Raw genomic sequence first — 55,320 nt, forward strand, 5'->3', positions numbered from 1 at the left:
CAGGAATACGCGCATGTCATCCCAGTTCGGATCCATCCCCACCCCTGCATTTTTGCAAAACTCTTTTGGGATATTGCCTCTGTTCATGAGATTTATGCAAGCCTATGCTGCGCGCAAATTCAGCGGAGGAGTTTGCGATGCAAGACCTGACCCATTTCATCAACGGTGAATACACGCCCGGCACATCCGGTCGATTTGACAACGTCTTCAACCCCGCCACGGGCGAGGTTCAGTACAAATGCCCGATGGCCAGCGCCGCCGAGACGACAGCTGCAATCGAACACGCCGCTGCAGCCCAGCCCGCATGGGGCGCGACCAACCCGCAAAAGCGCGCCCGCGTAATGATGCAGATGGTCCACCTGATGCATCGCGACATGGACAAGCTGGCCGAAGCGCTGAGCCGCGAGCACGGCAAGACTCTGCCCGATGCCAAGGGTGATCTGCAGCGCGGGCTCGAGGTGATCGAATACTGCATCGGCGCTCCGCAGATGCTGAAGGGTGAGTTCACCGACAGCGCGGGCCCCGGCATTGACATGTATTCCATGCGCCAGCCGCTGGGCGTTGTCGCCGCCATCATGCCGTTCAACTTCCCGGCCATGATGCCCCTGTGGCATGTCGGCCCTGCACTGGCCTGCGGCAACGCGGTAGTGCTGAAGCCCTCGGAGCGTGACCCTTCGGTACCGCTGATGCTGGCCGAACTGTTCGTCGAGGCCGGTCTGCCCAAAGGTGTGTTCCAAGTCGTCAACGGCGACAAGGAAGCCGTGGATACACTGCTGGACAGCGAGATCATTCAGGGTGTGTCCTTCGTCGGCTCGACCCCCATCGCGCAGTACATCTATTCGCGCGCCACGGCGAACGGCAAACGCGCCCAGTGTTTTGGCGGGGCCAAGAACCACATGATCGTGATGCCCGACGCCGACCTGGATCAGGCCGCCGACGCCCTGGTGGGCGCCGGTTTCGGCGCTGCCGGCGAACGCTGCATGGCCGTTTCGGTGGCGGTTCCGGTGGGCGAGGAAACCGCTGACGCGCTGATCGAGAAGTTGGTGCCGCGCATCGAAAAGCTGAAAGTCGGCCCCTATACCGCGGGCGACGACGTCGATATGGGGCCGGTCGTGACCGCCGCCGCCAAAGAACGCATCCTGGGCCTGATCAATTCGGGCGTGGAACAGGGCGCGAAACTGGTCGTCGACAACCGCGACTTCAAGCTGCAGGGCTATGAAGACGGTTTCTTTGTCGGCCCCCACCTGTTCGACCATGTCACCCCTGACATGGACATCTACAAGCAGGAGATCTTCGGCCCCGTTCTGTCCACCGTCCGCGCCGGATCCTACGAAGAGGCGCTGAAGCTGGCGATGGACCATGAATACGGCAACGGCACCGCGATCTTCACCCGCGACGGCGACACCGCCCGTGATTTCGCCAGCCGGGTCAATATCGGCATGGTTGGCATCAACGTCCCGATCCCGGTGCCGCTGGCCTACCACACCTTCGGCGGCTGGAAGAAATCCATGTTCGGAGACCTGAACCAGCACGGCCCAGACAGCTTCAAGTTCTACACCCGCACCAAGACCGTGACGTCGCGCTGGCCGTCGGGCATCAAAGAAGGTGGCGAGTTCAACTTCAAAGCGATGGATTAACAGACTGAATTTAAGAACAAAGGTCGCCCTAAATTGGGGCGGCCTTTTTGTCCGCAGGCAAACCCAATCCGCCAACCGCCGCCTTGTACCGCTTCTGCTTGGCAAAAAACTGCGCAAGTCTGGACGCGTTCACGAGAATTTCAGCACCGACCTCTGGCTTCACCTCTCTGCTCGGCATAAATTGGCCGGAAATTCGAGCAGTCAGTCGCCAGGAGGCCATCGTGACAACCAGAATTTCCCGCCGCTCGGCCCTTTTGGGTGTAGCATACGTATTGGCGTCGCCGACCTTTTTGCGGGCGCAGAGCCAGGACGCCTTCCCTCAGAGCGAAGAGGCGATCAGTACTCAGCTTCCCGTTCGCCGCAACGTATCGTCCTTTTCCAAGCAGGACTGGCAGGATCACTTCGATGAACTGGGCGTGGGCTGCTTGCTGGCAGATGTAACCAGCCGGGCGGTGCATTATTGGGGTCCTGACGGTACCTACAAACTGTACCCCAGCTCGGTTCCCATGAGCGAAGAGCTGACCAAACGTGGCTACACCGAAGTCGTGCGCAAAGCGGAAAATCCCAGCTGGACGCCGACCGCATCGATGCGCGAGCGCGATCCCAGCCTGCCGGTCCGCATGGAAGGTGGAGATCCGGGCAACCCACTTGGCACCCGCGCCATGTACCTGTCCTGGCCGGCTTACCTGGTGCATGGCACACATGACACCCGCAAGATCGGACGCCAAAGTTCATCCGGGTGCATCGGGTTGTACAACCAGCATGTCGAGGAACTGTATCCTCTGGTCCAGATCGGAACAAAAGTCAGACTGCTTTGAAACGACAAAGCCCCGGCCGATCGACCGGGGCTTTGATTTTGTGGCGAGTGGCTTGATTACTCGGGGATCAGAACCGTGTCGACGACGTGGATGACACCGTTGCTTGCCTCGATGTCGGCCTGAACAACATTCGCTCCGTCGACCTTGACACCATTCTTGGCATTGACGCTCAGACGTTCGCCCTGAACTGTCAGGACCTTCGCGCGCTTACCAGCAATGTCACCCGACATCACTTTTGCCGGCACAACGTGATAGGTCAGGATGGCGACCAATTGATCTTTGTTTTCAGGCATCAGCAGCGTCTCGACAGTGCCCTCGGGCAGAGCGGCGAACGCTTCATCGGTGGGCGCGAACACCGTGTAGGGGCCTTTGCCCTTCAGCGTGTCCACCAGACCGGCGGCCTGAACAGCGGCAACCAGCGTGTTGAACGACCCGGCCGAAACTGCGGTGTCCACGATGTCTGCGGCTTGGGCTTTCATCGGCAGTGCGAGTGCGACGGCGGCTGCGGCACCCATGAATGTACGACGGAACATGTTTAGTCTCCTCTCCAGCGTGATATGGAAAGGGGTACGCGCGCTTTCAAAAAGCGGATCACGAAAAAATTCAGCTTTACCGCTTCTGAACCCAGATACTCTGCGCTCGGCCTTCTGTCAGAAAGGGCAAGGCTTCGACGGCATCGGGACGCGCCTGCTGAAGGTAGTAACCAGGCCAAAGCATTGAAAAAGAACCAGATTGCAGCAACGCGTGCAGCATGTACTGCTCGCCCCAACCCGGGCAGTCATAGAAAAACCGTTTGGGGTATTCATAGGGCAAAAAAACATCGTGGACATGGATCACGACGCCTGGTTTCAGGTTCGGAATGATGCGGCAGAAAAGATGCGCTACGTCATTGCTCATGCGCACGACATGGCTCGAGTCGATGAAAAGAACGTCACCGGCCTCGAGCTGATCGAACACGGATGCGTCGACCTCTTCCAGTCGTTTCTGTTCGAATTGATCAACCACATGCGCGATGTCTGCGCGCGGATACGGGTCAACCGCCGTGATCCGGGTTTCCAAGCCACCATCAAGAACGGCCTGCCGGGTTACTCGGGTGGAGTTTCCACATCCGACCTCGACGACGCGTTTCGGCTTGAACCGTCGGATCATCAAGTACAGAGCATCGGCGTCCGGACTGTCGTAGTACCCGTTTCCGATCCGGTAGCCGGTCTGGTTCCGCTCAGGATCCTTCAAAACAGCCAGTGCTTCGGCATGGACCGTATATTCGGCGACCAGTTCGGCAATATCGAACCCTTCCATCCCGGGTGACAGGGCATAGGCCGGTCGGGTCAGGCCGCCGGCCCGCTCGAATGCTTCAAGCCGTGCCCGCTCATCCCGCTCGGGGGCCTTGTCGATCAACCGTGTGCCGAACCTGTCCAAGAATGCATTTAGCTTCGGGAATTTCCTGGGTTTCACGACACTCGGCTCCGATTATCTGTCTGGCTTCTGCGGTGCTTACCGTCGGCACCCGGGTCAGCGCAAGGTCGATGGCGCCAAAGCCTTGGCAAAAGAGCGGATTCCGTATTCACTGAATCTGAAGAGGGAACGGGAGGCCCGCACATGCAGCAGGATTTCACGATCGGCATCGAAGAGGAATACCTGCTTGTCGATCGCGACAGCTTGCAGCTGGCTCAGGCGCCCGAGGCATTGATGAAGTCCTGCCAGGCGGACTTTGAGGGCCAGGTCAGCCCGGAATTCCTGCAATGCCAGATCGAGGTTGGAACCCGCCCGCATACCACGGTCAAATCCGCACGAGAGGACCTCAGGCGGCTGCGGTCCGGTGTCGCCAAGCGCGCCGCCGAGCACAACATGGCACCGATCGCCGTGTCCTGCCACCCGTTTGCAGATTGGAAAGACCAGCATCATACGCGCAAGGAACGCTATGACAACCTGCAACATGCCCTCGGCGGCGTGGCCCGCCGGATGCTGATCTGCGGCATGCACGTGCATGTGGGCGTCGAGGATGAGGCGCTGCGAGCCGACCTGATGCCACAGCTCAGCTATTTCCTGCCGCATCTGCTGGCGCTTTCAACCTCCTCACCATTCTGGAACGGACAGGATACCGGGCTGTCGTCCTATCGCCTCACGGTGTTCGACAACCTGCCCCGCACCGGCCTGCCCCCCATTTTTGGCAGTTGGTCCGAATACGAGCGCACCACCGGTGTCCTGGTCGAATTGGGTGTAATAGAGGATACCTCGAAAATCTGGTGGGACCTCCGACCGTCGCACAGCTATCCGACTCTCGAGACGCGGATCATGGATGTGCAGCCTCGCATGGAACACGCGCTGTCGCTGGCGGCCATGGTACAGGCATTGACCCGAATGCTCTGCCGTCTGAAAGACCGCAACCTGCGCTGGCGGCAATATGATCGGTTCCTGATCGGCGAAAACCGTTGGCGAGCGCAGCGCTACGGTGTGGGTGAAGGGCTTATCGACTTCGGAGACCGCTCGATCAAGCCGATGCCCGACCTGATGGGCGAGTTGATGGGCATGTTGGCCGAAGATGCCGAAGCATTGGGCACCATGGCCGAGTTGGCCCGTTTGCGTCAGATCGCCGAGAGCGGCACCTCAGCCACGCGACAGCGTCGCGTTCACGCCGAAGCGCTGGCCAATGGCGACGATCCGGGCCAGGCGGTGGTCCGGCACCTGATTGACGAATTCCACGCTGATCTCTGACTCTCACACCGCATTGAGGATCTGTCTGATCCGGTCGGCCACGGGCTCGTACAGGCTGCGGGCTTTCCAATACCCATTGTGCGAAAACGGATTCCATCCGGTGAAGATATTCCCGACCCGGATTGCCTGGTCGGTGATCTCCCCCGTTCCGACAAGCTGCCCATAGCTGGGCGCGATCGGTCCAAGGGGGAAGCCAAGAACGTCGTGCTTGTCATAATAGTTCTGCCACCAGTTATGGAATTGCAGGGTCAATGGCAATTCCTGGTTGGGGCGTTGGATCGGCGTGATGTCCTGTTCGGGATAGGCGAACAGAAAGATCGGGATGTTGCAGCCAAACGTGACCAGCCCGGCCACTGTCTGCATGTCTTCCACCGGAACACCGTGCTGCGGCAATCCACCGTGGCGCAGATGGCGCTGAAGGTCATAGATGTAGTTCGACATGATATGCCCACCCAGGGAATGGGCGACGATCAGGATGGGGGCACGCTCGCCGATCTGAAACCGGACGATGCGTATCACCTGCGCAACTCGTTCATGGATTGCGGCATAGGTTTTGTCGCTGCCGTCGGGGGTCGGGCGATAGGATGCCGCGTCAGACAGGTTGCATACAACGAAACGGCGCGTGCGGTCATAGCCAGTATAGGGGCTTATGCTGTTCAGATAGTCCATCTGCCGCCCCTGCAGGATTTGCGCCCAGATCACCTCGTGCCAGGCAACTTTGCTCATGTCCTGCCCCAACTGCCGCCCCACCCGGTCGTGCAAGTCGCTCGAAAACGTCGGCACCGAGGACGGCTGGTTCGGCCCGACCGACTGGCTGCCCATTCCGTGTATCGCAACCACGGCCATCTTGTAATTCGACATCCACAACTCCGATCAATCAATAAAACGAATGGCTCAGCATAACCGCCTTTTGGCAATCACCCAAATCCGGCGCACGTGCATCACGGGGTTTGCTCAGCGTGAAAAATTTCTGTAAGGATTGCGCAATAAATAAACAGTCGTTCAATTCACGTCGCCACAAGGGGGAGACCGGCCATGGATTTCGCGCTGACCGAGGAACAGACGGCCATTTTCGATATGGCCTACGCGTTCGGGCAAGAACAGATCGCACCTTTCGCCCGCCAGTGGGAGGCCGAGGGCACCATACCCAAGGATCTGTGGCCCAAAGTCGGCGAACTGGGCTTTGGCGGGCTCTATGTGTCCGAGGAAAGCGGCGGTTCGGGCCTGACCCGTCTGGACGCCACGCTGGTGTTCGAGGCGCTGTCGATGGCCTGCCCCTCGGTCGCGGCCTTTCTGTCGATCCACAACATGTGCGCCAAGATGCTGGACAGCTTTGCAAGCGATGAATTGAAATCGCGCATCATGCCCGACGTTCTCAGCCTGAACACGGTGCTCAGCTATTGTCTGACCGAACCGGGCTCGGGCTCGGACGCGGCCGCGCTCAAGACGCGGGCCGAGCGCACCAACGAGGGCTATACGCTGAACGGCACCAAGGCCTTCATCTCGGGCGGCGGCTATTCCGATGCCTATGTCTGCATGGTGCGCACAGGCGGCGACGGGCCCAAGGGGATCTCGACCGTCTATGTCGAGGATGGCACACCGGGCCTCAGCTTCGGCGCACTGGAACAGAAGATGGGCTGGAAAAGCCAGCCCACCGCGCAGGTCCAGTTCGACGACTGCAAGATTCCGGCCGAAAACCTTGTCGGGACCGAGGGCGACGGGTTCAAATACGCGATGATGGGCTTGGACGGTGGGCGCCTGAACATCGCCTCATGCTCGCTGGGCGCGGCGCAGGCGGGGCTGGATATGACGCTGCAATACATGTCCGAACGCAAGGCCTTCGGCCAGACAATCGATCAGTTCCAGGCCCTGCAATTCCGGCTGGCCGACATGGAGATCGAACTGCAGGCCGCCCGCACTTTCCTGCGTCAGGCCGCATGGAAGCTGGATCAGGGCGCGCCCGACGCCACCAAATTCTGCGCGATGGCCAAGAAATTCGTGACCGAGACCGGATCGAAAGTGGTCGATCAGTGCCTGCAGTTGCATGGCGGCTACGGCTATCTGGCCGACTACGGCATCGAAAAGCTTGTGCGCGATCTGCGGGTGCATCAAATTCTGGAAGGCACGAACGAGATCATGCGCGTGATCGTCGCCCGCCAACTGCTCGCCCATCGCTGAGGTTTCCATGTCCGATATCGACATCCGCACCACGGGCCGCGCCGGCCGGATCACCCTGACCCGGCCCAAGGCCCTGAATGCGCTGAGCTATGAGATGTGCATGGCCATCGACACCGCCCTGCGCAATTGGCGCGAGGATGACGAGGTCGATCTGGTCATCCTTGATGCCGAGGGCGAAAAGGCCTTTTGCGCGGGCGGAGACATCGCCGAGTTGTACACAACGGGCACCAAGGGCGACTATGCCTATGGGCAGAAGTTCTGGCGGGATGAATACCGCCTGAACGCGATGATCTTCGAGTATCCCAAGCCGGTGGTCAGCTTCCTGCAGGGCTTTACGATGGGCGGCGGCGTAGGCATCGGCTGCCATGGGACACACCGGATCGTCGGCGAAAGCTCGAAGATCGCGATGCCCGAATGCTCGATCGGGCTGGTGCCGGATGTGGGTGGGTCGCTGCTGCTGGCGCTGGCGCCGGGGCGGCTGGGCGAATATCTGGGCGTCACCGGCGCGCGCATGGGTCCGGGCGACGCGATCTATGCCGGGTTCGCAGACCACTTCATCCCGCAGAAGCAATGGCCCGACATGATCGAGATGCTCGAGGCCTCGGGCCAGGCCGACCTGCTGGCCGAACACGCCGCCCCTGCCCCGGACCGCACCTTGCCGCAGGACGACATCGACCGTTTCTTCGGTGGTGAAACCCTGGGCGACGTACTGACCGACCTGCGCAATGGCGACACCGAATTCACGCGCGGCGCGCTCGAGGCGATGGGCCGCAATTCGCCGCTGTCCATGGCCTGCGCGATTGAGATGCTGCACCGCCTGCGCGGCCCCGCCCTGACCATGCGCAAGGCGCTGGAGCTGGAATACCGCTTTACCTTCCGGTCGATGGAGCATGGCGACTTTCTCGAAGGCATCCGGGCGCAGATCATCGACAAGGACCGCAACCCGAAATGGCAGTTTGCGGACATGAACGTACCGGCCGCGGCGGTATCACGGATGCTGATGCCGCTGGGCGCGGACACGCTGACATTCGAGGAGGAGTGAAACATGAAGATCGGATTCATTGGCCTGGGCAACATGGGCGCGCCGATGGCGGCCAATCTGGCCAAGGCCGGTCACGACGTGACCGGATTCGACACCGCGGGCGTGTCGGTCGAGGGCGTGACCAAGGCTGAAACGGCCATTGATGCTGTCCGCGGGGCCGAGGCGGTCATCACCATGCTGCCCAATGGCGACATCCTGCGCGCGGTGGCCGATCAGATCATTCCGCACATGGAGAAAGGCGCGGTGTTCATCGACTGCTCGACCGTCGATGTGGACAGCGCCCGCGCCGTGGCGAACCAGGCCGAACAGGCCGGGCTTCTGGCCGTGGACGCGCCCGTTTCGGGCGGAATCGGTGGCGCGGCCGCAGGCACGCTGACCTTCATGGCCGGTGGCTCGGACGCGGCCTTTGCCAAGGCGGCCCCGCTGTTCGACATCATGGGCCAGAAGGCGGTGCATTGCGGCGCGGCGGGCGCCGGTCAGGCCGCCAAGATCTGCAACAACATGATCTTGGGCGTCACCATGATCGCCACTTGCGAGGCCTTTGCCTTGGCCGACAAGCTCGGTCTGGATCGGCAGAAGATGTTCGACGTGGTCAGCACCTCGTCGGGCTACAGCTGGACAATGAACGCCTATTGCCCCGCTCCCGGTGTCGGGCCGCAAAGCCCCGCCGACAACGGCTACAAGCCCGGTTTCGCTGCCGAACTGATGCTCAAGGACCTGCGGCTCAGCCAGCAGGCCGCCGAAAGCGCCGATGCGGACACGCCGATGGGCCAGATCGCCACAGCCCTGTACGAACAGTTCGTCGAATCCGAAGACGGCAAGGGCATGGATTTCTCGGCCATGCTGCCTCGGTTCGAAAAGCGCGGCCGCAGCTGAGCTTGGGCGGCATTTCGCCGCCCGAGGCTTGCACTTCGGGCGGGCATTCCAAAATACTGGGAAACGCGGCATGACGGCGCGACGAACCGAGAGGAAACGCCCATGAAGACACTTTTGCATATTGCACTGCTTGCCGGCCTGTCACTGACCCCGGTCGCGACGCTGGCTGACAACGGCAAAGGCAAGGGAAAGAACAAGGACACGCTCTCGGTCGAGCGCGTGGCCCCGCAGAAAGGCGCAAAATCCGTTGCCAACTGCCCGCCCGGGTTGGCCAAGAAGGCCGTGCCCTGCGTCCCGCCCGGCCAGGTCAAGAACTGGTACAAGGTCGGCGACCGGATTGATCGCGACTATGTCTGGATCGACGATCCGTACCGCTATGGTCTGAAACGCGGCGGCAACTACGTTCGCGCGGGCGACTACGTTTACAGCATTGACCCCGATACGCGCAAAGTGCTGAACCTGATCGGCGCGGTGGCCGATATTCTGTACTGACGCGCAGGCAGCCTACTCGGCCGCCACGCGTTCGGGGTTCAGCATCGGCTTGAGGTATCGCCCGGTGTGGCTGCGCTCACATTCGGCGACCTCTTCCGGGGTGCCCACGGCCACGATCTCGCCGCCGCCATCGCCACCCTCGGGGCCGATGTCGATGATCCAGTCGGCGGTTTTCACCACGTCCAGATTGTGCTCGATCACGACGACAGTATTGCCCTGATCGACCAGTTCATGCAGCACTTCCAACAGCTTGCGCACGTCTTCAAAATGCAGGCCGGTTGTGGGTTCGTCCAGAATGTACAAGGTCCGGCCCGTCGAACGTTTTGCCAGCTCTTTCGACAGCTTGACCCGCTGCGCCTCGCCGCCCGACAGAGTCGTAGCCTGCTGGCCGACCTTGATGTAGCCTAGCCCGACCCGAGCCAGCGCATCCATCTTGTCGCGGATCGAAGGTACGGCCTTGAAGAACTCCTGCGCGTCCTCAACCGTCATGTCCAGAACGTCGGCGATGGACTTTCCCTTGAACTTGATCTCGAGCGTCTCGCGGTTGTAGCGCGCACCCTTGCAGGTCTCGCAAGTAACATAGACGTCGGGCAAGAAATGCATCTCAATCTTGATGACCCCGTCGCCCTGGCAGGCCTCGCAGCGCCCGCCCTTGACGTTGAAGCTGAACCGCCCGGGCTTGTAGCCCCGCGCCTTCGCTTCGGGCAGCCCTGCGAACCAGTCGCGGATCGGGGTGAAGGCGCCGGTATAGGTGGCCGGGTTCGACCGTGGCGTGCGCCCGATGGGCCGCTGGTCGATGTCGATCACCTTGTCCAGATGTTCGAGCCCTTTGATCGTTTCGCAGGGCGCAGGCGTCTGACGCGCGCCGTTCAGACGCATCGAGGCGGTCTTGAACAGCGTCTCGATCGTCAAGGTCGACTTGCCGCCGCCGGACACTCCGGTCACGCAGACGAACTTGCCCAGCGGAAACTCGGCCGTCACGTCTTTGAGGTTGTTGCCCGAAGCCTTTGCAACCGTTACCTTTTTCTTGTTCCCCTTGCGCCGCTCTGCGGGCACCGGAATTTCCCGCGCCCCCGACAGATACTGCCCCGTGATCGAGGCCGCATCGGCCGCGATCTGCTCGGGTGTGCCGTGACTGACCACCTGCCCGCCATGCACGCCGGCACCGGGGCCGATGTCGAACACATAGTCGGCCTCGCGGATGGCTTCCTCGTCGTGTTCGACGACGATCACGGTATTGCCCTGATCGCGCAGGTTCTTCAACGTACCCAAAAGGCGGTCATTGTCGCGCTGATGCAGCCCGATCGAGGGTTCGTCCAGCACGTAAAGCACCCCGGTCAGGCCCGAGCCGATCTGGCTGGCCAGCCGGATGCGCTGGCTTTCGCCACCTGACAGGGTGCCACTTGAACGAGATAGCGTAAGGTACTCCAAACCTACGTTATTCAGAAATCCCAGCCGCTCGCGGATCTCTTTGAGAATCGCGCGGGCGATCTCGTTCTTCTGGGCGCTCAGGTGGTTCGGCGCGTCCTCTACCCAGGCCAGAGCCTCTTTGATCGACATCTCGACCACCTGGCCAACATGCAGCCCTGCGATCTTGACGGCCAACGCCTCGGGTCGCAGTCGATAACCCTCGCAGGTGTGGCAGGGACGGTTGTTCTGATACCGCTCGAATTCCTCGCGGATCCACGCGCTGTCGGTTTCGCGATAGCGGCGCTCCATGTTCGGGATCACGCCTTCAAAGCTGCGGGTCACCTGATAGACCCGTCCGCCTTCGTCATAGCGGAACTGGATTTCATCATCGCCCGAGCCATGCAGAAACACCTGCTGCACATGCGCCGGAAGGTCCTTCCACGGCGTGTTCTTGTCGAACTCATAGTGGCGCGCGATCGCCTCGATCGTCTGCAGGAAATAGGGCGACTTACCCTTGCGCCACGGGGCCAGCGCACCGTCATACAGTTTCAGCGTTTGATCGGGCACCACAAGCCGTTCGTCGAAAAACAGCTCGACCCCCAGCCCGTCGCAATCCGGGCAAGCCCCAAAAGGCGCGTTGAACGAAAACAGGCGCGGTTCGATCTCGGGGATGGTGAACCCACTGACCGGACAGGCAAAGTTCTCGGAGAACGTGATGCGCTCGGGCTCGCCCTCGCGCGGGGCGGTCTCCAGTATCGCGATGCCATCGGCCAGGTCCAGCGCGGTGCGCAGGCTGTCGGCCAGGCGGGTCTCCATCCCCTCGCGCACGACGATCCTGTCAACGACCACGTCGATGTCATGGCGGAACTTCTTGTCCAGCGTCGGCGGCTCGTCCAGTTCGTAGAACTGGCCATCGACCTTGACGCGCTGGAACCCCTGCTTGCGCAGTTCCAGAAACTCTTTCTTGTATTCACCCTTGCGGTCACGAACGATGGGCGCCAGCAGATAGCCTCGGGTGCCCTCCTCCATCGCAATGATCCGGTCGACCATGTCCTGCACCTGCTGGGCTTCGATCGGCAAACCGGTGGCAGGGCTGTAGGGCGTGCCTGCGCGCGCGAACAGCAGGCGCAGATAATCATAGATCTCGGTCACCGTTCCCACGGTCGACCGCGGGTTCTTCGACGTGGTCTTCTGCTCGATCGAGATCGCTGGGGACAGGCCGCTGATGTGATCCACATCGGGCTTTTCCATCATGTCCAGAAACTGGCGCGCATAGGCTGACAGGCTTTCGACATAGCGGCGCTGGCCCTCGGCATAGATCGTGTCGAACGCCAAGGACGACTTGCCCGATCCGGACAGGCCCGTGACGACAACCAGCTGATCGCGCGGAATGTCCACGTCGATGTTTTTCAGGTTGTGCTCGCGCGCGCCGCGCACCTCGATATTCTTCAGCTCAGCCATCCAGGCCCCCAACACACAAGTGTCCTAGAGATAGGCGAGCGACGCTGAGTCTCCAACCGAAAAGTTAGAACAAAGTGTGAACGAGCAGATTTTCTCCGCTTGGGTCACCCGTCTTCGGGCTTTCGCGCCATGGCCCAGGCACAGATCGGAAAATCCGGGTCGTTTTCCAGACTGTCGGTTTCAGGGTCATAGACGGGCGGCCAGACCGGTTCGAGGTTGCGCAAAGCCGCCTGACGGTTGCCCCATTGTGCGGCCTGAATACTTTCCGGATCAAAGCCACATTCGGTCAGCAGGTTGCGCAATCCCCGCGCTGACCAGCGCGAACAGTCGTGCGGTGCGGCATGGAATGGGATGAAGAACGGCACGGCCAACCAAAACCACCCTCCCGGCCGCAGCATTTCGAGCACGTTCAGAGTGGCTTCATAGGGCCGGTCAAGATGTTCCCAGACCTGGTTGGCCAAGATCAGATCGAATTGTCGAACCTCAGCACGCTCATCCATCAGCGGGCCTTTGCAGATATCGTGCTGACGATGCCAGATCTGGGTATGGCTGCGAAACCCGAACTGCGTTCCCCATTTTCCCGAAATTTCGGCGCAATCCAGCGCCTCGGGCCCCAGACTCCCTATCCATTTCTTGCTTTGACGAACCATGACGACGCGGTTCAAGCTGACCATCGAAAACCCCGACTGCGTGCTACCTGCCGTGACCTATTGTCCAGAAAAGCAAAACTGTGTCCACAGGGAACGCAACGACTTTTGAGGAGAAGTGGCGCGGTTGACGGGGCTCGAACCCGCGACCCCCGGCGTGACAGGCCGGTACTCTAACCAACTGAGCTACAACCGCGCATTAGGGTCTATGTCTATCCGTTTGCCTGGATCAAAGGCTGGCAGCGATGGCGCGGTTGACGGGGCTCGAACCCGCGACCCCCGGCGTGACAGGCCGGTACTCTAACCAACTGAGCTACAACCGCCCGCTGCCCGTTCATTGCTGAACGTTGGGGTGTATTATGGCTACGCCCGGGCATCGTCAAGCGGCGTTTTCAAGTTTTTTGCACGAACCGGAAAATTTGTTCCCGAGCGCGTTTGGCATGCTCCTTTGGGATAGCGCCGGCGCGGAGACACCCTAACCCTTGGTTGCCATCGCCGAGCCGCAACAAAACGGCGAACTTGCCAACGAATAGTCAGACGGCAGATTCTACTGCTAACAATTGCCCTGCAAAATCCCCCTCGACACAAATCGCTTGGCTTTCATAGCCGTCCACGTTGCAGTCGTTTCCTAGTTCCGGGACGAATTCAGCGATCAGTGTCTGGTTCATACCAAGGCTTCATTTGTTTCGGTTTCAATCTGGCGCAGCTGGCTCGCTGCATTAACCGCATTTGGGCTGCGCCACTTGTTAGACGCTCAAAACTATCGGACAGGGAAAAAGCCCAGTCACAGGACCCAAACGGTCTTGTCCGGATATGGAAAAAAACCGCATGCCTCCCCTCTTGCAGCCGGATAGAAAGCACTGTAATACGCCGCCCTACGGGTGATTAGCTCAGTGGTAGAGCGCTTCGTTCACATCGAAGATGTCAGGAGTTCAAATCTCTTATCACCCACCATTCCCTCACTTTTTCAATGCTTGAAACGGATGAGACTCGGCGTCTATCCTTGAGTTCGGGCCGGTGCAGCACCGGCATGGCAATCAGGGACATGCATGGCCGAACTAAAGCGCGACATCGGCCTGGTGGGTCTGACATTCATATCTGTCGGAGGAATCATTGGCTCAGGATGGCTGTTCGGGCCGCTTCTGGCCGTTCAGCACGCAGGCCCCGCGGCCGTTTTGTCCTGGGTCATCGGGGCCGTCGCAATGTTCATTCTGGCCATCACATTCGCCGAAATCTCTGCCATGTTGCCGATCCCCGGAGGGATCGCTCGGGTTCCGCAGTTTTCACACGGCAATATCGTCGCCATGACGATGGGTTGGACTGCCTGGATCGGGTACAACACGACCGCTCCGATCGAGGTCGAGGCGATGCTGTCCTACCTCGCACCCTATGCACGCTGGCTGCATGCGCCATCTGGTGACCTGACCGCGCCCGGACAGGCTGTGGCCTTGGCATTCATGGTGTTCTTCGTCCTGATCAACATGCTTGGCGTAAAGTTCTTTGCGCGGGTCAACACAATGATAACAAGCGCAAAAGTGGTCATTCCAATCCTGTTGTCCGTGGTGCTGATCCTTTCACGTTTCAATGCCGAGAACTTTACGCAGCCCGAGGGGTTCGCACCGTATGGGCTCAAGGGAATAATGGCCGCCGTTTCGACCGGTGGTGTAATCTTCTCGTTCATCGGGTTCAGGCATGTGGTCGACATGGCAGGCGAGGTGCGAAACCCGAAATTCGACATTCCGGCGGCGCTTGTATTGTCGATCATCATGTGTGCGGCGATCTATCTGGGCCTGCAGATCGCTTTCATCGGCTCGCTCGACCCTCAGATGCTGGCGCAGGGCTGGGCCAAGCTGAGTTTTGCCGGAGAAGGCCCTTTGGACGGGGTCATAATGTCCGTCGGGATATTGTGGTTCATCAGCATCCTCAACGTCGGCTCGGTGATCGGGCCGTTCGGAAACGCCCTCGTGGCCACCGGTTCGAACGCTCGGATCGCGATGGCCCTGTCGCAGAACGGGTTTCTGCCCGCGCGCATCCGACACCTGTCGGCATTTGGCGTGCCCATCTGGGCGCTGGTGCTCAACTTCCTGATTGGCACTCTTTTCCTTTTGACCATTCCCTTTGAGACGGTGATCGCCCTGAACGGGGCAGCGATCGTCCTGTCCTTCGCCGTCGGCCCCATCGCCGTTGTATGCCTGCGCAGCCTATTGCCAGACAGGCCCCGCTCGATCCGCGTTCCAGCGGTTGGTTTTGTCGGAATGCTGGCCTTTGCGATTGCAACTCTGATCGTCTACTGGAGCGGCTGGGATACGGTCTGGCGCCTGGGCATCACCCTTCTGATCGGACTGCTCCTGCTTTTGGCGCGGTTTCGGGGACGCCTGGAACAGATGGATCTCAAACAGGCCTTGTGGCTCGCGCCCTATCTGGCTGGACTGGGGTTGATCTCGTTTCTTGGTCAATTCGGAGACGGCGCGCTGCACCTGATCGCGTTCGGGTGGGACATCTTGTTGTGCACCCTGCTGTCATCGACCATTTTTTGGATCGCAGTCCGGTCCGCCCTGCCCCCTGAGAAATTCCAGCGCTACATAGACGAGGAAGAAGTTCTGGACCCATCAAAACCTGTAATCGGGCTTTGAATCAGAAAGAGCGGGGATTTTTCCCCGCCCTTCTCGTTGTTTTCAGATCAGTGCGCCGTGGCTGAAGGTCCACTGTTATCCGAAGCCTTGGCCGCTGCGGCCGCGGCTTCTTCGGCGGCCTCGTCCCATTCGATCGGCTCAGGTTTGCGCACCAGTGCGCGCTCCAGAACTTCGGACACGTGCTTGACCGGGATGATCTCCAGCCCTTCCTTCACATTGTCGGGGATGTCGGCCAGATCCTTCTCGTTCTCTTCCGGAATAAGCACCGTCTTGATGCCACCCCGCAGAGCTGCGAGCAGTTTCTCCTTCAACCCGCCGATCGGCATGGCGTTGCCACGCAGCGAAACTTCGCCCGTCATGGCGATGTCCTTGCGGACCGGGATACCGGTCAGAACCGACACGATCGAAGTCACCATCGCCAGGCCGGCGCTGGGGCCATCCTTGGGAGTCGCCCCGTCAGGTACGTGCACATGGATGTCGATCTTGTCGAACTGCGGCGGTTTGACCCCGATCTGAGGCGAAATCGACCGCACATAGGACGACGCCGCGTCGATGGATTCTTTCATCACATCGCCCAGCTTGCCCGTGGTCTTCATCCGACCCTTGCCCGGCAGCTTCAACGCCTCGATATGCAGCAGGTCGCCACCGACCGAGGTCCATGCCAGACCGGTCACAACGCCGACCTGATCATCCTGTTCAGCCAAACCGTAACGGAACTTGGGCACACCCAGGAATTCGTGCAGGTTCTCAGCCGTCACGACAACCCGGTCGGTCTCATTCTTGATGATCCGGGTCAACGATTTGCGCGCCACCTTGGCAATCTCGCGCTCAAGATTCCGCACACCGGCCTCGCGGGTATAGGTGCGGATGATCGCGGTCAGCGCCTCATCGGTCAGCTCGAACTCTTTGGCTTTCAGCCCGTGGTTCTTCACCTGCTTCGAGATCAGGTGCTGCTTTGCGATTTCGCGCTTTTCGTCCTCGGTGTAGCCGGCCAGCGGAATGATCTCCATCCGGTCCAGAAGCGGCCCAGGCATGTTGTAGCTGTTGGACGTGGTCAGGAACATCACGTTCGACAGGTCGTATTCGACCTCAAGATAGTGGTCCATGAACGTGCTGTTCTGTTCCGGGTCCAGCACCTCGAGCATGGCCGAAGCCGGATCACCACGGAAATCCTGCCCCATCTTGTCGATTTCATCGAGCAAGATCAGCGGGTTCGTGGTTTTCGCCTTTTTCAGCGCCTGGATGATCTTGCCGGGCATCGAGCCGATATAGGTCCGGCGGTGACCGCGGATCTCGGATTCATCGCGCACCCCACCCAACGAGATGCGGATGAACTCGCGCCCCGTGGCCTTGGCGACCGACTTCCCAAGCGAGGTCTTGCCCACGCCTGGAGGGCCGACAAGGCACATGATCGGGCCTTTCAACTTCTTCGAGCGCTGCTGAACCGCCAGATACTCGACGATCCGCTCCTTGACCTTTTCGAGGCCATAGTGATCGGCATCGAGGATCTGCTGCGCCCGGCCAAGGTCTTTCTTGACCCGAGACTTGGTGCCCCAAGGCAGCGACAGGATCCAATCCAGATAGTTGCGCACCACGGTCGCTTCGGCCGACATCGGCGACATGTTCTTGAGCTTTTTCAGCTCGCCTTCCGCCTTTTCGCGGGCTTCTTTCGAAAGCTTGGTCTCGGCGATCTTGGCTTCCAGTTCGGCGATCTCGTTCGCGCCGTCCTCGCCGTCGCCCAGCTCCTTCTGAATGGCCTTCATCTGCTCATTCAGATAGTATTCGCGCTGGGTCTTCTCCATCTGCGATTTGACGCGGGTCTTGATCTTCTTCTCGACCTGAAGAACCGACATCTCGCCCTGCATCAGGCCATAGACCTTTTCCAGACGCTCGCTGATGCTGAGCGTTTCCAGCAGGTCCTGCTTCTGTTCGACCTCGATGCCAAGGTGACCCGAAACCAAATCGGCCAGTTTCGCCGGATCGGTTGTCTCACTGACGGCGGTCAGGGCTTCTTCCGGAATGTTCTTGCGAACTTTGGCGTACCGCTCGAACTCATCGGCGACGGTACGCAAAAGCGCCTGCGTCGTCGTTACGTCGCCGGGAATTTCGGTCAGGTATTCGGCGCGGGCCTCAAAGAATTCTTCATTCTCAATGTACTCCGAAATCTTGACGCGTGCCTGCCCTTCGACCAGCACTTTTACCGTGCCATCGGGCAATTTGAGCAACTGCAGGACATTTGCCAGAACGCCGCTGCGGTAGATACCGTCCTGGGTCGGGTCGTCGACGGAAGGATCAACTTGACTGGACAGCAGAATTTGCTTGTCATCCTGCATCACCTCTTCCAGCGCGCGCACCGACTTTTCACGCCCTACGAACAGCGGGACGATCATGTGCGGAAACACGACAATGTCGCGCAGCGGCAGAACGGGGTATGAGGAATTAAGAGGCTCTTGCATGCTCTATCCTTATCATTGGCAAGATGGCACTGACCCCTGTTTCAGGCAGCCGTCGGCCATCTCCTTTCTCGGACGATAAAGGTGGGGCGCGGACCGCCCCATTTCAACCTCGTCGCCTAACCTGTGCCAATCAGAATGGCCCGAGGTTTCCCCGACTGCAAGGCATCGCGACAACATATCCACTGATTTTGGCTCGGGTCGCCCAACACGCCCGTTAGAGCGGCTCGATATCACCCTGCGCCCGCTGCGCATGGAACTCGGCCTGCCAGGCCTCGAATGCACCGGCGGCGATGGCGTCCCGCATGCCCTGCATGATCTCCTGGAAATAATGAAGATTGTGCCAGGTCAGCAGCATGCCCGAAATCATTTCGTTGGCCCGGAATACATGGTGCAGGTAGGCGCGCGAGTAATTCGAGCAGGCTGGGCACGGGCACTGTTCGTCCAGCGGACGCGGATCGTCGGCGTGGCGGGCGTTCTTGATGTTCACGACCCCGCGGCGGGTGAACACCTGCCCCGTCCGTCCCGAGCGCGACGGCAGCACGCAATCCATCATGTCGATCCCGCGCGCCACGGCGCCCACGATGTCGTCGGGCTTGCCCACGCCCATCAGATAGCGCGGCTTATCGGTCGGTAGGAAATCAGGCGCATAGTCCAGACAGTCGAACATGGCCTCCTGCCCCTCGCCCACCGCGAGGCCACCAACGGCATATCCCTCGAACCCGATGGCCTTCAGCGCCTCGGCGCTTTCCTCGCGTAGGTCGCGCTCCAACCCGCCCTGCATGATCCCGAACAGCGCATGGCCGGGCCGGTCGCCGAACGCCTCGCGCGACCGTTCGGCCCATCGCATCGACAGGCGCATCGACTCGGCGATCCGGTCGCGGTCGGCAGGCAATGCGGGGCATTCGTCGAAACACATCACGATGTCCGACCCCAACAGGCGCTGGATCTCCATCGACCGCTCGGGTGTCAGCTCGTGTTTGGAACCGTCGATATGCGATTTGAAGGTCACGCCCTTCTCGGTCAGCTTGCGCAGACCCGCCAGGGACATCACCTGAAACCCGCCCGAGTCGGTCAGGATCGGGCGCTCCCAGTTCATGAATTTGTGCAGCCCGCCCAAACGGTCGATCCGTTCGGCCGTGGGCCGCAGCATCAGGTGATAGGTGTTGCCCAACAGGATGTCGGCGCCGGTGGCCCGCACGCTTTCGGGCATCATCGCCTTGACCGTCGCGGCGGTGCCCACGGGCATGAAGGCCGGCGTGCGCACCTCGCCCCGCGGCGTGTGGATCACGCCGGTGCGGGCTTTGCCGTCGGTGGCCTTCAATTCGAATGAGAAACGCTGGGTCATGTCATCGCCTCGGGTCGCTGAACCGGGCAGGCTTTGCCCGATCTGCCCGGCCATTGCAACCCGTCAAGGCAAGCTGGCAACCCTTTGGGTGAACAGGTCCACCACCTGCTGACCAACGACGTCACAGCACACCTGCAACGGTGGGCGAGACGGGTCCGGCCGGGTTGCCCCAACCTCGGGTCCCTCGGTTACCACCTTCAACCCTGTTTCTTGAATTTCGAACATCGCACGGTGCGAACAGGCGATGACGGCCGTCGAGTCATGAAGACCGCAGCCGTCCAACCCGGCAACGTCGCGGTAGAAACTCAGATAGAACTGAGAGATATCGTTCAGAAATCCACCGATTTGAGGCGCACGTCGCGCCAGTTCCTCGAAATCAACCGCGCGATAGAGCGTTTTCAAGGTCACATCCAGACCCACCAGAACCGTCGGAGCGGGCTGGGCAAACACCTCGTCTGCAGCTTTCGCATCGTGATAGATATTCGCCTCGGCGTGTTCGGTGATGTTGCCAGGACAGAAGACTGCTCCGCCCATGATGACCAATTGGCCGATGTTCTGAGCGAAATCCGGATCCAGACGCATCGCATCGGCAAGGTTGGTCAGCGGCCCAACCGCACACACCGTCAGGTCCTTCTTGTGACGCCGGGCCATCTCAACCAGGAACTCGGCTGCGCTCAGGTCGTGGTTCGCGCCGATCTCGGGCACATCGACCAAATCGCCAAAACCTTCATCCCCATGCACGTGCTTTGAGGGCGTGTGTGCGTCAGCTTCCCATGGAAACGCTGCGCCCTGCGCCACAGGTATGTCCAACCCCAGCTTGTGAGCCAGAAACCGCGCGTTCCGGCTGGACTGCTGGACATGCGTATTGCCAAAGACCGTAGTCAGGCCGATCAGGTCAATTTCCGGAGCGGCGGCGGCGTAGGCGATCGCCATGGCATCGTCGATGCCGGGGTCAGTGTCGATAATCAGTTTCATTTCGCCCCGATAGCGCAATCAACGGCGGATGCAAAGCAGCCACGACCCGAAATCTCCGTGCTTTGCCCCAATTACCTTGCATGGATATCCTGTTCGGTTCATTTCATAGCTGAGTTGAAATTCAGCCCTTCAATCCCCAAATGTATACCATCGTACACAAAAAATGAGGACAGAAATGACCGAAGACCAGATCATCGGACTGCTATCATCGAACATCATCTACCTGCTTGGGGCGGCCTTGGTTGTCGTCATCATCCTCAAGGGTATCAAGATCGTTCCACAATCCGAGAAATACGTGGTCGAACGGTTCGGACGCCTCCACTCTGTGCTGGGCCCCGGGATCAACTTTATCGTTCCTTTTCTTGACGTTGCGCGCCACAAGATATCCATCTTGGAACGTCAGCTGCCCAATGCGACGCAGGATGCAATCACCAAGGACAACGTGTTGGTGCAGATCGATACTTCGGTCTTCTACCGTATCCTCGAGCCTGAAAAGACCGTCTACCGCATTCGGGACGTCGACGGCGCCATCGCAACGACCGTCGCTGGTATCGTGCGGGCTGAAATCGGCAAAATGGACCTGGACGAAGTTCAGTCAAATCGCGCGCAACTGATTGAACGCATTCAAGAAAGCGTCGAAACCGCAGTTGACGACTGGGGGATCGAGGTAACCCGCGCCGAAATTCTGGACGTAAACCTGGATCAGGCGACCCGCGACGCCATGCTTCAGCAGTTGAATGCCGAACGCGCACGTCGCGCTCAGGTAACCGAAGCCGAGGGCCAGAAACGCGCGGTCGAACTCCAGGCCGACGCAGAGCTGTATGCTGCGGAACAAGCCGCCAAGGCGCGTCGCGTTCAGGCGGACGCGGAAGCCTATGCAACCGGCGTCGTCGCAAAGGCCATCCAGGACAATGGGATCGAAGCCGCCCAGTATCAGGTTGCGCTGAAACAAGTTGAGGCATTGAATGCGATGGGCAAAAGCGGAGGCAGCCAGACGATTGTTGTGCCCGCAAATGCGCTCGAAGCGTTTGGCGACGCCTTCAAAATGCTCAAGGGAGGCAAATGATGGCAGATCCGTTCTGGCTGACGTGGTGGGTATGGCTGGCAGCCGCACTGGCGCTGGGCATTCTGGAAGTGGCTTTGCCAGGTTTCATCTTCCTTGGCTTCGCTATCGGGGCGGCTATCACCGGCATCCTTCTGGTCATCCCCGGCTTGGCACCGAACCTGCCTGTCCTGCTTTTGATCTTCGCCACCTTGTCGTTGATCGCATGGCTCGTTCTGCGGCGCATGTTCGCGCTGCCACATGGGCAAGTCAGGACGTTTGACCACGACATCAACGACTGACCGGTGCGGCGCCCTGTAGCGGGGCGCCCTCCCCCCTCTGGACGCTGCCTTCAGCTTTCCCTATATAATTGCTCAGGTAACAACCCGAGGCATTCATGACCCACCCCAGCGAACAGCTTGAAGGCACGCCCCTGATTGCGCCTTCGACCGTTGAGCACCCTCTGTACGAATCCGTGGTCGAGGCCTGCAGGACTGTCTATGACCCTGAAATTCCGGTCAATATCTATGACCTTGGACTGATCTACACGATCGACATCAGCAGCGACAACGCCGTCAAGATCATCATGACCCTGACCGCTCCGGGTTGCCCGGTGGCCGGTGACATGCCCGGCTGGATCGTCGAGGCCATCGAGCCCGTTGCCGGGGTCAAGGAGGTGGATGTCGAACTGACCTGGGAACCACCCTGGGGCATGGAGATGATGTCCGACGAAGCCCGGCTGGAACTTGGCTTCATGTAAGGGCCTGCCGCGCTGAGCGCGTGGGAATTGTCACAAACCTGAAACCCAGTTGTCACGGATCGGTCGTCGAACCGTTACGTTGCTGCGCAACAAGTACAACGCGGGCTTCGCAGTCGGACCCGTCACAGGAACTCGGCAACTCAAATATCGCCCCAGGAGTCAATGGCGACCACGTTTGAGCGTCTACCGCCCCCCTGCCGAGGCTCTGCAATACTGGGCCGTTCTTGCCCGAGAGCGGCCCTATTTTACTCTCTGAGGTACACTCAGTTCACGTTGCACTGTGCTTTGATCTCGGCGGCGCGGTCGTCCAGTTTCTTGACATAGTCACCCGACAGCATCTGCAACCGCTTCTGTTCCGTTCCAGAGATCAATCCAAGCAACGCCCCGGCCGGCGTGATCGCGACCACACTTTCCGCCTGCTGATCCTCGGCATGTTTCTTTTCCGCCGCAATTGCGCGCAGGTCACCTTCGGCGGTCGAGCAATTCACCGGGTGCCGCTTGTGATCGCCCGCTGCATGAACGGCACTACCGGCCACCAGAAGAGCCAGAAACGCAACCTGCCGGCAAAAGCCAATCTTATTTGAAATCCGCAACATCATCGAAACCCACCTTGTTCTGCTGTCAATTCGATCTCATCGGCAAACCCTGCCCTCTGCCCGTACGGTACGGTCAAAACCGGCGATGAGCAAACTTGTGGCTCTGCGCTCTCTTGAGCCCGGGCCCTCGGGGCCTTAGATTAGGTATAACGCGCGAAAATGGAGACGACGATGTTCGGCATTCCCGGCAAACAGGCCGTGACGATGACGCCCAAAGCTGCAGAGCAGATCCTCCGCCTGATGACGTCGGGCGGCCATGCCGGTCTGCGGATTGGCGTCAAGAAAGGTGGCTGCGCCGGTATGGAATATACCATGGAGTATGTCGATCAGCCGGATCCGCATGACGAAGTGGTCGAACAGGATGGGGCGCGGGTCATGATCGCTCCGATGGCTCAGATGTTTCTGTTCGGAACCGAGATCGACTACGAGGTTTCGCTGCTGGAATCCGGGTTCAAGTTCAAGAATCCCAATGTCGTCGATGCCTGTGGCTGCGGCGAGTCGATCAAGTTCGACGAAAACCTGGCCGAACAGCGCTGAGTCACCTAAAGCCTGCAACGTTTGTGGGCAGGTGAACTGCCGCCGGGGCCGTCTGGTTGAGTCCACCCAGATCGATCCGTCGCGCGACTCGCCAGCGCGCGGCCACCCAAGCGCAATTGTCAGACCTTGATCCGGGTGCTAACTGGATAGAAACGCACGAAAGATCACGGAGACCCCGCTATGCGACGCAGACTGGCAGCCGGAAACTGGAAAATGAACGGAACCGGGGCTGCTCTTTCCGAGTTGGACACGCTGACTGCGACGCACCCTTCTCCGACAGTCGATATTCTGATCTGCCCTCCGGCAACTTTGATCCACCGGGCCGCACAAGCCGTGCAAGGCTCGGGCGTCGCCATCGGCGGACAGGATTGCCACGCCGAAGTTTCGGGCGCCCATACGGGTGATCTGAGCGCCGAGATGCTGAAAGACGCCGGCGCGACCAGCATAATCGTCGGGCATTCGGAACGGCGAGAAGACCACGGCGAGAAAGACGACGATATCCGCGCCAAGGCCCGGGCAGCCATGAACGCGGGCCTGACCGCAATCATCTGCGTCGGCGAAAGCCTTGAACAGCGCGAAGCGGCCAATACGCTCGATATCATTGGCGGACAGTTGTCCGGATCGATCCCGGATCTTGCTACCGGAGAGAACCTCGTCGTGGCTTATGAACCGATCTGGGCCATCGGCACCGGCAAGGTTCCCACCTTGGAAGAAATCGGAGAAGTCCACGATTTCATTCGCGCCAGACTTGAACGGCGATTTGGCGAAGGTGTCGGCCGGTCGGTTCGTTTGCTCTATGGCGGTTCGGTCAAGCCGGACAACGCGGCGGAGATTTTCGGAGTGTCAAACGTGGACGGCGCGCTGGTCGGCGGTGCAAGCCTGAAGGCACGCGATTTCTCGGGCATCATTTCAGCGCTGGAACAGGCCTGACCGGTCCACGCACACTCAGTCCGCGATGTCCTCGGCCCAAAGCTCAGGCTGGTCGGTCACGAACCTGCGCATCAGGGCGATGCAGTCGGGGTCTTCGGCCAAAACAACCTCGACCCCGCGATCGCGCAGGAAATCTTCGTTGCCGCCGAAGTTTTCCGTGTCACCGATGACCACGCGTGGGATGCCGAACTGAACGATCGTTCCGGCGCACATCATGCACGGAGACAGGGTGGTATACAGAACGGTATCTCGGTACGTCTTCTGCCGCCCGGCCTTGCGCAGCGCATCCATCTCGCCATGGGCGATCGGATCCCCCTTCTGAACCCGTTGGTTTCGGCCCTGCGAGATGATCATGCCGTTCCGAGCCAGTACAGATCCGATCGGGCAACCGCCCTCATCGAAACCGGCTTTGGCTTCTTGGTAGGCAACGCGCATCAGGCGCTTGTCATCATCGGTCAGCATGTTTCGGCACTCGTTGGTTGCGGTGATCAGGGTGGTTCCAGCCTGCCCACCGCGGGTGCCTGCGTCAACAACGGGCCGGTCACGCAAGTTTCATTGCGACCATGCCGGACACGATCAGCGTCGCCGCGATGACACGCAGCGGGGTCAGTGCCTCGCCCAGAAACATCACACCAACCAGGAACGCACCGACCGCGCCGATACCCGTCCACAGCACGTAGGCGGTTCCCAGTGGCAAGGAGCGCATGGCAAGGGCCAGCAAACCGAACGAACCGAGCATCGCGCCCCCCATGACAACGGTTGGCCAAAGCCGCGTGAATCCAGCAGACTGCTTCATGGCAACTGCCCAGACGATTTCCAGCAAACCGGCAAAAAGAAGAAAGATCCAGGACATCAGGGACACCTCTATGAACTTCGGGTCGTCCCGAATGATCACCCATGGTGGGGAGGTCGTCCTCGGTCACTATGTGGTAAGAACCGGTGGTGAGTTCAAGCCCGGCCATTCAGCGAGGCGGCCCTTCAGATGCCGGCCGGCCGCGCAAAAGTGATCCGAACCGGCTGCCCGGTTCGGATCGATTGCAATGGTCTAGTTCGTAATGATCTCGGGGCCCATGAAGGTATTTGGCAACACCGTCGACAGCCACGGGATGTACGTGATCATGATCAGGAAGACGAACAGAACGGCCAGGAACGGCAGTGCTGCGCGCACGACGGCCATCATCGGCATTCCCGCGACGCCCGACGTAACGAACAGGTTCAGACCGACCGGAGGCGTGATCATCCCGATTTCCATGTTCACCACCATGATGATGCCCAGATGGATCGGGTCGATGCCCAGTTCGATGGCAATCGGAAACACCAGCGGCGCCACGATGACCAGCAGGCCCGAGGGCTCCATGAACTGACCGCCGATCAGAAGGATTACGTTGACCACGATCAGGAAAGTGATCGGCCCCAGACCCGCCGACAGCATTGCGCCGGCAATGTGTTGCGGCACCTGCTCATCGGTCAGAACATGCTTGAGGATCAGCGCGTTGGCGATGACGAAAAGCAGGGTGACCGTCAGCTTGCCGGCCTCAAACAGCGTATGTTTGGTGTCGGGGTGGAAAAAGGCCGTGATCAGCGCCAGCGGCTTTTTCACAAGCGAGAGGTTTTGCTCACCATCCTGGGTGCTGAGTGGCCCCATGTCCTTGTAGACGAAGCTGGCAATGAAGAAGGCGTAAACAGCCGCGACCGCCGCTGCTTCGGTCGGTGTGAAGATACCGCCATAGATGCCGCCAAGGATGATGACGATCAGGAACAGACCCCAACCGGCCTCGCGTGCCGACGCAAATATCTCGCCCCAGCCTTTCCAATCACCTTTCGGCAGGTTCTTGACCTTGGCCATCACATAGATTGTGACCATCAGCATGAACCCGGCCATGAGTCCCGGAATGACACCGGCAAGGAACATCCTGCCGACCGAGACTTCGACCGCGGCCGCGTAGACAACCATAACGATCGACGGCGGGATCAGGATACCCAGCGTACCGGCGTTACAGATGACGCCAGCTGCGAATTCCTTGGAATAGCCGACCTGACGCATACCGGCGATCACGATCGAACCGATCGCAACAACGGTGGCCGGGGACGATCCTGACAGCGCGGCGAACAGCATACATGCGAACACGCCCGCGATTGCCAGACCGCCAGGCAGGTGACCAACGCAGGCGATCGAGAACCGAATGATCCGGCGTGCCACCCCTCCGGTCGTCATGAAGGACGATGCAAGGATGAAGAACGGGATGGCCAGCAGGGTAAAGTGGCCCTCGAACGCCTCGAACAGGGTCCCGGCAACCGAAGCCAGTGAGCTGTCCGAGTAGATCAGAAGAAACAGGGTCGAGCTCAGCCCTAGGGCGACCGCGATCGGAACGCCGATCAGCAGCAGGCCCACGACCATGGCAAAAAGTAGTACTACATCCATCAGTCGTGTTCTCCCTGAAGGGCCCGGACTTCTTCGATCTCGTCCTCAACCTCGTGGCTTGCGACAATACGGTCGGCCTCACCGCGCAGGATCTGCAACCCGGCCTGGGCAAAGCGGATCACCAGCAGCAGCATCGACAGCGGCAGGACGAAATACGGCACGACCTTGGGCAGCTTCTCGTAGTACTCGCCATAGTTGATGAGGTCTTCGAGGAACCGTAGCGGCGCGACCATGGGGATGTCGTCCACCTCGTAGAAGCTCTGACTACGAGCGTCGAAATCAAAGCCCGTGGGGAACCAGCGTCCAGAGGTCGGAGGCAGGTCGGCAAAAACCGCCCAGTAGTCGTAGGACCCCTTCAGCAGCAGCAGCGAGAATACGAGGCAGCACCCCACCGCGATCAGTGCCAATACCCTGCGCGGTGCCGGAGGCAGCATATTCAGGATGGCATCCACACCCAGATGCGCGTGTTTCTTGACGGCGTAGGACGCCCCCAGCAATACCAGCCATCCGAAAGTGAATACGGTCAGCTCTAGCGCCCAAAGGATGTTGGAGTTGAAGACGAAACGCGCGATCACGTTGGCAAAGGTCACGGCCGTCATCAGGCCAAGAAGCAACGCGATCAGGGTTTCTTCGATTCGGTCGACCAGCCCACCGGGGCCGGTTTTCGCACCAGACATCTTTCTGTCCCCATTTTTGTTGATTTATCGAGGTGGCGGGCGCGATTGGGCCCACCTGGTATGTGCTCCGGCGGGCTTGCGACCGTCGGAGCACACCTGCGTGTCGGATCAGAACCCGGCGTTGATCGCCTGAGCGGCGTCGATCTTGTCCTGACCGACGTCACCGGAGAACTTGTCCCAAACCGGCTTCATCGCGTCGACCCAGGCCTGACGCTGCTCGGGTGTCAGCTCGCGGATCGTTCCGCCCGCGTCGATGATGGCCTGCTTGGCCTTTTCGTTGACCGCAAACGCCTCTTTGTTGCGCTCTTCGGTCACCTCGGCCAGGATCGTCAAGAACTGCTCGCGCACTTCCGGATCCAGGCTGTCCAGCCAGTCGACCGAAGTCACGACCAGATAGTCGATGATGCCGTGGTTGGTTTCGGTGATGCCATCCTGAACTTCGAAGAACTTCTTGCCGTAGATGTTCGACCAGGTGTTCTCCTGACCGTCCACAACGCCCTGCTGCAGAGCACCATAGACTTCCGAGAAGGCCATTTTCTGCGGGCTGCCGCCGATGGCTTCCATCTGCGCAACCAGCACGTCCGAAGACTGAACGCGGAATTTCAGTCCGTTGGCGTCCGAAGGATCGATCAGCGGCTTGTTGGCCGACATCTGCTTCATGCCGTTGTGCCAGAACGCCAGACCCTGCAGGCCGCGGCGCTGCATGCTATCCTTCATTGCCTGGCCATCCGCCGAGGCCTGGAACGCATCAACCGCGTCGATGTTCTTGAACATGAACGGCAGGTCGAACAGACGGAACTGCTTGGTGAACTTCTCGAACTTCGACAGCGACGGGGCGGCCAGTTGCACGTCGCCCTGCAGCATCGCCTCGAGAACCTTGTCGTCGTTGTACAAGGTCGAGTTCGGATAGACCTCCATGCACATGACGCCGTTCATCTCGTCATTCACGCGCTGCTCGAGCAGCGATGCGGCGATGCCCTTGGGGTGCTTGTCGGTGTTCGTCACATGCGCGAACTTGACGACGATCTCGCCATCGTCGCAGGCAGCGAAGCCCGCTGTTGCGGTAACGGAAAGCGCAAGCGCGGTGGCGGCTGTTGCCAGGAATTTCATCTGTCTTTTCCTCCCAGACTTCCAAAGAAACTTCCTTTGACATCCATGCGGATGCCGGATGCGCAAGAGTGAAACGAATCGACGGTCACCGTTCAACAATTCGAAAACGACTGGCAGAAGACAGATTTTCTAATTACTTTTCATTGGCTTAAATAGAACATCCGCAATGAGTATTTTGTTATCGCAGACATTTGTGCGGGAAACCGCACACCCAAATGCGCGAGTGTGCGAAAAACCGCACATACATCGAATCATCGGGCGAATCGTTCCGCGTCAGCGCCGATAGTCTTCAGGGCGTATGCCGTAGCGGGCCAATTTGTCGTAGAACGTCTTACGCGGCAGTTTCAGGGACTTGGCCGCATCCGACGCCCTTCCGTTGTGACGACCCAAGGCCGCAATCAGCAACGAGCGCTCAACGCGCGCCATCTGTTCGTTCAGCCCAAGATCGGCCGCGGCGGCAACATCCTCGGGCATCCCCAGAACAAAACGCATCGCAGCTGACATCAGTGAACGCGCGTTGCCGGGCCAGTCCCGTGCCATCAATGACGCCAAGTGTTCGGACGAGACATCAGGTACCGCGATCCCGGCCTGCTCGGCCGCCTGGGCGACGTAGTGGCGAAAGATCACCGGGATGTCCTCGGGGCGTTCGGCCAAAGACGGTACGCGCACCCGCATCACGTCCAACCGATAGAACAAATCTGCGTTGAACCGACCCTCGGCCGCCATCTCGGCCAGATCCGCGGTTGTTCCGGCGATGATGCGGACCCCGGGCCCGTTTTCGATCATCTCCAGGGCCGCATATTGCGTCGCCTCGGGCATGGCCGAGACTTCATCCAGAAACAACGATCCGGCTGCCGCATCCTTGCATATCGCCTGCAGGGCATCCGCTCCCAGACCTGACGCCGGGCGCTTGACGAACGGCCCCTGCGCGCGGGGTGACATCAAATGGATGACTTCGGCGACTTTCGAAATGCCGCTGCCGGGTGGTCCGGTTACCAGAACTTCGGCCTGAGTTGGGGCAACGCTGCGCACCCTGTTTCGCAATGCATCAGCCTGCGGTGATAAACCGAACAACAAGCGGGCCGCAGGATCACCCTTCTCCAGTTCGCGCTTGGCTGCCCGGTGGTCCAATACCTGACTGCGCGCAGCAAATGCGCGGCTCAGAACCGCAAGCAGATCGGCGGCAGCGCAGGGCTTCTCAAGAAAGTCGAACGCGCCCTGCCCCATGGCCTGCACCGCCATCGGTATGTCGCCCTCGCCGGTCAGCAGAACGACCGGCAACTCCGAGTCGACCTCGCGGGCATAGGACAGAAGATGAAACCCATCCCGTCCCGGCATCCGAATATCCGAGACAATCACACCTGGGAAATCGTCCCGGATATGGTCTTTGGCAGCCACAAACGATCCAGCGGGAATTACGGAATAGTCCGCAAGCTCCAGAGTCTGGGCCAGTGCCTCACGCACGGCAGCGTCATCATCGACCAATAGAACCGTTCGGATCATGCCGCGGCTTCCTTTTCAAAAGGTTCCAACTCGACGGTGAATTCTGCTCCGTCGGGCATGTTCGCGCCGCGTATCTCTCCTCCGAAACTCTGGACCAGACCGTATGAGATCGAAAGGCCAAGGCCCATTCCCTCGGATGAGCCAACGGTTTTGGTCGTGTAGAACGGCTCAAAAACGCGATCGGGATCCTGAATGCCCGGGCCGGTATCGCGCACCGCGACCATCAACCGCTCGCCACGGGTCAGCGTGATCGTCAGGCTTCGGGTTTCGCGGCCGGTCATCGCGTCGGCGGCATTGGTAATCAGATTGACGAAGACCTGGACCAGCCGCACCTCTCCGCCCCAGGCAAAGACAGGTGCATTGGGCGGTTGCCAGATCAACTTGACCCCGTCCGAGCGCAACCGGCCGTCGGTCAGTTCGACGGCGGTGTTGAGCACCTGAACCAGATCGACCTTGCCCATAGGCTCGCTCTCATTGCGGGCAAAAGCTCGCAAGTTCTTGATAATGCGCGCCATACGGGCAGCCATGTCCGAGATTCGCCCCAGGTTTTCGCGGGCCTTTTCGGGCTTGCCCTGCAACAGAAAGGCCGTGCCGTTGTCGGCGTATTGCCGGATGGCCATCAGCGGCTGATTCAATTCGTGACTGATGCCCGCCGACATTTTCCCCAGCGCGCTCAGCTTGCCCGCCTGTACCAGATCGTCCTGCGCGCGTTTCAACGCCGCTTCGGCCTCTTGCCGCTCGGCCACCTCGCGGCGCAGCGCCACGTTTGCGGCCGTCAAAGCGCGGGTCCGCTGTGCCACCCGGCTCTCCAGCACCGCATTGGCTTCGGCCAGCGTACGCCGCCGTTCGGTCGCCAGAAACAGCAACGCGCCAAAGGCAAGGCAGATCGCTGCGACCGCGGCGGCCTGCAATCCGGCCAGACGTCGTGCCGGCGTCACATCCATCAAGACTTCGCCGGTCATTCCGATCACCGGCAGATCGCGGGTCAAGTGCAGGGCGCGATCCGGCAAGTACGGGCTCCAGCCGATCGACCATAGTTCGTGCGGGCCCATGCGTGTAGACGAAAACGCGCCCGGCTTGCCATCAGCCGGCTGCAAGCCGATCTGCCCCGGCGGACGTTGCCAAAACAGCAGTTCGGACCGGTTGGAAATGAAGACCGAGCCAGAACGATCCACAAAAAACACCGCCTCGGTACTGCCGCGCCACGTGCTTTCAACGTCTTCGACATCCGCGATGACCATCAGGGCTCCGGTTACCTGACCATCTTCGGAAAACGCAGGCGCCGCATAGGAATAGATCCGGTTTCCAGTGTCGCGCAAAACCCCGTGCGAGCTGCCAAGAGCGCCGTGTAGCGCGCGTTGAAACGCGGGCTGGTCGGCCATGTTGCCATTCACCACGTCCCGCGCAGCGGCCAGAACGCGCCCGGTCTTGTCCGCATAAAGAACATCCACAGCCGAGGTCTTGTCCGCGACCTCCAGCAGAAGCGCCTGCGCCGCCCGTCGCCGGTCGCTGGTGTCCAACGCCCGCAGCGTCGGGTGCTCGGCCATCAGCACCGCAAGTTCCTGATAGACCTGCAACTGAGTGCTCAGACGATCCGACGCCAACTCCAGATCGGCCTCGGCTTTCTCGCTAAGCTGAGAGAGCGCCTGCCGGTACCCATAAGACCAGACGGCCGCCGACAACAGCGCGACCGCGAACAGGAAACCAATCGTGACCCAAACTCTTTGCATGAAACAGGGTCTTGCATTCACAGCGCCGCATGGCAAGTCTGCGCCGCATGAAGACCGTGCACCAATCTCCGACCGAGCCCGAATTTGTTCAAAACACCTACCCTTTCTACCGGGCAGCGCGCGATCACGGTGACTTGGTGTACTGGCAGGACTACGACATGCCCGCGGCGATGTCTCACGCGGCGGTCCAGACCCTCTTGCGCGATCGGCGTTTCGGACGTGAAGTACCGCCAGAGATGGCCACAAAAGGCCCCGATCACCTTGCGCCGTGGCTGACGGTCGAAGCGCATTCGCTACTCGAAGCCGAACCTCCGCGCCATACCCGCCTTCGCGCTCTGGTTCTGCGCGCCTTTACCTCGCGGGCTATCGGAGCGCTCGCACCGGACATCGAAAGGCTGTGTCACAACCTGATCGACGCGTTCCCCGATGCTCCATTCGACATTCTGGATGCCTATTGCACGCAGGTTCCTGTGATCACGATCTGCCGGTTGCTGGGTGTACCCGAAAGCATGGCACCGCAGTTGTTGCAGTGGTCCCACGCCATGGTCGCCATGTATCAGGCCAGTCGCACCCGCGAGACCGAAGATCAGGCAGCACAGGCCGCCGCCGAGTTCTCGGCATTTCTGAACGACTACGTCTCTCACCGCCGATCCGAACCGAAAGATGATCTGATCACCCGTTTGATCACGGCAGAGGAAGACGGCGAGAAACTGTCACGCGACGAGTTGATCGCTACCTGCATCCTATTGTTGAACGCCGGCCATGAGGCAACCGTTCATTCGCTGGGCAACGGCGTCAAAACACTTTTGGAGTCCGGAACCACCCCTGATGCCCTGAGCCCGGACACAATCGACATGACGGTCGAGGAGATCCTGCGCTTCGACCCGCCGCTACATATGTTCACGCGCTATGCCTATGAGGACGTCGAGGTTTTTGGCAATCAGTTTGCCCGCGGCGATCAGGTGGCGTTGATGCTTGGGGCCGCCAACCGTGACCCGGACGTCTGGACCGACCCGGACAACTTTGACCCCACCCGCAGCATTCAGGCCAACACGAGCTTTGGCGGTGGTTTGCATTTCTGCGTCGGCGCCCCGCTGGCCCGGCTGGAAATGCGGATCGCTCTGCCGGTTCTTTTTGACCGTTGTCCGGGTCTGCGACTGGCCGAATCCCCGGAATATGCCAACACGTACCACTTCCACGGGCTGACACGACTAATGGTCCAAACCTGAGCGCCGATCAGGTGTCTGCCAAGGCATTCAGGGGCAGCATGGTGGTCGACTTGATTTCTTCCATCGACAACAGCGCGGTGACGTTGTGCACGCGCACCTCCGAGATCAGCGCCTGGTAAAAAGCATCGTAGGCCCGTGCGTTCCTGACCCGAACTTTCAGAATGTAGTCGATGTCGCCAGCCAGGCGGTGCGCCTCTTGAACTTCGGGACGATCACGCAGGGCCTGCAGGAACTTGCGTTGCCAGTCCGCCTCATGCTCGGAGGTTCGTATCAGAACAAAGAACGTCGCCTCGAAACCCAGCGCCTCTGCGTCCAGCAGAACGGTCTGTTGACCGATGATTCCGGCCCCCTTCATCTTGCGGATCCGATTCCAAACGGGTGTCTTTGAACTGCCCACTTTGGCCGCGATTTCGTCCAGCGATTGACTGGCGTCTCGCTGCAGCTCGGCCAGAATTTTCCGATCCGTGTCGTCTATTCGAACCGACATTCCAATTTTCCTTCCGAATGAAAACCCATGTTCCGCCTGCCGCGCATTTCAGAACGCCTGTCCTTATTTGATCGGCAATATGGCATCTGGGCGGGAATATTTCCTATATTGAGGGCCAAGTCAAACAACAGCCAGGGCTACCCAATGAAGGCCACGCAGACAAAAGGACAAACGGGACAGGTCGACTTCGTCGGCGCAGGACCCGGTGATCCTGAATTGCTGACTCTCAAGGCCCTGTCCGCATTCCAGCGGGCCGAGGTTGTTTTGCATGATCGCCTGATCAGCCCAGAGGTTTTGCAATTGGCCGGCCAGAACGCCCGGCTGGTCGACGTGGGCAAGGCCGGCTTTGGTCCGTCCTGGAAGCAGGATGACATCAACGCATTGCTGGTTGACTACGCGCTCAAAGGACAACGGGTCGTTCGCCTCAAATCCGGTGACGCGACCCTCTTCGGCCGGCTGGACGAAGAGATCGATGCACTGGACGCCGCAGGTATCCCGTGGACGATCGTTCCCGGCATTACGGCTGCTTCGGCGGCGGTGGCCGGAATTGGCCAAAGCCTGACCCGACGCGGCCGAAACTCCTCGGTCCGGTTTTTGACCGGGCACGACATGGAGGGCTTTGCCGATCACGACTGGGCTGCGCTGGCACGTCCGGGGTCGGTTGTAGCCATCTATATGGGCAAGAAATCCGCCCGATTCATTCAAGGACGCCTGATCATGCACGGCGCCGATCGCGCCACGCCGGTCACGTTGGTCGAAAATGCCTCGCGACCTGATCAGCGCGTTGTCGCCACGACGCTGGATCAACTGCCTGCAGACCTCGCCGCTGCCGGCCTCGACGGTCCTGCACTCACATTCTATGGCCTGGCCCCGCGCGACGCGGCCAAAGCCGTCACCGAATTCAACAAGGAGCTTGCCTGATGGCCCGCGCTTTCACCCCCAAAGTCGTTACCGCAAATGACCTGCTGGAAGGCGACGTGATCTATCTGACCGCCGATGACCGTTGGTCGCGCGATCTGCGCGAGGCCGAACTGATCACCGACGAAGCGCACGCTCAGCTGCGTCTTCTGGATGCACAGAAGCAAGTCGACAAGATCGTAGGTGCCTATCTCGCCGATGTCGTTGCAGGCGAAAACGGTCCTGAACCCACCCATTTTCGGGAAGACTTCCGCCGGACTGGTCCGTCCAACTATGCCCACGGCAAACAGGAATCTTCCCCGCAGCCCCGGGTCTGACCTCAGGCCCCTCTCTCCCCGTAAAAAGGCCCCGGATCCGGGGCTGCAACAAAGGACAGCCAAAGATGTATCGCTACTCCGAGTTTGACAAAGCATTCCTGGCCGAGCGCAACGCCCAGTTCCGCGCCCAGGTCGAACGCCGCATCGACGGCTCGCTGACCGAGGACGAGTTCAAGCCCCTGCGCCTGATGAACGGCCTGTATCTGCAATTGCACGCCTACATGCTGCGGGTGGCCATCCCCTATGGCACGCTCAACAGCGCCCAGATGCGCCAACTGGCCCTGCTGGCCGAGAAGTGGGACAAGGGCTACGGCCACTTCACCACGCGCCAGAACATCCAGTACAACTGGCCGAAACTGCGCGACGTGCCTGACATGCTGGACGCGCTGGCCGAGGTCGGCCTGCATGCGATCCAGACCAGCGGCAACACCATCCGCAACGTGACCGCCGACCATTTCGCCGGTGCCGCCGCGGATGAGGTCGCCGATCCGCGCCCCTATGCCGAACTGCTGCGTCAGTGGTCCACCGACCATCCGGAATTTCAGTTCATGCCGCGCAAGTTCAAGATCGCGATCACCGGGTCCGAGCATGACCGCGCGGTGATCAAGGCCCATGACATCGGCCTGCAACTGGTCGAGCGCGACGGCTTTCTGGGCGCCCGCGTTCTGGTCGGCGGCGGTCTGGGCCGCACGCCGATGATCGGCAAGGAGCTGTCTGATTTCGTCGCCTTTGACGACCTTCTGGCCTATCTGGAGGCCACCGTTTCGGTCTGGAACCAGATCGGCCGGCGGGACAACAAGTACAAGGCGCGCATCAAGATCACCGTGCATGAACACGGCATCGACGCGATCCGCGCCAAGGTCAACGAACGCTTCCTGCAGGTCCGCCCGCAGTTCAAGGGCGCCGACATGGCGCTGCTGGATCAGATCAAAGCGCATTTCGCCCCGCCCGCCTTCCGCGAAGGCTCGGTCGCGGCGTTCGAGAGCGCCTATTCGAACGACCCGGTGTTCCGCTCGTGGATCGACACCAACATCGCGCCGCACAAGCAGGCGGATCACGCGATCGTCACGATTTCGATCAAGAAACACGGCCAGACGCCGGGTGACGCAACCGCCGAGCAGATGCGCGTGATGGCCGATCTGGCCGAGCAATACGCCTATGACGAGCTGCGCATCAGCCACGAGCAGAACGTGATCCTGCCGCATGTCCACAAATCGGACCTGCCCGCGATCCACGCCAAGCTGAAAGAGCACGGTCTGGCCACCGCGAATATCGGCCTGATCAGCGACATCATCGCCTGCCCCGGCATGGACTATTGCGCGCTGGCAACGGCCCGCTCGATCCCAGTGGCGCAGCAGATCGCGACCCGGTTCGACGAGCTGAAGCTGGAGCACGACATCGGCCACCTGAAGATCAAGATCTCGGGCTGCATCAACGCCTGCGGGCATCATCACGTGGGTCACATCGGCATCCTGGGCTTGGATCGCGCGGGCGTCGAGAACTACCAGATCACGCTGGGCGGAGACGCCACCGAAACGGCTGCCATCGGCGACCGCACCGGTCCGGGCTTTGCCTATGACGAGATCGTGCCCGCGGTCGAACGTATCGTGGAAACCTATCTGGAACAGCGCACAAGCGCCGAGGAGACTTTTTTGGAAACCTACCGCCGTGTTGGAATGGCCCCGTTCAAGGCGGCCCTCTACCCCGAGGCGCGGGCCAATGCCGCTTGACCTGATCCAGACGGAACTGGGCCGGGAACGACGCGAACTGACCGAAAAGGTCGAGGCGCTGAACGCCCGGTTCCGCCACCACAGCGCACATGACGTCATGCATGGTGCGCTCGAGGAGGCGGGCAACCTGGCGCTGGTCTCCAGCTTCGGTGCCGAGTCGGTGGTGTTACTGCACATGGCTGCCGTGGTCGACAAGGCCACGCCGGTCCTGTTCATCGACACGATGATGCTGTTTACCGAAACGCTGGAATACCAGCATGAGGTCAGCGAGCGTCTGGGCCTGAGGAACGTCCAGATCATCCGCGCAGATGACGAGGATATTCAGCGCGAAGACCCCTATGGCGCGCTGCGGCTGCGTGACATGGACGCCTGCTGCAACCTGCGCAAGACCTTCCCCTTGCAGCGGGCCTTGGCGAGATATGAAGGCTGGATTACCGGACGCAAGCGGTTCCAATCCGGCACCCGCGCCACGCTCGAGTTCTTCGAGGTCGAGGACGGCACCGGCCGGATCAAGGTGAACCCTCTGGCGCATTGGGCGCCTCAGGACGTGCGCGCCTACATGGAAGAAAACCGCCTGCCCCGGCATCCGTTGGTGGCAAAGGGCTATCCCTCGATCGGCTGTGCGCCCTGCACCTCGCCGGTGAAGGATGGCGAAGATCCCCGCGCCGGACGCTGGCGCGATCAGAACAAGGAAGAATGCGGCATCCATTTCGTCGACGGCAAAATGGTACGCAGCGGAGAGAAAACATGAACGTGATCGTGAATGACGAGGGCTTTGCCCCTGATGACTGGACCGACGGCTTTGTCACCCTCGAGGATGCCGCAAACGATGTGATCGCACTGGACGTCACCTCGGATACGGACCCCGACGAATTGTTCGAGCGGCTTGGAAACACGCGCATGGTGCGCGTCGACTTTCCGTCCTTTGCCGATGGCCGAGGCTTTACCATTGCCCGCACGCTGCGCCTGAATGGCTATGAAGGCCGCCTGCGCGCGAAAGGACATGTGTTGGCCGACCAATACGCGATGGCCCGGCGCAGCGGCTTTGACGAAGTCGAGATTGACGCAGACCTTGCCGCCCGCCAGCCCGAGGACCAATGGCTGGCCCGCGCCAGCTGGCAGGACCACGATTATCAGGCCCGCCTGCGCGGCTGACGCAACGATCGGGGCAATCTGCCCCCTTTTCCTGACCTGGATCAAAGCTTAAACGGAGATGCCGGTTTACCAGACCGGTAGTGAAACGATGACAGAGATGAAGCCCGTGACCGAAGCCACCGCCGTGAAGGCCCCCGTCCTGCCGGACGCCCAGACCGTTCTGGAAGTGAAACACTGGACCGACCGCCTGTTTTCGTTCAAGGTCACGCGTCCGCAATCGCTGCGCTTCCGCTCGGGCGAATTCGTTATGATCGGCCTCTTGGGCGACAACGGGAAACCGTTGCTGCGCGCCTATTCGATCGCGTCGCCGTCGTGGGACGAGGAACTGGAATTCTATTCGATCAAGGTGCAAGACGGCCCGCTGACCTCGAAACTGCAGCATATCCAGCCCGGCGATCAGATCATTCTGCGGCCCAAACCTGTGGGTACGCTGGTGCATGATGCACTGCTGCCGGGCAAGCGCCTGTGGTTCTTTGCCACCGGAACCGGGTTTGCCCCGTTTGCTTCGCTGCTGCGCGAGCCGCAGACCTATGAGGACTACGATGAGGTCATCATCACCCACACCTGCCGCGAGGTGGCGGAACTGGAATATGGCCGCCAGCTGATCGAAAGCATCCGCAAGGACGAGTTGCTGGCCGAACTGATCGGCGAAGGTTTTGCCGACAAGATCCGCTATTACCCGACGACCACCCGCGAACAGAGCCCCAAGATGGGCCGGATCACCGACCTGCTGAAGGACGGAACTGTTTTCAAAGACCTGGGCATCGAAGGCGGCATCAAGCCCGAGACCGACCGCGCCATGGTCTGCGGCAGCCTGGCCTTCAACCACGACATCAAGGCCATTCTTGAAGAATTCGGCCTGCGCGAAGGCGCCAATTCCGACCCCAAGGAGTTCGTGATCGAAAAGGCCTTTGTCGGCTGAGATCGAACCCGGCCAGCGCTCCATGCGCCGGCCGCTGCCTTTCGCGCGGCGGGGGCAGAGATTTTCGCACCTGGCCCGCGTTATCCCGCTTGAAAGACGCAGGGTCTCAGTTTAAATTCCGGGCTCGAAATTCTGCAATTATCAAAGGAATGAACCCATAGCTCGCAGACCTCACAACGCGCCGCCGCAACGCGACACCGGCCCGCGCGTCAATGAAAAGATCCGTGCCCCCGAAATTCGCCTGATCGGCGCCGAAGGTGAGAATGTCGGGGTGGTTCATCCCGCCAAGGCCATGCAGATGGCGGCCGATGCCGGTCTTGATCTGGTCGAGATCTCGCCCAACGCGAATCCGCCGGTCTGCAAGATCATGGACTTTGGCAAGTTCAAGTACGAAACGCAGAAGCGCGAAGCCGAAGCCCGCAAGAAACAGAAGATCATCGAGGTGAAAGAGGTCAAGTTCCGGCCCAACACCGATACGCATGACTACGACGTCAAGATGCGGAACGTTTTCAAGTTTCTCGAGAATGGCGACAAGGTCAAAGTGACTCTGCGCTTCCGCGGTCGGGAAATGGCGCACCAGAACCTTGGACGTGAACTGCTTGAGCGCGTGGCGGAAGACATCAAGGAAATCGGCAAGATCGAAAACATGCCGAAGATGGAAGGCCGCCAGATGATCATGATGATCGGACCTCTTCCCCAGAAGTGACGGCACATGCATCCGAGTGACCAAAGCTCCCTCGTTCGAGGGAGCTTTTTTGTTTGTGGGTCACATTCAGAACGGCGTGTCAGATTGCTTTGGAAATCGCAACCGACAGCTTGTCCACCAGTTCGTGCAACTGCGGCTCTTCGATGATGAATGGCGGGGCCAGAAGCACATGGTCTCCTCTCCTGCCGTCGCGTGTTCCGGACATCGGATAGCAGATCAACCCCGCTTCGACGGCGGCTTTTTTGATCTTGGCCGCCACTCCCCGGGTCGGGTCAAACGGTTCGCGCGTATCTCTGTCAGCCACCAGTTCGATGCCTCGGAACAGGCCCCGACCACGGATGTCCCCGACATTGGGATGCTGGCCAAAGGCCGCTTCGAGTTTGGCTTGCAGTTTGTCACCCATGTTGCGGGCACGGGCCGGCAAATCGCGCGAGGTAAGCTCTGTCACCACGGCGAGAGCTGCAGCTGTGGCGACTGGGTGCCCGACATAGGTATGGCCGTGCTGAAAGAAACCCGAGCCATTTCGGATGGCGTCATAAATCCGATCCGTGCACAACGTGGCACCGATGGGTTGATATCCAGCCCCCAAGCCCTTGGCAATGCAAAGAATATCTGGCGCAACTCCATCGTGGTCGCAGGCAAACAGATGGCCGGTCCGGCCCATGCCGCACATGACCTCGTCGAGGATCAACAACACGCCGTATTGATCACAGATTTCGCGGATTCGCTTGTAATACCCCTCGACCGCGGGGACGGCGCCCAACGTGGCCCCGACCACCGGTTCCGCCATAAACGCCATCACGGTCTCGGGTCCCAGCCGCTTGATCTCCACCTCAAGCTCGTTCGCCACGCGTTGACCATAGTCATAGCTGCTCTCGCCTTCTGGTTTTTCGGCGTATTCGTAGCAGGGCGCGATATGGCTCATCTCGATCAGCATCGGTGCGAATTGAGCCCGTCGCCATGCATTTCCGCCCGCTGAAAGCGCGCCCAACGTATTGCCATGATAGCTCTGCCGCCGTGCGATAACCCGAGACCGCTCGGGCTGCCCGATTTCAAGGAAGTACTGGCGCGCCAGCTTGATCGCGGCCTCGGTCGCCTCGGACCCGCCGGACACGAAATAGACCCGGTCCAACGATCCGGGCGCGTGCTGGATCAGCAGATCTGCCAGGGCTTCGGCCGGTTCCGAGGTCATGAAACCAGTATGGGCAAAAGCGATCTTCCGGACCTGCTCCTGCACCGCGTGGATCACTGCCGGGTTTGAATGTCCCAGACACGACACAGCCGCATCCCCGCAGTCGAGATACCGTTTGCCCTGTGCGTCGATCAAATAGCACCCGTCACCGCCGACAGCGATCGGCAATTCCGCCTTGGTGTGGCGCGGAAAAACATGGCTCATGTCAGTGTCCTTTCAGCAAAGCGATCAACGCCGCGACCGAGGCCGCGTTGTCCGTCCATCGGGTTCCATCCGAGTTCGTCAGGCTGTTCTCAAAACCGACTCTGACATCGCCGCCACGAGCGGCGGCAGCCGCCAGACAGGCGTGTTCCAGACGCCCGAACGCACAAACCATCCAAGGCGTGCGAGCAGCGGGAAAGGCCTCCAGATCCGCCGGTTGGGATTCCTGCCCGGTGGTATAGCGTCCCAAGACCAGCAAGCGGTCTTCCTGCTCGCGCCGCACGATCCCTTCCGACTGCCATCGCTCCAGCAGATCCGCATCCGTCGAATCGTACAGGATATGCTGCACTCGAGTTCCCTGTTCCGCGCACAGCCCATAAACCCGCGGGGCCAGATCGGGCGCGCGCGCAATTTCTCGAACCGAGATCGAGGCCCATTTCGGGGCCACCTGCTGCAGGCACTCCAACTGCGCAGAAACGTCGTAGATACCGGCGGCCTCGGTCGTGATCTGAACATCCATCGTTGGCACGGTTCGGGCAAGCTCGGCCATAGCCTCCCGATAGCGCCCTGCATCCAGAGAATGCGCGCCCTGCCCATCCCTGACATGCAGGTGCAACCCGTTTGCCCCGGCCGCGTGGCAGGCAATGGCCGCCTCCACAATCTCACCGGTCGAAACCGGCAAGGTCGGGTGATCCGCATGACTGCGTCGCGCACCGTTCGGTGCGACCAAAACATACGGAAGCGACGAAGCCTGTGTGTCAGACATTGAATCATCCTATCGGTTTCTTGCGTGCTTAGCTCGTGTGAGGATGTTTTTCTCTTGTAATAATCATAACATTTGTTTTTCTCCCATCATGACACCCTCAACTCACCACTTGATGGATCGGCTGCGCCGAGAGATCGACCATTTGCCGGCCCAATTGCAGGCCGCAACAAAATATATCATCGACCATCCGGGCGATTTCGGAATCGACTCCATCCGCGTGTCTGCCGAAAAGATCGGCGTCAGCACAAACGTGATCGTTCGCCTGGCACAGCATCTTGGTTTTGACGGCTTCGAAGCCTTTCGTCGCCCTTTCCGCAGGGATCTTGTGACAGACAGCGAAGACCGCCTCAGCCGGGATTGGCTGACCCAGTTGAATGCCGGCGATGCCTTTGCGTCGGCACAGGCCAGTTATGCCCGCAACGAAATGAACGTGGTGTCACGTTCGTTGCGCCAGCTGGATCCGGGCAAGGTCAGATCCGCAGTCACCCTGATGTCCGATGCTCCCCAGTGCTTGGTCACTGCAACCCGCGCAAGCTATGCCTTGGCCTATTACTTCCACTACGCCGGACGTATGGCCCACCCGGGAATGCAGTTGATCCCCAGGCATATGGGGTCGGCCATCGACGACCTTCTGAGCGCGGGCGAAACCGACTGCCTGTTCGCGATCACCGTTCATCCCTATTCGGCCGACACGATACGTGCCATCCGGTTTGCCAGGGAAAAGGGTATGCGCGTTGTACTGCTGGCCGACAGCGATGTCATTGCCCCAGGCGTCGAAGCGGACGTGACGCTGACCGTCAGCACCCGATCACAGCATCAGTTCTCCGGCTTCTCCGGAGCGATGGCCGTTCTCGAAGTTCTTCTGAGCCACCTTTTCGCGGTCAAGGGCGACGCGGCTTATCACCGGGTTCAGGACTATCAGAAAGCGCGCGAGGATGCGGGAGCCTACTGGCAGCCCAAAAGGCTTCCGCGTGTCGCGAAAAAGAAATAGGCCCCGGAACACGTCCGAGGCCCGAAGCAGTCACCGAGACCGCGTCACATGCAGGCCTGAACCGCCCGCCGGGTCATGACACCCACCAAGTGCGCGCGGTAGTCTTTGCTGCCGTGCAGATCTCCGATCATGTTCATCGGGTTGACCCGAAGATCCATAAGGGCATCGGGCCGGAATTCCTTGCTCAGCGCCTGTTCGGCTTCGCTCCAACGGAACACGCCGTCCTCGCTGGCTCCGGTCACCGCAACGCGCACACCGTCCGCGAAACGGGCAAGGAAAACCCCCACCAGCGCAAAGCGCGAGGCAGGCTGCAGAAACTTCTGGTAGCTTGCTGCCTGCGGTACCGGGAACCGGACCGTCGTTATCAGCTCGCCCTCGTCCAGCGCTGTCGTGAACATGCCCTGAAAGAATTCATCCGCAGCGATTTCGCGCGCATTCGTACGAATGGTCGCGCCTGACCCCAATGCAGCTGCGGGGTAGCAGGCCGCCGGATCGTTATTGGCCAAGGACCCACCTATCGTGCCCCTATTGCGAACGGCAGGATCACCGATATGCCCCGCCAGATCAGCCAGCGCGGGATACTTGCCCGCAACTTCTGCCGCTACCGTGGTATGCGTGGTCGCCGCTCCAATCGAAATCGACCCATCATCTTCGATGCAGACGCCCTTCAACTCGGGAATGGCACCCAGGCTCACCAGCGTCGCGGGTGAGGCCAGTCTTTGCTTCATCGTCGGGATCAGGGTCTGACCGCCCCCCAACGCCTGTGCATCCTCTCCCGCCAACGCGGCAACCGCATCAGCAATGGTCGAGGGGTTCTTGAACTCGAAATTGTACATTTCGCTTTTCCTTTCCGAAAGGCGCGAAACCGCCCTTCATCTGGCATTTGATTGACCAGGGATCGCGAGGGGCTGACCCCTCGCGGTCCAACCTCTCCACTCAGCTGTTCATCGCCGCCCAAACACGCGACGGGCTGACCGGCATGTCGATGTGGTCCACCGCCTTGCCACCCGAGTTCAGGGCATCGATCACGGCATTGACCACCGCAGGCGGCGATCCAATCGCCCCGGCCTCGCCGCAGCCCTTCACACCCAGCGGGTTGTGCGTGCATGGCGTCTGGCTCGAATGATCCACGGTATAGAACGGCACGTCATCGGCCCGCGGCATGGCATAGTCCATGAAGGACGCGCTCAGCAGCTGGCCGTTTTCGTCATAGACGCAGTTCTCCAGCAAGGCCTGACCGATCCCCTGTCCGATGCCGCCATGCACCTGACCGTCAACGATCATCGGGTTGATGATGTTGCCGAAATCATCCGCTGCGGTGAACCGTTCGATGGTCACTTGCCCGGTCTCGGGGTCAACCTCGACTTCGCAGGCATAGGCGCCGGCCGGGAAGGTAAAGTTGGCCGGATCATAGAACGCGGTCTCTTCCAGGCCCGGCTCGACCTCCAGCGGGAAGTTGTGCGGCACATAGGCCGTCAGGGTCACATCCCCCCAGGCCACCGACTTGTCAGTGCCGGCCACGGTGAACTGGCCATCCTTCAGCTCGATATCGGCCTCGGACGCCTCCAGCAGATGCGCCGCGATCTTCTTGGCCTTGTCGATCACCTTTTCGGTCGCCTTGACCATGGCCGATCCACAGACAGCCAGCGAGCGCGACCCATAGGTGCCCATGCCGAACGGGATCTTCGAGGTATCGCCGTGCACGATCTCGACCATCGACTCGTCGATGCCAATCATGTCGGCCACGACCTGCGGAAAGGCCGTTTCGTGCCCCTGCCCGTGGCTATGCGCACCCACCATGACGCTGATCGAGCCGGTGGCATTCACCCGCACGGTCGCCGCGTCATAGAGACCCGCACGCGCCCCCAGCATCCCCACGATGTTCGAGGGCGCGATGCCGCAGGCCTCGATATAGCAGTTCACGCCCAGGCCGCGCAGCTTGCCACGCGCCTCGCTTTCGGCGCGACGCGCCGGGAAGCCCGCGAAATCGGCGGCCTGCTCAAGCTTGTCCATAGTGCCGTTGTAGTCGCCGGTGTCATAGGTCAGCGCCACCGGCGTGTCATAGGGGAACTGCGTGATGAAGTTCTGCCGACGCAGCGCCACCGGGTCAACGCCCAGCTCGCGCGCGGCCTTGTCGATCACGCGCTCCAGCTGATAGGTCGCCTCGGGGCGGCCTGCACCGCGATAGGCATCCACCGGCACGGTGTTGGTGAACATCGCCCGCACATTCACCTGAATGACCGGCGTCTTGTAGTTGCCCGCCATCAGCGTCCCGTGCAGCCAGGTCGGCACCGAGCTGGAAAACGTCGACAGATACGCGCCCAGATTGGCAAAAGTATTTGTCCGCAGCCCGACAAAATTGTTGTCGGCATCCAGCGCCAGCTCGATCTTGCTGACATGGTCGCGTCCCTGTGCATCCGACATGAACGCCTCGGACCTGCTGGCCGTCCACTTGACCGGGCGGTTGCAGGCCTTGGCGGCGAAGGTGCAGAACGCCTCTTCTGCGTAGTGGAAGATCTTGGTGCCAAAACCGCCACCCACATCCGGAGCCACGACGCGGACCTTGTGCTCGGGCAAGCCCAGCACGAAGGCACACATCAGCAGTCGGATCACATGCGGGTTCTGCGAGGTGGTATAGAGCGTGTATTCATCCGTGCCCCGGCTGTATTCCGCCACGGCCACGCGCGGCTCCATCGGGTTGGCGACCAGACGGTTGTTCACCAGTTCCAAGGTGGTGACATGCGCCGCATTGGCGAACACCTCGTTCACCTTGGCATCGTCGGCCTCGCCCAGCTGCCAGTCATAGCAGATGTTGTTTTTCAGATCGTCATGGACTAGCGGCGCGCCCTCTTCGGCGGCGGCTTTCATGTCCAGAACGGCGGGCAGTTCCTCGATGTCGACGTCGATCGCCTCGGCCGCGTCGCGGGCCAGTTCCAGGCTGTCGGCCACGACGGCCGCGATCGGGTCGCCCACATGGCGCACCTTGCCTTGCGCAAGGATCGGGTGCGGCGGTTCCTGCATGGGCGCGCCGTGCTTGTCGGTCACCTCCCAGCCGCAGGGCATGCCGCCCACGCCTTCGAAATCCTTGCCGGTAAACACCCGGACTACGCCGGGCATGGACTCGGCGACGGACGTGTCGATGCTTTTGATCCGGCCATGCGCGATGTCGGATCGCAGAAAATACACATAGGCCTGACCACGTACGTTGATGTCGTCGGTGTAATTGCCCGCTCCGGTCAAAAAGCGCACGTCCTCGCGGCGCTTGGAACTGGCTCCGATGCCACTGTCTTTGGGCATTGCTTGTTCTCCTCCCATAAACGGATGCTTGGGCGCATCCCTGTCAACCCACGGGCGCTTTCAGTCACGCCCGCAGCGGCATCATTCGGCGGCGATGTGGCTGACGTCCTGGCCGGACGCGGCCATGATCGCCTTGACGATGTTGTGGTACCCGGTGCAGCGGCACAGGTTGCCTTCCAGGTATTTGCGGATTTCGGCCTCGGTCGGGCGCGGGTTTTCCTTCAGCAGGGCCGCTGCCGACATCACCATGCCGGGCGTGCAGAAACCGCATTGCAGGCCGTGATGATCCTGGAACGCCTGCTGGATCACGTTCAGCGATCCGTCCGGGTCGGCCTGCCCCTCGATGGTGCCGACATCGGCCCCGTCGGCTTCAAGCGCCAGCATGTTGCAGGACTTGACCGCCTCGCCGTTCACATGAACCACGCAGGCGCCGCATTGGGCCGTGTCACAGCCCACATGGGTACCGGTCAGCGACAGGTTATCGCGCAAAAAACTGGACAGCAGCGTCCGGCCTTCGACATCACCGCTCACGGTCTTTCCGTTCACGGTCATTGAGACCTGTGTCATTAGTTCCTCCCATTTTCGTATTTATCCTTGGCCCGAGTTAAACACGGGAAAAGTCGTTTGAGAACAAAAATCTTGGCCGTTTCCAACCCGTCTCTTGGGAGCAAAGAGCTAACACATATCGCAGGTCGCCAGCGGTGCGAAACTGCCGTTACGTCACTTTGGGTTTCGCCCGGGGTTGCGGACGGGTCGGGATTTCCTTGAGCAGACCACCGACGCCCATCGCCGCGATATCGGCACCCGCCGTCGGGATGCCGCAAGCCACCCGCGACAGCACCCAGTCGGCCCCGTTCAACGCGGGCGAGCGTGCGCATCCCGGCAAACCGATGACCGGCCGCTTGCCCAAAGCCCCGAGAAACAACAGGTTGCCCGGATCAACCGGCATGCCGAAACGGTCCACCTGCCCACCCGCACGCCGAACGGCCTTCGGCGCCACGTCCTCGACATCGGATGTGGCCGAGCCGGTCAGGATCATGACGATATCGGTATTCATCCGGGTCAATGCCTGCGCCAGAGCATCGACCGCATGCGGAACGATCTGCACGACGTCCAGGCTCAGACCCAGGGCCTCGACCCGGCCGCGCATCGCGGCGATGCCCTTGTCATTGGGCGGCCCGCCCGGGATGTCGGTCACCACCAACCCGGCGCTGCCAAATATCGGCGTGGCCAGGCGAATGGCCCCGCTGGCCAGCTCCGCCGCGCGCTGAACGTCCGCCAGCGGCACCGCGTAGGAAATGACCTTGATCGTGGCAACCATGCCACCCGCACCCATCTGCTGATGCTGAGGAACGGTGGCCACCGTGATCATCGGGTTGACCTGATTGAACGCCAGAAGAGCCTCAACGCCCAGAAAAGCTACGCCCGCGTGATCCGCAATCAGGTTGACACGCCCCGTGAACGGCTCGGTCACGCGCAAGTTGGCCCGCTTCGGATCCGGGGTCAGTGCCGCAGCCAAATGGCGCGCGGCCTCGTCCTCGTGACAGTCGCCGGGTTCCAGCCGCGCGACCACCACCTCGGACACGCCCGCCTCGGCCAACAGGGCGACATGCGTATCGTCCAGCATCATTCCCTTGCGCAGCTTTTTCGTGCCAGCCATGACCGAATGCGCAAGGATCGCGCCCTTCGCGTCCGCAACCGGTATAGGGCCGAACCTCATGCCTTGCCCCGCAGCACGGCTGTCATCTGCGCGATGATCGCAACGGCAATCTCGGCCGGTCCGGCCGCGCCGATATCCAGACCGATCGGCCCGTGGATGCGCTGCAGCTGCTCCGCCGAGAAGCCTGCCTCGGTCATCCGCTGCACCCGTTTGGCATGGGTGCGCGACGACCCAAGCGCGCCGATGTAGAACACGTCCGAGTCCAGCGCAGCCTGCAGGGCCGGATCATCCAGCTTGGGGTCGTGGGTCAGCAGAACCATCGCCGTGCGCGAATCCAGACCGATGCTAGCCACGGCCTCGTCCGGCCAGTCGGTCAGCAGCTTTTCACCGGGAAAACGGGATTTGGACGCAAACGCCTCGCGCGGATCGATGATGATCGGGTCATAGCCCGCGATCCGCGCCATCGGGACCAGCGCCTGCGCGATATGGACCGCGCCCACCACGATCAACCGCAGCGGCGGGTTGTGCACGGCCACGAAGGTCCGACCATCTTCTTCGAACCCCGAGCGATCCATGCGCAGCCGGTCCGCATAGGCGTTGCGCCGCAGCGCGCGGTGGCCGGTTTCGACATTGACCTCATAGGCCACGGGCTCGCGCCGCGCCCGCGCCGCCACCAGTTCGGCCAGCATCGGTTCGGGCAGGACCGCGCCCACCGGCTCGACCAGAACTCGGATCGTGCCGCCGCAGGCCAGCCCGACGGAAAAGGCGTCCTCGTCGGTGACGCCGAATTCCAGCAGGCGCGCCTCGCCTTCTTCGATGGCTTCAAGCGCCTCGACGATCACCGCGCCTTCGACACAGCCGCCCGAGACCGAGCCTTCGATTCGACCATCACCGGCAATGACCAACTGGGCCCCCACCCGCCGAGGTGCACTGCCCCAGGTTTCAACGACCGTCGCCAGAACCGCACCGCGACCTTCGCGAAACCACGCCAATGCCGTTTCCGGACTGTTGTCAAATCTGTCCATCGGACCCTCCCGCGGTGGTTCGCATCAACATAAGCAGGATTGACGCGATGAAAAGCAAGGAGCACGTTCTCTGGTGGACTATCTCGGACACCGACCCCGCCAACTTGGTTCTTCATGTGACGCAGAAGGCAGGTTTCGGCCGAAGTCCGCGACAGACAATCAAACATTTGATTGTTTTTCGCCCGCCGACTAGCCTGCGGGCAGGCCCAACTTGCGGCCGAATTGACGCAAGAGATTTCGTAAAGGAGACAATGTCTTGAAACAGATATTTACACTAACCATCGGCGCGGCGGCATTGATTGCAGGCAGCGCCTGGGCCGACACTTTCGAACGCTACGGAGAGGTCGAGGGCTGGAAGGTCTTTGTCGACAAGGAAAAGAAGTCATGCCTGATCGAAGCGGTCGATGATGCCGAGAACGTGGTGCAGATGGGTCTGACCGAAGACCGCAGCGTGGGATATGTCGGTGTCTTCACCAAAGCGGAAACCGACATCAAGCGCGGAGACAAGGAGGCCGTCGCGATCCTGCTGGGCGACAACCTGTATGTCGGCGAGGCAACCGGAATGAAGGGCAACATCACCAAGGGGTATTCCGGCGGCTATGTCCTGTCGGACGACCCGCAATTCGCCGACGACCTGGCCAAGCAGAAGGTCATGGCGGTATTCCCCGAGAAATCCTTTGGCTTCACCGTCGATCTGACCGGCACCTACAAAGCCATGGAAATGGCGCGCGAGTGCAACGAAAAGCAATTGCAGTGACGTCAGCCTGAAAGCGCGGCCAACAACCGCGCTTTTTCTCCCTGATCGTCGGGGCTTGAGATCACGGCGGCCAGATCCTCGAGCGATGCAATCGAATGACCGGCGCGGAAGCTGTCCACATGCGGCAGCATCGCGGCGACGCCTTGCGCCTTGGGCGCGAACCCGTCCCAGCGCAGCAGCGGGTTCAGCCAGATCAGCCGCCGGGCCGACAGGTGCAGGCGTTCAATCTCTTTTTCCAGCAGATCGGGATCACCCCGTTCCAGCCCGTCGGTGATCAGCAGCACGACAGCCCCCTGCCCAAAAACCCGGCGCGACCAGTCGCGGTTGAACTGGTGCAGGCATTCGCCGATGCGCGTGCCGCCCTCCCAATCCTGCGCCTCGGCCCCGGCAGCGGCCAGCGCCGCATCGACGTCGCGCTGATGCAGGTGCCGCGTGATGTTCGTCAGCCGCGTGCCGAAGGTGAACGCGTGCACCTTGGCCCAGCCGGCCCCCTTCGCGTTCGCGACCGTGTGCAGGAAGTGCAGGATAATCCGGCTGTACTGGCTCATCGACCCCGAGATGTCACACAGCGCGATCAGATTGGGCCAGCGCGGTTTCGGTTTGACCAGCGCGATCTGTCGCATTTCGCCGCCCTGACGCATGGCCGCACGCAGGGTGCGCGCCCGGTCGATCCGCTGGCCCAGATGGCTGGCCTGACCCCGGCGCGAGGCGATCGGGTCCACCGGCAGTTGCAGCCGCGCCAGAATGCGCTTGGCCTGAGCGGTTTCGGCGGTGCTCATCTGTTCGAAATCCAGCGACCGCAGCCGTTCCTCGGACGAGGCGGTCTGCGTGGCGTCAATCTCGATCTCGCTTTCGCCTTCTTGCTCGACGTCCTTGGGCTCGTCCCGCTCGACCCCGTCCAACAGGGCCTCGGCCGCGCGTTTTTCGCCCGCCTCGGCCATGCGTTCCTCCTGAACGCCGCGAATGGCCGGCAGCATCATCGACATCATGTGCTCCAGGTACCGCGGGTCGCGCCAGTACAGGCGGAAGATCTGGGCAAACACGGTGCGATGCTCGGGCCGGTTCACGAAACAGGCGTGCAGGGTCCAATAGAAATCCTGCTTGCGGGTAAAGCCCGCCGCCTGCACCGCGCGGATGGCATCGACCACGCGGCCGGGGCCGATCGGCAGCCCGGCCTTGCGCAAGGCGCGTGCGAAATGGGTGATGTTCTGCGCCAGTTTCGGATCGGCCGGAATTTCCAGCGGAAGCTGTTCGGCCATTCCTAGGCCCCCGGAGTGTTTTGGCGCCGCAAGGACATCAGACTGGTTCGAGCGTGGCTTTGGCCTGATCCAGAATGCGCTTGGCCTCGGAGCCCTGTAGTTTCTGGATGTCGTCCTGGTATTTCAGGATCGCGCCCAGCGTGTCGCCGATCACCTCGGGGCTGAGGTTGATCACGTCCAGCGCCAGCAGGCACTTCGCCCAGTCGATGGTCTCGGCCACGCCGGGTTTCTTGAACAGGTCCTCGGTGCGCAGATGCTGGACAAAGGCCACAACCTCGCGGCTCAGCGCCTCGGCGGCCTCGGGCGCGCGGGCGTGCAGGATCTCCAGCTCGCGGTCGAAATCGGGGTAATCGACCCAATGATACAGGCAGCGGCGCTTGAGCGCGTCATGCACCTCGCGCGTGCGGTTCGACGTGACGATGACGATAGGCGGTTCGGGCGCTTTGATCGTGCCGATCTCGGGGATCGTCACCTGGAAATCGCTCAGCGCCTCTAGGAGGAAGGCCTCGAACGGTTCGTCGGTGCGGTCCAACTCGTCGATCAGCAGCACCGGTGGACCGGCCGGGTCGGGCTCCATCGCCTCGAGCAGCGGGCGGCGGATCAGATAGTCGCCGCTGAACAGTTCCTCCTGCAGGCCCTTCCGGTCGGACCCGCCGACCGCCTCGGCGGTGCGGATGGCAACCATCTGCGCGGGAAAGTTCCATTCATAGACGGCCGAGGACGCATCGAGCCCCTCATAGCATTGCAGCCGGATCAGGCGGCGGCCAAGTCCAGAGGCCAGGGCCTTGGCGATCTCGGTCTTTCCGACGCCCGCTTCACCTTCCAGAAACAGCGGCCGGCCCAGTCTCAGCGACAGGAACACCACGGTGGCCAGGGCGCGGCCACAGACATAGCCCTGTTCGCCCAGCATCGTCTGAACGGCATCTATGGAATCTGGCTGGCTCATGTGTCTCAATCTCCCTTGGCACAACAGGTCATGGCTGCCGCTGCGCGTCAAGACCGTGATCTTTCCGGGACTTGCGGCAATCTGGTCGCCTGACAAGGTTTGTTGTCACTTTCCCGTGCGGCCGGCCTGTGCTAGCCCGGCGCCATGACCGATACTCTGACGCTCCGCCGCCCCGATGACTGGCACCTGCATCTGCGCGATGGCGCCATGCTGCAGGCCGTCCTGCCCGAAACCGCCCGCCATTTCGCGCGAGCCATCATCATGCCCAACCTTGTGCCCCCTGTGGTCACCGGCGCTCAGGCCGCGTCCTACCGCGACCGTATCCTGGCCGCCCTGCCCGAAGGCATAAGCTTTGAGCCGTTGATGACCCTGTACCTGACCGAGGATACCGACCCCGACGACATGGCCGCGGCCCACGCAAGCGGTCTGGTCAAGGCGGTCAAGCTGTACCCGGCGGGGGCCACGACCAACTCGGCCTCGGGCGTGCGGGATTTCGACAAGGTGCGCCCCGTGTTGGACCGGATGGCCGAGATCGGCCTGCCGCTCTGCGTGCACGGCGAGGTCACCGATGCCGAGATCGACATCTTCGACCGCGAGGCGGTGTTCATCGACCGCGTTCTGGACCCGATCCGCAAGGCCACGCCGGGCCTGCGCGTGGTGATGGAGCATATCACCACCGTCGACGGCGTGGAGTATGTGCGCGCGAACGAAACTGACCTGGGCGCAACGATCACCGCACATCACCTGATCATCAACCGCAACCACATCCTCGTGGGCGGGATCAAGCCTCACTACTACTGCCTGCCCGTCGCCAAACGCGAAGAGCACCGCACGGCACTGGTTGATGCCGCGACTTCGGGCGACGAACGGTTCTTTCTGGGGACTGACAGCGCCCCGCATACGGATGCCAACAAGGAAATGGCCTGCGGCTGCGCGGGATGTTTCACTGCGACCAACACCATGTCACTGGTGGCCGAGGTCTTTGACCGCGCGGGTGCGCTGGACAAGCTGGAAGGGTTCACCTCGGTCAACGGGCCAAGGTTCTATCGGCTGCCCGTCAACGATCAGACCATCACCCTGCAGAAGGGCGAACCGGTCAGCTACCCCGACAAGATCGAAACACGCGATGGCCCGGTCACCGTGTTCGACCCCGGCTTCCCGCTGCACTGGCGCGTGGTCTAATCAACCAGCCGCTTCGCCAGATCCGCTGCGCGCCCGCCGGTGCGCAGCATCGACCAGATCGCATCCGCGTCGTCCGCGCCGATCAGTTTGGCGGTCTTGTCGCGGACCCGGTCCTCGCGTTCGGAAATCGAGATCGGCGCGGCCAGATCGCGGGTCGCCTCGCGCCGTACCCCGTCCCGCCGCAAAAGCGCCAAGCGGGCCTCGGTCTCGGACAGGGTTTCATCCGCTTCAACCGTAATCCGGTCGCGCAGAGATTGCAGGCGCGGATCGGCGCAGACCTTGTCCGTGTAGCTTGCAGGCAGAGCGGTATCGTATCCCAATGCCTGCATCGCGATCACCGTCCGATAGGAAAACTTGGCGCCCAGCCCGGTTGTCGGCGCGGTCTTATTGCAGACGCTCATCCATCGGGGATGGGTGAGGATCTTGATCTCGGCCACCTCGGGTTCGGCGATGTCCAGATCGCGCGCCGCCTCGAGCGCGGCGTGCAGCCCGTGGCAGCAGGCGTGGAACTTGTGGCTGACGCTTTCGAACAGCCACTCATCCCCAAGTCCCGACAGAGCCGTGGCAGTATCATCGGCACCGTGATGGGTCGCGCCAAATCCGAACGGGCCGGTCAGGGCATCGGGATTGGGCGCGAACCCCCGCTGAACCAACAGCGCGGCCTCGACCCCGACCGACGCCGCCTGCCCCGCATTGTAAGGCTTGCCCATGGTGCCAAACTGCGCCTTGAGACCCGCCGCCCGGGTCGCGGTCAACCCCAGAACCCGGCGCATGGCCGCCGCATCGCATCCCAGTAGGCGGGCGGCCGCCGCGGCCGCTCCGAACGCGCCCGCCGTCGCGGTCTGGTGGAACCCGACCTGATAATGCCCCCGCCCCAGCCACAGGCCGATGCGGATGGACAACTCCATCCCCACCAAGGCCGATTCCAACAGCTCGACGACGGGCTGGTCCTGCCACTCGGCGACGGCCAGCGCGGCCGGAAACACCGCCACCGAGGGGTGACCGATATGGGCGAAATGCGTGTCATCATAGTCCAGCGCGTGCGACACCGTGCCGTTGACCAAAGCCGCAGCGCGCATCGGCGCAGTCCCGCCGCCGAACAGAGTGGCCTGGCCGGCCCCGCCTTCGTCCAGGACCATCTCCCGCAGGATGCGAGAGACCTGTTCGTTGACGCCTGCGCGCCCAACCGCCAGCCAGTCGAGCGCGGACAAAGACGTGACGATCCGAGCCCGCGCAGTTGTCTTGACCGGGCCTGCGGCGAATTCGGAAAGAGTGCGTGTGAAATCAGTCATGCGGCGCAGTCTAACGTGCGCCCGCGCCGGGTAAACCCTCAGCCGTAAAGGCTGGCCGCGCGCTGCTCGAAGGCCCGTACGATCCGGTGCATCGCCTCGTTGAAAACCACGCCGATGATGCCCTGCAACACGGCGTTCTTGAACTCGAAATCCACGTGGAAGGATACGTTGCAGCCGCCCTCGGGCGCGTCCTCGAAATGCCAGTCCGATTTCATGTATTTGAACGGGCCGTCCAGATATTCGGTGTCGATCTTCCTTTGATCGGGGTACAGCGTCACCCGGCTGCCGAACCGTTCGCGGAACACCTTGAACGAGATCACCAGATCGGCCTCCATCACCTGCGCCTCGCCCGCCGCATAGGTTCGCCGGATCCGCGCGGCCGCGCACCAAGGCAGAAACTCGGGGTATTTCGCCACATCTGCAACCAGATCATACATCTGCTGCGCGCTGTATGGGAGGTGGCGGGTTTCCGAATGAGTGGGCATGGCAACCTGGGCATTTGAAACGTGACAATGGCGCGTCATGTCGTATGTTGCGCGCCAAAGATCAAGGGGGCAGCCATGAGCCAGCGCGCATATGTGATAGATGAGATGATCTCGGCCAAGGCCATCGCGGCGCGGATCGAGGAATTGTGCCGCGAAATCACCCGCGAATTCGGCGACACCGACAAGCTGGTGGTCGTGGGCCTGCTGCGCGGCAGCTTCGTGTTCATCGCCGATCTGGTGCGCGAACTGGACCTGCCGATCGAGGTCGATTTCCTCGAGGCGTCCTCGTATGGCGATTCAATGGAAAGCAGCCGGGAAGTGCGCATTCTCAAAGACTTGCGTGGGGCAATTGAAGGGCGCGACGTGCTGGTGGTCGAAGATATCGTCGACACGGGACACACGCTGAACCACGTCACCCACCTGCTGCGCAGCCGCCAGCCGAAACGGCTCAAGTCGATTGCACTGTTGGACAAACCCAGCCGCCGCGAGGTCGATTTCCGCGCCGACTGGATCGGCTTTGAAATCCCTGACGAATTCGTCGTGGGCTATGGCATCGACTATGCCCAACGCAACCGCAACCTGCCCTTCATCGGCAAGGTCCGCTTTACCGAAGACTGATCCCGCCGCGGATTCGAGGCCCCATGATCCTGCGCCACCTTCTGCGAATGTCCCGATGGGCGCGCAATCCGCCCTCGGACCAGCGGGTCAAACTGGTGCTGGGCCTGATCGTTCTGTGTCTGGTGATTGCCGGCGTTGAATACATGGGCTGGTGGCCCGAATGGGCAACCAGCCAGCCACGCAAGCTCAGGCC

56 protein-coding genes, 3 tRNA genes and 1 pseudogene (3 of these 60 only partly in view) are annotated in these 55,320 nt (G+C 61.1%); 27 read left to right on the forward strand and 33 right to left on the reverse strand.

Going from position 1 to position 55,320, the window contains the following annotated elements:
- Nucleotides 1-36: the 5' portion of a LysR family transcriptional regulator gene (locus ACR3EL_RS08790; protein WP_480721231.1), read on the reverse strand. It extends 867 nt beyond the left edge of the window; 36 of the gene's 903 nt are visible here — the first part of the coding sequence; it begins with the start codon at nt 34-36; its stop codon lies off the left edge, out of view.
- A gap of 101 nt (nt 37-137) precedes the next feature.
- On the opposite strand from ACR3EL_RS08790, the gene ACR3EL_RS08795 reads away from it, so the two are divergent.
- Together ACR3EL_RS08795 and ACR3EL_RS08800 are read left to right on the forward strand one after the other, a co-directional pair.
- Entirely contained in the window at nt 138-1,637 is a 1,500-nt protein-coding gene (locus ACR3EL_RS08795; protein ID WP_093962951.1) for a CoA-acylating methylmalonate-semialdehyde dehydrogenase, read from the forward strand.
- Between the two features lie 221 nt (nt 1,638-1,858).
- Complete coding sequence (locus ACR3EL_RS08800) at nt 1,859-2,455, forward strand: L,D-transpeptidase (RefSeq protein WP_480721233.1); 597 nt, start codon at nt 1,859-1,861, stop codon at nt 2,453-2,455.
- A 56-nt stretch (nt 2,456-2,511) separates the two neighbouring features.
- Here ACR3EL_RS08800 and ACR3EL_RS08805 read toward each other — a convergent pair whose 3' ends face one another.
- Both ACR3EL_RS08805 and ACR3EL_RS08810 read right to left on the reverse strand, forming a co-directional pair.
- A complete protein-coding gene (locus tag ACR3EL_RS08805; RefSeq protein WP_170338788.1) occupies nt 2,512-2,988 on the reverse strand; it encodes a fasciclin domain-containing protein in 477 nt (158 codons plus the stop codon).
- A gap of 76 nt (nt 2,989-3,064) precedes the next feature.
- On the reverse strand, nt 3,065-3,910 hold the full coding sequence (locus ACR3EL_RS08810; RefSeq protein ID WP_480721236.1) for a class I SAM-dependent methyltransferase: 846 nt from the start codon (nt 3,908-3,910) through the stop codon (nt 3,065-3,067).
- Nucleotides 3,911-4,054: 144 nt separating this feature from the next.
- On the opposite strand from ACR3EL_RS08810, the gene ACR3EL_RS08815 reads away from it, so the two are divergent.
- Nucleotides 4,055-5,170, forward strand: a complete 1,116-nt coding sequence (locus ACR3EL_RS08815; RefSeq protein ID WP_093961949.1) for a carboxylate-amine ligase — start codon at nt 4,055-4,057, stop codon at nt 5,168-5,170.
- Between the two features lie 3 nt (nt 5,171-5,173).
- Here the strand turns inward: ACR3EL_RS08815 and ACR3EL_RS08820 are convergent, their stop codons facing one another.
- Complete coding sequence (locus ACR3EL_RS08820) at nt 5,174-6,031, reverse strand: hypothetical protein (RefSeq protein ID WP_170389967.1); 858 nt, start codon at nt 6,029-6,031, stop codon at nt 5,174-5,176.
- 174 nt (nt 6,032-6,205) lie between these two features.
- On the opposite strand from ACR3EL_RS08820, the gene ACR3EL_RS08825 reads away from it, so the two are divergent.
- From ACR3EL_RS08825 to ACR3EL_RS08840, 4 genes are all read left to right on the forward strand, one after another.
- A complete protein-coding gene (locus ACR3EL_RS08825) occupies nt 6,206-7,348 on the forward strand; it encodes an acyl-CoA dehydrogenase family protein (protein ID WP_170338796.1) in 1,143 nt (380 codons plus the stop codon).
- A gap of 7 nt (nt 7,349-7,355) precedes the next feature.
- Entirely contained in the window at nt 7,356-8,390 is a 1,035-nt protein-coding gene (locus tag ACR3EL_RS08830; RefSeq protein ID WP_480721242.1) for an enoyl-CoA hydratase/isomerase family protein, read from the forward strand.
- Between the two features lie 3 nt (nt 8,391-8,393).
- Complete coding sequence (gene mmsB, locus ACR3EL_RS08835) at nt 8,394-9,266, forward strand: 3-hydroxyisobutyrate dehydrogenase (protein ID WP_480721246.1); 873 nt, start codon at nt 8,394-8,396, stop codon at nt 9,264-9,266.
- A gap of 102 nt (nt 9,267-9,368) precedes the next feature.
- Nucleotides 9,369-9,758, forward strand: a complete 390-nt coding sequence (locus tag ACR3EL_RS08840; protein ID WP_480721249.1) for a hypothetical protein — start codon at nt 9,369-9,371, stop codon at nt 9,756-9,758.
- Nucleotides 9,759-9,770: 12 nt separating this feature from the next.
- On the opposite strand, the gene uvrA is transcribed toward ACR3EL_RS08840, so the two are convergent.
- The 5 genes from uvrA to ACR3EL_RS08865 all read right to left on the reverse strand — a co-directional run bounded on the left by uvrA (nt 9,771) and on the right by ACR3EL_RS08865 (nt 13,944).
- The gene (uvrA, locus tag ACR3EL_RS08845) at nt 9,771-12,629 is read right to left on the reverse strand and encodes an excinuclease ABC subunit UvrA (RefSeq protein ID WP_480721251.1); all 2,859 of its coding nucleotides are present in this window, start codon (nt 12,627-12,629) and stop codon (nt 9,771-9,773) included.
- 104 nt (nt 12,630-12,733) lie between these two features.
- Nucleotides 12,734-13,303, reverse strand: coding sequence for a methyltransferase domain-containing protein (locus tag ACR3EL_RS08850; protein WP_170368387.1), 570 nt, complete (start codon nt 13,301-13,303; stop codon nt 12,734-12,736).
- A 92-nt stretch (nt 13,304-13,395) separates the two neighbouring features.
- Nucleotides 13,396-13,472: transfer RNA gene (locus ACR3EL_RS08855), tRNA-Asp, on the reverse strand.
- A 50-nt stretch (nt 13,473-13,522) separates the two neighbouring features.
- A tRNA-Asp gene (locus ACR3EL_RS08860) sits at nt 13,523-13,599 on the reverse strand.
- Between the two features lie 210 nt (nt 13,600-13,809).
- Nucleotides 13,810-13,944: a hypothetical protein gene (locus ACR3EL_RS08865; protein ID WP_260065949.1), complete on the reverse strand. Its 135-nt coding sequence runs from the start codon at nt 13,942-13,944 to the stop codon at nt 13,810-13,812.
- Between the two features lie 211 nt (nt 13,945-14,155).
- On the opposite strand from ACR3EL_RS08865, the gene ACR3EL_RS08870 reads away from it, so the two are divergent.
- Together ACR3EL_RS08870 and ACR3EL_RS08875 are read left to right on the forward strand one after the other, a co-directional pair.
- Nucleotides 14,156-14,230 (forward strand) — tRNA-Val (locus tag ACR3EL_RS08870).
- 95 nt (nt 14,231-14,325) lie between these two features.
- Nucleotides 14,326-15,909 carry an APC family permease gene (locus ACR3EL_RS08875; RefSeq protein ID WP_480721255.1) on the forward strand — a complete coding sequence of 528 codons (1,584 nt, stop codon included), beginning with the start codon at nt 14,326-14,328 and terminating at the stop codon, nt 15,907-15,909.
- 47 nt (nt 15,910-15,956) lie between these two features.
- Here the strand turns inward: ACR3EL_RS08875 and lon are convergent, their stop codons facing one another.
- From lon to ACR3EL_RS08890, 3 genes are all read right to left on the reverse strand, one after another.
- Nucleotides 15,957-18,365: an endopeptidase La gene (gene lon / locus ACR3EL_RS08880; protein ID WP_480721257.1), complete on the reverse strand. Its 2,409-nt coding sequence runs from the start codon at nt 18,363-18,365 to the stop codon at nt 15,957-15,959.
- A 214-nt stretch (nt 18,366-18,579) separates the two neighbouring features.
- Complete coding sequence (gene tgt, locus ACR3EL_RS08885; protein WP_480721259.1) at nt 18,580-19,710, reverse strand: tRNA guanosine(34) transglycosylase Tgt; 1,131 nt, start codon at nt 19,708-19,710, stop codon at nt 18,580-18,582.
- A 63-nt stretch (nt 19,711-19,773) separates the two neighbouring features.
- Entirely contained in the window at nt 19,774-20,685 is a 912-nt protein-coding gene (locus ACR3EL_RS08890) for a nucleoside hydrolase (protein WP_170432883.1), read from the reverse strand.
- Between the two features lie 175 nt (nt 20,686-20,860).
- On the opposite strand from ACR3EL_RS08890, the gene ACR3EL_RS08895 reads away from it, so the two are divergent.
- The 3 genes from ACR3EL_RS08895 to ACR3EL_RS08905 all read left to right on the forward strand — a co-directional run bounded on the left by ACR3EL_RS08895 (nt 20,861) and on the right by ACR3EL_RS08905 (nt 22,487).
- Entirely contained in the window at nt 20,861-21,751 is an 891-nt protein-coding gene (locus tag ACR3EL_RS08895) for an SPFH domain-containing protein (RefSeq protein WP_170338815.1), read from the forward strand.
- Nucleotides 21,751-22,029 (forward strand): NfeD family protein, encoded by a 279-nt coding sequence (locus ACR3EL_RS08900; RefSeq protein ID WP_093962948.1) that lies wholly within the window; start codon nt 21,751-21,753, stop codon nt 22,027-22,029. The genes ACR3EL_RS08895 and ACR3EL_RS08900 overlap by 1 nt, the downstream gene beginning before the upstream one ends.
- Before the next feature lie 95 nt (nt 22,030-22,124).
- Nucleotides 22,125-22,487, forward strand: a complete 363-nt coding sequence (locus tag ACR3EL_RS08905; protein WP_093961939.1) for an SUF system Fe-S cluster assembly protein — start codon at nt 22,125-22,127, stop codon at nt 22,485-22,487.
- A 263-nt stretch (nt 22,488-22,750) separates the two neighbouring features.
- Here the strand turns inward: ACR3EL_RS08905 and ACR3EL_RS08910 are convergent, their stop codons facing one another.
- On the reverse strand, nt 22,751-23,086 hold the full coding sequence (locus ACR3EL_RS08910; RefSeq protein WP_480656800.1) for a hypothetical protein: 336 nt from the start codon (nt 23,084-23,086) through the stop codon (nt 22,751-22,753).
- A gap of 168 nt (nt 23,087-23,254) precedes the next feature.
- On the opposite strand from ACR3EL_RS08910, the gene ACR3EL_RS08915 reads away from it, so the two are divergent.
- Both ACR3EL_RS08915 and tpiA read left to right on the forward strand, forming a co-directional pair.
- Entirely contained in the window at nt 23,255-23,620 is a 366-nt protein-coding gene (locus ACR3EL_RS08915) for a HesB/IscA family protein (RefSeq protein WP_170338817.1), read from the forward strand.
- Nucleotides 23,621-23,800: 180 nt separating this feature from the next.
- Entirely contained in the window at nt 23,801-24,550 is a 750-nt protein-coding gene (tpiA, locus tag ACR3EL_RS08920) for a triose-phosphate isomerase (RefSeq protein WP_480721263.1), read from the forward strand.
- 15 nt (nt 24,551-24,565) lie between these two features.
- Here tpiA and ACR3EL_RS08925 read toward each other — a convergent pair whose 3' ends face one another.
- From ACR3EL_RS08925 to ACR3EL_RS08955, 7 genes are all read right to left on the reverse strand, one after another.
- Entirely contained in the window at nt 24,566-25,012 is a 447-nt protein-coding gene (locus ACR3EL_RS08925; protein ID WP_170338821.1) for a nucleoside deaminase, read from the reverse strand.
- Nucleotides 25,013-25,091: 79 nt separating this feature from the next.
- Entirely contained in the window at nt 25,092-25,403 is a 312-nt protein-coding gene (locus ACR3EL_RS08930; protein WP_170338823.1) for a DMT family transporter, read from the reverse strand.
- A 192-nt stretch (nt 25,404-25,595) separates the two neighbouring features.
- Nucleotides 25,596-26,972 carry a TRAP transporter large permease gene (locus tag ACR3EL_RS08935; protein WP_170338824.1) on the reverse strand — a complete coding sequence of 459 codons (1,377 nt, stop codon included), beginning with the start codon at nt 26,970-26,972 and terminating at the stop codon, nt 25,596-25,598.
- On the reverse strand, nt 26,972-27,649 hold the full coding sequence (locus ACR3EL_RS08940) for a TRAP transporter small permease (protein ID WP_170338826.1): 678 nt from the start codon (nt 27,647-27,649) through the stop codon (nt 26,972-26,974). Before ACR3EL_RS08940 ends, ACR3EL_RS08935 begins: the two co-directional genes overlap by 1 nt.
- A 108-nt stretch (nt 27,650-27,757) precedes the next feature.
- Nucleotides 27,758-28,759 carry a DctP family TRAP transporter solute-binding subunit gene (locus ACR3EL_RS08945; protein ID WP_170338828.1) on the reverse strand — a complete coding sequence of 334 codons (1,002 nt, stop codon included), beginning with the start codon at nt 28,757-28,759 and terminating at the stop codon, nt 27,758-27,760.
- Nucleotides 28,760-29,032: 273 nt separating this feature from the next.
- Nucleotides 29,033-30,262: a sigma-54-dependent transcriptional regulator gene (locus ACR3EL_RS08950; RefSeq protein ID WP_170338830.1), complete on the reverse strand. Its 1,230-nt coding sequence runs from the start codon at nt 30,260-30,262 to the stop codon at nt 29,033-29,035.
- Nucleotides 30,259-31,992, reverse strand: a complete 1,734-nt coding sequence (locus ACR3EL_RS08955; RefSeq protein ID WP_170338832.1) for a sensor histidine kinase — start codon at nt 31,990-31,992, stop codon at nt 30,259-30,261. The genes ACR3EL_RS08950 and ACR3EL_RS08955 overlap by 4 nt, the downstream gene beginning before the upstream one ends.
- Nucleotides 31,993-32,039: 47 nt before the next feature.
- Between ACR3EL_RS08955 and ACR3EL_RS08960 the strand changes: the two genes are divergently transcribed.
- On the forward strand, nt 32,040-33,221 hold the full coding sequence (locus ACR3EL_RS08960) for a cytochrome P450 (RefSeq protein ID WP_170339461.1): 1,182 nt from the start codon (nt 32,040-32,042) through the stop codon (nt 33,219-33,221).
- Between the two features lie 7 nt (nt 33,222-33,228).
- Here the strand turns inward: ACR3EL_RS08960 and ACR3EL_RS08965 are convergent, their stop codons facing one another.
- Nucleotides 33,229-33,708, reverse strand: a complete 480-nt coding sequence (locus tag ACR3EL_RS08965; RefSeq protein WP_093961931.1) for an Lrp/AsnC family transcriptional regulator — start codon at nt 33,706-33,708, stop codon at nt 33,229-33,231.
- Nucleotides 33,709-33,882: 174 nt separating this feature from the next.
- On the opposite strand from ACR3EL_RS08965, the pseudogene cobA reads away from it, so the two are divergent.
- The 7 genes and pseudogenes from cobA to infC form a co-directional block, all read left to right on the forward strand.
- A pseudogene (gene cobA / locus ACR3EL_RS08970) lies at nt 33,883-34,629 on the forward strand (uroporphyrinogen-III C-methyltransferase); the annotation flags it as partial.
- Nucleotides 34,629-34,943, forward strand: coding sequence for a DUF2849 domain-containing protein (locus tag ACR3EL_RS08975; RefSeq protein WP_093961929.1), 315 nt, complete (start codon nt 34,629-34,631; stop codon nt 34,941-34,943). The pseudogene cobA and the gene ACR3EL_RS08975, both read left to right, overlap by 1 nt.
- A 65-nt stretch (nt 34,944-35,008) precedes the next feature.
- Nucleotides 35,009-36,673, forward strand: coding sequence for a nitrite/sulfite reductase (locus ACR3EL_RS08980; RefSeq protein ID WP_170338836.1), 1,665 nt, complete (start codon nt 35,009-35,011; stop codon nt 36,671-36,673).
- Nucleotides 36,663-37,424, forward strand: coding sequence for a phosphoadenylyl-sulfate reductase (locus tag ACR3EL_RS08985; protein ID WP_170338838.1), 762 nt, complete (start codon nt 36,663-36,665; stop codon nt 37,422-37,424). Before ACR3EL_RS08980 ends, ACR3EL_RS08985 begins: the two co-directional genes overlap by 11 nt.
- A complete protein-coding gene (locus tag ACR3EL_RS08990; RefSeq protein WP_170338840.1) occupies nt 37,421-37,828 on the forward strand; it encodes a DUF934 domain-containing protein in 408 nt (135 codons plus the stop codon). Before ACR3EL_RS08985 ends, ACR3EL_RS08990 begins: the two co-directional genes overlap by 4 nt.
- A gap of 88 nt (nt 37,829-37,916) precedes the next feature.
- Entirely contained in the window at nt 37,917-38,750 is an 834-nt protein-coding gene (locus ACR3EL_RS08995) for a ferredoxin--NADP reductase (RefSeq protein WP_170338842.1), read from the forward strand.
- 244 nt (nt 38,751-38,994) lie between these two features.
- Nucleotides 38,995-39,456 carry a translation initiation factor IF-3 gene (gene infC / locus ACR3EL_RS09000; protein WP_254920153.1) on the forward strand — a complete coding sequence of 154 codons (462 nt, stop codon included), beginning with the start codon at nt 38,995-38,997 and terminating at the stop codon, nt 39,454-39,456.
- 79 nt (nt 39,457-39,535) lie between these two features.
- On the opposite strand, the gene ACR3EL_RS09005 is transcribed toward infC, so the two are convergent.
- Nucleotides 39,536-40,852, reverse strand: a complete 1,317-nt coding sequence (locus ACR3EL_RS09005; protein WP_170338844.1) for an aspartate aminotransferase family protein — start codon at nt 40,850-40,852, stop codon at nt 39,536-39,538.
- Nucleotide 40,853: 1 nt separating this feature from the next.
- Nucleotides 40,854-41,615, reverse strand: coding sequence for a 3-keto-5-aminohexanoate cleavage protein (locus tag ACR3EL_RS09010; RefSeq protein WP_480721277.1), 762 nt, complete (start codon nt 41,613-41,615; stop codon nt 40,854-40,856).
- 88 nt (nt 41,616-41,703) lie between these two features.
- On the opposite strand from ACR3EL_RS09010, the gene ACR3EL_RS09015 reads away from it, so the two are divergent.
- Nucleotides 41,704-42,606 (forward strand): MurR/RpiR family transcriptional regulator, encoded by a 903-nt coding sequence (locus ACR3EL_RS09015; RefSeq protein ID WP_480721279.1) that lies wholly within the window; start codon nt 41,704-41,706, stop codon nt 42,604-42,606.
- A gap of 44 nt (nt 42,607-42,650) precedes the next feature.
- Here ACR3EL_RS09015 and ACR3EL_RS09020 read toward each other — a convergent pair whose 3' ends face one another.
- The 5 genes from ACR3EL_RS09020 to ACR3EL_RS09040 form a co-directional block, all read right to left on the reverse strand.
- Nucleotides 42,651-43,442 carry an FAD binding domain-containing protein gene (locus tag ACR3EL_RS09020; RefSeq protein ID WP_480721281.1) on the reverse strand — a complete coding sequence of 264 codons (792 nt, stop codon included), beginning with the start codon at nt 43,440-43,442 and terminating at the stop codon, nt 42,651-42,653.
- 100 nt (nt 43,443-43,542) lie between these two features.
- The gene (locus ACR3EL_RS09025) at nt 43,543-45,903 is read right to left on the reverse strand and encodes a xanthine dehydrogenase family protein molybdopterin-binding subunit (protein ID WP_170338852.1); all 2,361 of its coding nucleotides are present in this window, start codon (nt 45,901-45,903) and stop codon (nt 43,543-43,545) included.
- Nucleotides 45,904-45,984: 81 nt separating this feature from the next.
- Complete coding sequence (locus ACR3EL_RS09030; RefSeq protein WP_170338854.1) at nt 45,985-46,470, reverse strand: (2Fe-2S)-binding protein; 486 nt, start codon at nt 46,468-46,470, stop codon at nt 45,985-45,987.
- A gap of 148 nt (nt 46,471-46,618) precedes the next feature.
- Entirely contained in the window at nt 46,619-47,623 is a 1,005-nt protein-coding gene (locus tag ACR3EL_RS09035) for a molybdopterin-binding protein (RefSeq protein ID WP_170338855.1), read from the reverse strand.
- Nucleotides 47,620-48,588 (reverse strand): XdhC family protein, encoded by a 969-nt coding sequence (locus ACR3EL_RS09040; protein WP_480721284.1) that lies wholly within the window; start codon nt 48,586-48,588, stop codon nt 47,620-47,622. The genes ACR3EL_RS09035 and ACR3EL_RS09040 overlap by 4 nt, the downstream gene beginning before the upstream one ends.
- Nucleotides 48,589-48,844: 256 nt before the next feature.
- Here ACR3EL_RS09040 and ACR3EL_RS09045 point away from each other — a divergent pair, with 256 nt between their 5' ends.
- A complete protein-coding gene (locus ACR3EL_RS09045) occupies nt 48,845-49,345 on the forward strand; it encodes a hypothetical protein (RefSeq protein WP_093961916.1) in 501 nt (166 codons plus the stop codon).
- 2 nt (nt 49,346-49,347) lie between these two features.
- On the opposite strand, the gene ACR3EL_RS09050 is transcribed toward ACR3EL_RS09045, so the two are convergent.
- Together ACR3EL_RS09050 and ACR3EL_RS09055 are read right to left on the reverse strand one after the other, a co-directional pair.
- Nucleotides 49,348-50,604 carry a vWA domain-containing protein gene (locus ACR3EL_RS09050; RefSeq protein ID WP_480721286.1) on the reverse strand — a complete coding sequence of 419 codons (1,257 nt, stop codon included), beginning with the start codon at nt 50,602-50,604 and terminating at the stop codon, nt 49,348-49,350.
- 37 nt (nt 50,605-50,641) lie between these two features.
- The gene (locus ACR3EL_RS09055; RefSeq protein WP_170403407.1) at nt 50,642-51,550 is read right to left on the reverse strand and encodes an AAA family ATPase; all 909 of its coding nucleotides are present in this window, start codon (nt 51,548-51,550) and stop codon (nt 50,642-50,644) included.
- A gap of 144 nt (nt 51,551-51,694) precedes the next feature.
- Here ACR3EL_RS09055 and pyrC point away from each other — a divergent pair, with 144 nt between their 5' ends.
- A complete protein-coding gene (gene pyrC / locus ACR3EL_RS09060; protein ID WP_480721289.1) occupies nt 51,695-52,732 on the forward strand; it encodes a dihydroorotase in 1,038 nt (345 codons plus the stop codon).
- On the opposite strand, the gene ACR3EL_RS09065 is transcribed toward pyrC, so the two are convergent.
- Both ACR3EL_RS09065 and ACR3EL_RS09070 read right to left on the reverse strand, forming a co-directional pair.
- Complete coding sequence (locus ACR3EL_RS09065) at nt 52,729-54,024, reverse strand: MmgE/PrpD family protein (RefSeq protein ID WP_170338867.1); 1,296 nt, start codon at nt 54,022-54,024, stop codon at nt 52,729-52,731. The genes pyrC and ACR3EL_RS09065 overlap by 4 nt on opposite strands.
- A gap of 38 nt (nt 54,025-54,062) precedes the next feature.
- Entirely contained in the window at nt 54,063-54,509 is a 447-nt protein-coding gene (locus ACR3EL_RS09070) for a type II toxin-antitoxin system RatA family toxin (RefSeq protein WP_093961911.1), read from the reverse strand.
- Between the two features lie 75 nt (nt 54,510-54,584).
- Between ACR3EL_RS09070 and hpt the strand changes: the two genes are divergently transcribed.
- Entirely contained in the window at nt 54,585-55,127 is a 543-nt protein-coding gene (hpt, locus tag ACR3EL_RS09075; protein WP_093962943.1) for a hypoxanthine phosphoribosyltransferase, read from the forward strand.
- A gap of 23 nt (nt 55,128-55,150) precedes the next feature.
- A protein-coding gene (locus ACR3EL_RS09080) for a hypothetical protein (RefSeq protein WP_005983545.1) crosses the window boundary here: on the forward strand, nt 55,151-55,320 show its 5' portion. It continues 4 nt past the right edge of the window; only the first 170 of its 174 coding nucleotides appear in the window; it begins with the start codon at nt 55,151-55,153; the stop codon falls past the right edge of the window.
- Nucleotides 55,314-55,320, reverse strand: partial view of an amidohydrolase gene (locus ACR3EL_RS09085; RefSeq protein WP_170338869.1) — the final stretch only. The gene runs 1,148 nt beyond the window's last position; the window shows 7 of its 1,155 coding nt (coding positions 1,149-1,155); the start codon falls outside the window, past its right edge — the gene reads right to left on this strand; the stop codon is at nt 55,314-55,316. The two genes, ACR3EL_RS09080 and ACR3EL_RS09085, sit on opposite strands and share 11 nt — an antisense overlap.

Source organism: Ruegeria sp. BJ3 (assembly GCF_056535665.1).

Excerpts from the sequence above, each read along its gene's own strand:
- ACR3EL_RS08795 (WP_093962951.1), top strand. The coding sequence starts at position 138 with ATGCAAGACCTGACCCATTTCATCAACGGTGAATACACGCCCGGCACA.
- ACR3EL_RS08805 (WP_170338788.1), bottom strand. The coding sequence starts at position 2,988 with ATGTTCCGTCGTACATTCATGGGTGCCGCAGCCGCCGTCGCACTCGCA.
- ACR3EL_RS08815 (WP_093961949.1), top strand. The coding sequence starts at position 4,055 with ATGCAGCAGGATTTCACGATCGGCATCGAAGAGGAATACCTGCTTGTC.
- ACR3EL_RS08820 (WP_170389967.1), bottom strand. The coding sequence starts at position 6,031 with ATGTCGAATTACAAGATGGCCGTGGTTGCGATACACGGAATGGGCAGC.
- ACR3EL_RS08825 (WP_170338796.1), top strand. The coding sequence starts at position 6,206 with ATGGATTTCGCGCTGACCGAGGAACAGACGGCCATTTTCGATATGGCC.
- ACR3EL_RS08830 (WP_480721242.1), top strand. The coding sequence starts at position 7,356 with ATGTCCGATATCGACATCCGCACCACGGGCCGCGCCGGCCGGATCACC.
- mmsB (WP_480721246.1), top strand. The coding sequence starts at position 8,394 with ATGAAGATCGGATTCATTGGCCTGGGCAACATGGGCGCGCCGATGGCG.
- ACR3EL_RS08840 (WP_480721249.1), top strand. The coding sequence starts at position 9,369 with ATGAAGACACTTTTGCATATTGCACTGCTTGCCGGCCTGTCACTGACC.
- uvrA (WP_480721251.1), bottom strand. The coding sequence starts at position 12,629 with ATGGCTGAGCTGAAGAATATCGAGGTGCGCGGCGCGCGCGAGCACAAC.
- ACR3EL_RS08850 (WP_170368387.1), bottom strand. The coding sequence starts at position 13,303 with ATGGTCAGCTTGAACCGCGTCGTCATGGTTCGTCAAAGCAAGAAATGG.
- ACR3EL_RS08865 (WP_260065949.1), bottom strand. The coding sequence starts at position 13,944 with ATGAACCAGACACTGATCGCTGAATTCGTCCCGGAACTAGGAAACGAC.
- ACR3EL_RS08875 (WP_480721255.1), top strand. The coding sequence starts at position 14,326 with ATGGCCGAACTAAAGCGCGACATCGGCCTGGTGGGTCTGACATTCATA.
- lon (WP_480721257.1), bottom strand. The coding sequence starts at position 18,365 with ATGCAAGAGCCTCTTAATTCCTCATACCCCGTTCTGCCGCTGCGCGAC.
- tgt (WP_480721259.1), bottom strand. The coding sequence starts at position 19,710 with ATGACCCAGCGTTTCTCATTCGAATTGAAGGCCACCGACGGCAAAGCC.
- ACR3EL_RS08890 (WP_170432883.1), bottom strand. The coding sequence starts at position 20,685 with ATGAAACTGATTATCGACACTGACCCCGGCATCGACGATGCCATGGCG.
- ACR3EL_RS08895 (WP_170338815.1), top strand. The coding sequence starts at position 20,861 with ATGACCGAAGACCAGATCATCGGACTGCTATCATCGAACATCATCTAC.
- ACR3EL_RS08900 (WP_093962948.1), top strand. The coding sequence starts at position 21,751 with ATGGCAGATCCGTTCTGGCTGACGTGGTGGGTATGGCTGGCAGCCGCA.
- ACR3EL_RS08905 (WP_093961939.1), top strand. The coding sequence starts at position 22,125 with ATGACCCACCCCAGCGAACAGCTTGAAGGCACGCCCCTGATTGCGCCT.
- ACR3EL_RS08910 (WP_480656800.1), bottom strand. The coding sequence starts at position 23,086 with ATGATGTTGCGGATTTCAAATAAGATTGGCTTTTGCCGGCAGGTTGCG.
- ACR3EL_RS08915 (WP_170338817.1), top strand. The coding sequence starts at position 23,255 with ATGTTCGGCATTCCCGGCAAACAGGCCGTGACGATGACGCCCAAAGCT.
- tpiA (WP_480721263.1), top strand. The coding sequence starts at position 23,801 with ATGCGACGCAGACTGGCAGCCGGAAACTGGAAAATGAACGGAACCGGG.
- ACR3EL_RS08925 (WP_170338821.1), bottom strand. The coding sequence starts at position 25,012 with ATGCTGACCGATGATGACAAGCGCCTGATGCGCGTTGCCTACCAAGAA.
- ACR3EL_RS08930 (WP_170338823.1), bottom strand. The coding sequence starts at position 25,403 with ATGTCCTGGATCTTTCTTCTTTTTGCCGGTTTGCTGGAAATCGTCTGG.
- ACR3EL_RS08935 (WP_170338824.1), bottom strand. The coding sequence starts at position 26,972 with ATGGATGTAGTACTACTTTTTGCCATGGTCGTGGGCCTGCTGCTGATC.
- ACR3EL_RS08940 (WP_170338826.1), bottom strand. The coding sequence starts at position 27,649 with ATGTCTGGTGCGAAAACCGGCCCCGGTGGGCTGGTCGACCGAATCGAA.
- ACR3EL_RS08945 (WP_170338828.1), bottom strand. The coding sequence starts at position 28,759 with ATGAAATTCCTGGCAACAGCCGCCACCGCGCTTGCGCTTTCCGTTACC.
- ACR3EL_RS08950 (WP_170338830.1), bottom strand. The coding sequence starts at position 30,262 with ATGATCCGAACGGTTCTATTGGTCGATGATGACGCTGCCGTGCGTGAG.
- ACR3EL_RS08955 (WP_170338832.1), bottom strand. The coding sequence starts at position 31,992 with ATGCAAAGAGTTTGGGTCACGATTGGTTTCCTGTTCGCGGTCGCGCTG.
- ACR3EL_RS08960 (WP_170339461.1), top strand. The coding sequence starts at position 32,040 with ATGAAGACCGTGCACCAATCTCCGACCGAGCCCGAATTTGTTCAAAAC.
- ACR3EL_RS08965 (WP_093961931.1), bottom strand. The coding sequence starts at position 33,708 with ATGTCGGTTCGAATAGACGACACGGATCGGAAAATTCTGGCCGAGCTG.
- ACR3EL_RS08975 (WP_093961929.1), top strand. The coding sequence starts at position 34,629 with ATGGCCCGCGCTTTCACCCCCAAAGTCGTTACCGCAAATGACCTGCTG.
- ACR3EL_RS08980 (WP_170338836.1), top strand. The coding sequence starts at position 35,009 with ATGTATCGCTACTCCGAGTTTGACAAAGCATTCCTGGCCGAGCGCAAC.
- ACR3EL_RS08985 (WP_170338838.1), top strand. The coding sequence starts at position 36,663 with ATGCCGCTTGACCTGATCCAGACGGAACTGGGCCGGGAACGACGCGAA.
- ACR3EL_RS08990 (WP_170338840.1), top strand. The coding sequence starts at position 37,421 with ATGAACGTGATCGTGAATGACGAGGGCTTTGCCCCTGATGACTGGACC.
- ACR3EL_RS08995 (WP_170338842.1), top strand. The coding sequence starts at position 37,917 with ATGACAGAGATGAAGCCCGTGACCGAAGCCACCGCCGTGAAGGCCCCC.
- ACR3EL_RS09005 (WP_170338844.1), bottom strand. The coding sequence starts at position 40,852 with ATGAGCCATGTTTTTCCGCGCCACACCAAGGCGGAATTGCCGATCGCT.
- ACR3EL_RS09010 (WP_480721277.1), bottom strand. The coding sequence starts at position 41,615 with ATGTCTGACACACAGGCTTCGTCGCTTCCGTATGTTTTGGTCGCACCG.
- ACR3EL_RS09015 (WP_480721279.1), top strand. The coding sequence starts at position 41,704 with ATGACACCCTCAACTCACCACTTGATGGATCGGCTGCGCCGAGAGATC.
- ACR3EL_RS09020 (WP_480721281.1), bottom strand. The coding sequence starts at position 43,442 with ATGTACAATTTCGAGTTCAAGAACCCCTCGACCATTGCTGATGCGGTT.
- ACR3EL_RS09025 (WP_170338852.1), bottom strand. The coding sequence starts at position 45,903 with ATGCCCAAAGACAGTGGCATCGGAGCCAGTTCCAAGCGCCGCGAGGAC.
- ACR3EL_RS09030 (WP_170338854.1), bottom strand. The coding sequence starts at position 46,470 with ATGACACAGGTCTCAATGACCGTGAACGGAAAGACCGTGAGCGGTGAT.
- ACR3EL_RS09035 (WP_170338855.1), bottom strand. The coding sequence starts at position 47,623 with ATGAGGTTCGGCCCTATACCGGTTGCGGACGCGAAGGGCGCGATCCTT.
- ACR3EL_RS09040 (WP_480721284.1), bottom strand. The coding sequence starts at position 48,588 with ATGGACAGATTTGACAACAGTCCGGAAACGGCATTGGCGTGGTTTCGC.
- ACR3EL_RS09050 (WP_480721286.1), bottom strand. The coding sequence starts at position 50,604 with ATGGCCGAACAGCTTCCGCTGGAAATTCCGGCCGATCCGAAACTGGCG.
- ACR3EL_RS09055 (WP_170403407.1), bottom strand. The coding sequence starts at position 51,550 with ATGAGCCAGCCAGATTCCATAGATGCCGTTCAGACGATGCTGGGCGAA.
- pyrC (WP_480721289.1), top strand. The coding sequence starts at position 51,695 with ATGACCGATACTCTGACGCTCCGCCGCCCCGATGACTGGCACCTGCAT.
- ACR3EL_RS09065 (WP_170338867.1), bottom strand. The coding sequence starts at position 54,024 with ATGACTGATTTCACACGCACTCTTTCCGAATTCGCCGCAGGCCCGGTC.
- ACR3EL_RS09070 (WP_093961911.1), bottom strand. The coding sequence starts at position 54,509 with ATGCCCACTCATTCGGAAACCCGCCACCTCCCATACAGCGCGCAGCAG.
- hpt (WP_093962943.1), top strand. The coding sequence starts at position 54,585 with ATGAGCCAGCGCGCATATGTGATAGATGAGATGATCTCGGCCAAGGCC.